Origin of the sequence: Psychrobacter faecalis (assembly GCF_016107575.1) — a bacterium.
In the GTDB taxonomy this organism is placed as follows: domain Bacteria; phylum Pseudomonadota; class Gammaproteobacteria; order Pseudomonadales; family Moraxellaceae; genus Psychrobacter; species Psychrobacter faecalis.
Map to the genome: position 1 here is coordinate 57,672 of NZ_JABAST010000006.1, position 57,671 is coordinate 115,342.

Annotated in this window: 46 protein-coding genes, 1 tRNA gene and 4 pseudogenes (1 of these 51 only partly in view); 16 read left to right on the forward strand and 35 right to left on the reverse strand. The window is 42.9% G+C overall.

The features are described from left to right. The 4 genes from JFC07_RS03295 to JFC07_RS03310 all read left to right on the forward strand — a co-directional run. A protein-coding gene (locus JFC07_RS03295; protein WP_068405010.1) for a porin family protein crosses the window boundary here: on the forward strand, nucleotides 1-200 show its 3' portion. Its footprint begins 337 nt before the window's first position; the window shows 200 of its 537 coding nt (coding positions 338-537); its start codon lies beyond the left edge, outside the window; the stop codon is at nucleotides 198-200. A gap of 168 nt (nucleotides 201-368) precedes the next feature. Continuing rightward, nucleotides 369-857 (forward strand): NfeD family protein, encoded by a 489-nt coding sequence (locus tag JFC07_RS03300; RefSeq protein WP_227514939.1) that lies wholly within the window; start codon nucleotides 369-371, stop codon nucleotides 855-857. A 21-nt stretch (nucleotides 858-878) separates the two neighbouring features. After that, entirely contained in the window at nucleotides 879-1,739 is an 861-nt protein-coding gene (locus JFC07_RS03305) for an SPFH domain-containing protein (protein ID WP_068405008.1), read from the forward strand. A 156-nt stretch (nucleotides 1,740-1,895) separates the two neighbouring features. Beyond that, nucleotides 1,896-3,272, forward strand: coding sequence for an esterase-like activity of phytase family protein (locus JFC07_RS03310; protein WP_068404322.1), 1,377 nt, complete (start codon nucleotides 1,896-1,898; stop codon nucleotides 3,270-3,272). Between the two features lie 97 nt (nucleotides 3,273-3,369). Here JFC07_RS03310 and hemN read toward each other — a convergent pair whose 3' ends face one another. Beyond that, on the reverse strand, nucleotides 3,370-4,914 hold the full coding sequence (gene hemN, locus JFC07_RS03315; RefSeq protein ID WP_068404324.1) for an oxygen-independent coproporphyrinogen III oxidase: 1,545 nt from the start codon (nucleotides 4,912-4,914) through the stop codon (nucleotides 3,370-3,372). A 189-nt stretch (nucleotides 4,915-5,103) separates the two neighbouring features. Further along, nucleotides 5,104-7,557 (reverse strand): penicillin acylase family protein, encoded by a 2,454-nt coding sequence (locus JFC07_RS03320; RefSeq protein ID WP_198328110.1) that lies wholly within the window; start codon nucleotides 7,555-7,557, stop codon nucleotides 5,104-5,106. 378 nt (nucleotides 7,558-7,935) lie between these two features. Between JFC07_RS03320 and JFC07_RS03325 the strand changes: the two are divergent. Next, a pseudogene (locus tag JFC07_RS03325) lies at nucleotides 7,936-8,856 on the forward strand (YifB family Mg chelatase-like AAA ATPase); the annotation flags it as partial. A 62-nt stretch (nucleotides 8,857-8,918) separates the two neighbouring features. Next, nucleotides 8,919-10,640 carry a hypothetical protein gene (locus JFC07_RS03330; RefSeq protein WP_198328111.1) on the forward strand — a complete coding sequence of 574 codons (1,722 nt, stop codon included), beginning with the start codon at nucleotides 8,919-8,921 and terminating at the stop codon, nucleotides 10,638-10,640. A 261-nt stretch (nucleotides 10,641-10,901) separates the two neighbouring features. Here JFC07_RS03330 and thrH read toward each other — a convergent pair whose 3' ends face one another. Continuing rightward, nucleotides 10,902-11,519: a bifunctional phosphoserine phosphatase/homoserine phosphotransferase ThrH gene (gene thrH / locus JFC07_RS03335; protein ID WP_198328112.1), complete on the reverse strand. Its 618-nt coding sequence runs from the start codon at nucleotides 11,517-11,519 to the stop codon at nucleotides 10,902-10,904. Nucleotides 11,520-11,530: 11 nt separating this feature from the next. Continuing rightward, nucleotides 11,531-12,139, reverse strand: a complete 609-nt coding sequence (locus tag JFC07_RS03340) for a LysE family translocator (protein WP_198328113.1) — start codon at nucleotides 12,137-12,139, stop codon at nucleotides 11,531-11,533. A 162-nt stretch (nucleotides 12,140-12,301) separates the two neighbouring features. Here JFC07_RS03340 and JFC07_RS03345 point away from each other — a divergent pair, with 162 nt between their 5' ends. Further along, nucleotides 12,302-13,186 carry a LysR family transcriptional regulator gene (locus JFC07_RS03345; RefSeq protein WP_198328114.1) on the forward strand — a complete coding sequence of 295 codons (885 nt, stop codon included), beginning with the start codon at nucleotides 12,302-12,304 and terminating at the stop codon, nucleotides 13,184-13,186. A 262-nt stretch (nucleotides 13,187-13,448) separates the two neighbouring features. On the opposite strand, the gene JFC07_RS03350 is transcribed toward JFC07_RS03345, so the two are convergent. The 8 genes and pseudogenes from JFC07_RS03350 to JFC07_RS03385 all read right to left on the reverse strand — a co-directional run bounded on the left by JFC07_RS03350 (nucleotide 13,449) and on the right by JFC07_RS03385 (nucleotide 21,190). Further along, nucleotides 13,449-14,177 carry an AAA family ATPase gene (locus tag JFC07_RS03350; protein ID WP_198328115.1) on the reverse strand — a complete coding sequence of 243 codons (729 nt, stop codon included), beginning with the start codon at nucleotides 14,175-14,177 and terminating at the stop codon, nucleotides 13,449-13,451. A gap of 127 nt (nucleotides 14,178-14,304) precedes the next feature. Then, nucleotides 14,305-14,679, reverse strand: a pseudogene (locus JFC07_RS03355) (integrase core domain-containing protein); the annotation flags it as partial. 32 nt (nucleotides 14,680-14,711) lie between these two features. After that, nucleotides 14,712-15,116 (reverse strand): annotated as a pseudogene (locus tag JFC07_RS03360) (DDE-type integrase/transposase/recombinase); the annotation flags it as partial. Nucleotides 15,117-15,178: 62 nt separating this feature from the next. Further along, nucleotides 15,179-16,618, reverse strand: coding sequence for a hypothetical protein (locus JFC07_RS03365; RefSeq protein WP_198328117.1), 1,440 nt, complete (start codon nucleotides 16,616-16,618; stop codon nucleotides 15,179-15,181). Then, nucleotides 16,575-17,762: a TniQ family protein gene (locus JFC07_RS03370; protein WP_198328118.1), complete on the reverse strand. Its 1,188-nt coding sequence runs from the start codon at nucleotides 17,760-17,762 to the stop codon at nucleotides 16,575-16,577. Before JFC07_RS03370 ends, JFC07_RS03365 begins: the two co-directional genes overlap by 44 nt. Continuing rightward, nucleotides 17,720-18,616, reverse strand: coding sequence for a TniB family NTP-binding protein (locus JFC07_RS03375; protein WP_198328119.1), 897 nt, complete (start codon nucleotides 18,614-18,616; stop codon nucleotides 17,720-17,722). Before JFC07_RS03375 ends, JFC07_RS03370 begins: the two co-directional genes overlap by 43 nt. Further along, entirely contained in the window at nucleotides 18,616-20,559 is a 1,944-nt protein-coding gene (locus tag JFC07_RS03380; protein WP_198328120.1) for a TnsB C-terminal domain-containing protein, read from the reverse strand. Before JFC07_RS03380 ends, JFC07_RS03375 begins: the two co-directional genes overlap by 1 nt. Beyond that, nucleotides 20,549-21,190 (reverse strand): TnsA endonuclease N-terminal domain-containing protein, encoded by a 642-nt coding sequence (locus JFC07_RS03385; RefSeq protein ID WP_198328121.1) that lies wholly within the window; start codon nucleotides 21,188-21,190, stop codon nucleotides 20,549-20,551. The genes JFC07_RS03380 and JFC07_RS03385 overlap by 11 nt, the downstream gene beginning before the upstream one ends. Before the next feature lie 161 nt (nucleotides 21,191-21,351). Here JFC07_RS03385 and JFC07_RS03390 point away from each other — a divergent pair. Then, a pseudogene (locus JFC07_RS03390) lies at nucleotides 21,352-22,008 on the forward strand (ATP-binding protein); the annotation flags it as partial. An 8-nt stretch (nucleotides 22,009-22,016) separates the two neighbouring features. Here JFC07_RS03390 and ilvD read toward each other — a convergent pair. Then, nucleotides 22,017-23,699, reverse strand: coding sequence for a dihydroxy-acid dehydratase (ilvD, locus tag JFC07_RS03395; RefSeq protein ID WP_068404344.1), 1,683 nt, complete (start codon nucleotides 23,697-23,699; stop codon nucleotides 22,017-22,019). 211 nt (nucleotides 23,700-23,910) lie between these two features. On the opposite strand from ilvD, the gene JFC07_RS03400 reads away from it, so the two are divergent. Beyond that, on the forward strand, nucleotides 23,911-25,002 hold the full coding sequence (locus tag JFC07_RS03400) for an NnrS family protein (RefSeq protein WP_068404346.1): 1,092 nt from the start codon (nucleotides 23,911-23,913) through the stop codon (nucleotides 25,000-25,002). A gap of 104 nt (nucleotides 25,003-25,106) precedes the next feature. Here the strand turns inward: JFC07_RS03400 and JFC07_RS03405 are convergent, their stop codons facing one another. From JFC07_RS03405 to JFC07_RS03420, 4 genes are all read right to left on the reverse strand, one after another. Then, nucleotides 25,107-25,826 carry a phosphoglycolate phosphatase gene (locus JFC07_RS03405; protein WP_068404348.1) on the reverse strand — a complete coding sequence of 240 codons (720 nt, stop codon included), beginning with the start codon at nucleotides 25,824-25,826 and terminating at the stop codon, nucleotides 25,107-25,109. 92 nt (nucleotides 25,827-25,918) lie between these two features. Beyond that, nucleotides 25,919-26,419, reverse strand: coding sequence for a DUF4385 domain-containing protein (locus JFC07_RS03410; RefSeq protein WP_068404350.1), 501 nt, complete (start codon nucleotides 26,417-26,419; stop codon nucleotides 25,919-25,921). A 195-nt stretch (nucleotides 26,420-26,614) separates the two neighbouring features. Then, nucleotides 26,615-26,690, reverse strand: a tRNA-Phe gene (locus JFC07_RS03415). A gap of 122 nt (nucleotides 26,691-26,812) precedes the next feature. Further along, nucleotides 26,813-27,235 carry a hypothetical protein gene (locus tag JFC07_RS03420; protein ID WP_198328123.1) on the reverse strand — a complete coding sequence of 141 codons (423 nt, stop codon included), beginning with the start codon at nucleotides 27,233-27,235 and terminating at the stop codon, nucleotides 26,813-26,815. 360 nt (nucleotides 27,236-27,595) lie between these two features. Between JFC07_RS03420 and hisB the strand changes: the two genes are divergently transcribed. The 4 genes from hisB (at nucleotide 27,596) to JFC07_RS03440 (ending at nucleotide 30,602) form a co-directional block, all read left to right on the forward strand. After that, on the forward strand, nucleotides 27,596-28,243 hold the full coding sequence (gene hisB / locus JFC07_RS03425; protein ID WP_193030531.1) for an imidazoleglycerol-phosphate dehydratase HisB: 648 nt from the start codon (nucleotides 27,596-27,598) through the stop codon (nucleotides 28,241-28,243). After that, a complete protein-coding gene (gene hisH, locus JFC07_RS03430) occupies nucleotides 28,244-28,888 on the forward strand; it encodes an imidazole glycerol phosphate synthase subunit HisH (protein ID WP_193030533.1) in 645 nt (214 codons plus the stop codon). A 138-nt stretch (nucleotides 28,889-29,026) separates the two neighbouring features. Next, nucleotides 29,027-29,419, forward strand: coding sequence for a hypothetical protein (locus tag JFC07_RS03435; RefSeq protein WP_193030535.1), 393 nt, complete (start codon nucleotides 29,027-29,029; stop codon nucleotides 29,417-29,419). Nucleotides 29,420-29,639: 220 nt separating this feature from the next. After that, nucleotides 29,640-30,602 (forward strand): DJ-1/PfpI family protein, encoded by a 963-nt coding sequence (locus JFC07_RS03440; RefSeq protein WP_198328124.1) that lies wholly within the window; start codon nucleotides 29,640-29,642, stop codon nucleotides 30,600-30,602. A 91-nt stretch (nucleotides 30,603-30,693) separates the two neighbouring features. Here JFC07_RS03440 and JFC07_RS03445 read toward each other — a convergent pair whose 3' ends face one another. The 14 genes from JFC07_RS03445 to JFC07_RS03510 all read right to left on the reverse strand — a co-directional run bounded on the left by JFC07_RS03445 (nucleotide 30,694) and on the right by JFC07_RS03510 (nucleotide 46,814). Then, entirely contained in the window at nucleotides 30,694-32,025 is a 1,332-nt protein-coding gene (locus JFC07_RS03445) for a valine--pyruvate transaminase (RefSeq protein ID WP_198328125.1), read from the reverse strand. Between the two features lie 131 nt (nucleotides 32,026-32,156). Beyond that, nucleotides 32,157-34,778, reverse strand: a complete 2,622-nt coding sequence (locus JFC07_RS03450) for an ABC transporter permease (RefSeq protein ID WP_227678254.1) — start codon at nucleotides 34,776-34,778, stop codon at nucleotides 32,157-32,159. Then, nucleotides 34,756-35,454, reverse strand: coding sequence for an ABC transporter ATP-binding protein (locus JFC07_RS03455; protein ID WP_193030540.1), 699 nt, complete (start codon nucleotides 35,452-35,454; stop codon nucleotides 34,756-34,758). Before JFC07_RS03455 ends, JFC07_RS03450 begins: the two co-directional genes overlap by 23 nt. Further along, on the reverse strand, nucleotides 35,451-36,272 hold the full coding sequence (locus tag JFC07_RS03460; RefSeq protein ID WP_198328126.1) for an arylesterase: 822 nt from the start codon (nucleotides 36,270-36,272) through the stop codon (nucleotides 35,451-35,453). Before JFC07_RS03460 ends, JFC07_RS03455 begins: the two co-directional genes overlap by 4 nt. 111 nt (nucleotides 36,273-36,383) lie before the next feature. Beyond that, nucleotides 36,384-37,661, reverse strand: coding sequence for an MFS transporter (locus JFC07_RS03465; RefSeq protein ID WP_193030544.1), 1,278 nt, complete (start codon nucleotides 37,659-37,661; stop codon nucleotides 36,384-36,386). A gap of 390 nt (nucleotides 37,662-38,051) precedes the next feature. Further along, nucleotides 38,052-38,297 carry a (Na+)-NQR maturation NqrM gene (gene nqrM, locus JFC07_RS03470; RefSeq protein ID WP_198328127.1) on the reverse strand — a complete coding sequence of 82 codons (246 nt, stop codon included), beginning with the start codon at nucleotides 38,295-38,297 and terminating at the stop codon, nucleotides 38,052-38,054. Between the two features lie 121 nt (nucleotides 38,298-38,418). Next, nucleotides 38,419-39,549, reverse strand: a complete 1,131-nt coding sequence (locus tag JFC07_RS03475; protein ID WP_198328128.1) for an FAD:protein FMN transferase — start codon at nucleotides 39,547-39,549, stop codon at nucleotides 38,419-38,421. A 180-nt stretch (nucleotides 39,550-39,729) separates the two neighbouring features. After that, nucleotides 39,730-40,530, reverse strand: coding sequence for an SDR family NAD(P)-dependent oxidoreductase (locus tag JFC07_RS03480; RefSeq protein WP_193030548.1), 801 nt, complete (start codon nucleotides 40,528-40,530; stop codon nucleotides 39,730-39,732). A 140-nt stretch (nucleotides 40,531-40,670) separates the two neighbouring features. Then, nucleotides 40,671-41,906 (reverse strand): NADH:ubiquinone reductase (Na(+)-transporting) subunit F, encoded by a 1,236-nt coding sequence (gene nqrF / locus JFC07_RS03485; protein WP_144297945.1) that lies wholly within the window; start codon nucleotides 41,904-41,906, stop codon nucleotides 40,671-40,673. Between the two features lie 120 nt (nucleotides 41,907-42,026). After that, entirely contained in the window at nucleotides 42,027-42,635 is a 609-nt protein-coding gene (gene nqrE, locus JFC07_RS03490; RefSeq protein ID WP_068404382.1) for an NADH:ubiquinone reductase (Na(+)-transporting) subunit E, read from the reverse strand. Beyond that, nucleotides 42,635-43,306, reverse strand: a complete 672-nt coding sequence (locus JFC07_RS03495; protein WP_068404384.1) for an NADH:ubiquinone reductase (Na(+)-transporting) subunit D — start codon at nucleotides 43,304-43,306, stop codon at nucleotides 42,635-42,637. The genes nqrE and JFC07_RS03495 overlap by 1 nt, the downstream gene beginning before the upstream one ends. A gap of 1 nt (nucleotide 43,307) precedes the next feature. After that, nucleotides 43,308-44,240 carry a Na(+)-translocating NADH-quinone reductase subunit C gene (locus JFC07_RS03500; protein WP_144297944.1) on the reverse strand — a complete coding sequence of 311 codons (933 nt, stop codon included), beginning with the start codon at nucleotides 44,238-44,240 and terminating at the stop codon, nucleotides 43,308-43,310. Further along, nucleotides 44,221-45,456 (reverse strand): NADH:ubiquinone reductase (Na(+)-transporting) subunit B, encoded by a 1,236-nt coding sequence (locus JFC07_RS03505; protein ID WP_193030549.1) that lies wholly within the window; start codon nucleotides 45,454-45,456, stop codon nucleotides 44,221-44,223. The genes JFC07_RS03500 and JFC07_RS03505 overlap by 20 nt, the downstream gene beginning before the upstream one ends. A gap of 5 nt (nucleotides 45,457-45,461) precedes the next feature. Further along, a complete protein-coding gene (locus tag JFC07_RS03510; RefSeq protein ID WP_193030551.1) occupies nucleotides 45,462-46,814 on the reverse strand; it encodes a Na(+)-translocating NADH-quinone reductase subunit A in 1,353 nt (450 codons plus the stop codon). Between the two features lie 964 nt (nucleotides 46,815-47,778). Between JFC07_RS03510 and hisA the strand changes: the two genes are divergently transcribed. From hisA to JFC07_RS03525, 3 genes are all read left to right on the forward strand, one after another. After that, nucleotides 47,779-48,519: a 1-(5-phosphoribosyl)-5-[(5-phosphoribosylamino)methylideneamino]imidazole-4-carboxamide isomerase gene (gene hisA / locus JFC07_RS03515; RefSeq protein WP_068408306.1), complete on the forward strand. Its 741-nt coding sequence runs from the start codon at nucleotides 47,779-47,781 to the stop codon at nucleotides 48,517-48,519. Nucleotides 48,520-48,721: 202 nt separating this feature from the next. Further along, on the forward strand, nucleotides 48,722-50,359 hold the full coding sequence (locus JFC07_RS03520; protein ID WP_198328129.1) for a mechanosensitive ion channel domain-containing protein: 1,638 nt from the start codon (nucleotides 48,722-48,724) through the stop codon (nucleotides 50,357-50,359). Between the two features lie 119 nt (nucleotides 50,360-50,478). Next, nucleotides 50,479-50,763 carry a hypothetical protein gene (locus JFC07_RS03525; RefSeq protein WP_193030555.1) on the forward strand — a complete coding sequence of 95 codons (285 nt, stop codon included), beginning with the start codon at nucleotides 50,479-50,481 and terminating at the stop codon, nucleotides 50,761-50,763. A gap of 154 nt (nucleotides 50,764-50,917) precedes the next feature. Here the strand turns inward: JFC07_RS03525 and rnr are convergent, their stop codons facing one another. The 4 genes from rnr to thrS form a co-directional block, all read right to left on the reverse strand. After that, entirely contained in the window at nucleotides 50,918-53,227 is a 2,310-nt protein-coding gene (gene rnr, locus JFC07_RS03530) for a ribonuclease R (protein ID WP_193030557.1), read from the reverse strand. Nucleotides 53,228-53,375: 148 nt separating this feature from the next. Next, on the reverse strand, nucleotides 53,376-54,620 hold the full coding sequence (locus JFC07_RS03535) for a toxic anion resistance protein (RefSeq protein ID WP_193030559.1): 1,245 nt from the start codon (nucleotides 54,618-54,620) through the stop codon (nucleotides 53,376-53,378). Nucleotides 54,621-55,101: 481 nt separating this feature from the next. Further along, nucleotides 55,102-55,605 (reverse strand): translation initiation factor IF-3, encoded by a 504-nt coding sequence (gene infC / locus JFC07_RS03540; protein ID WP_144297936.1) that lies wholly within the window; start codon nucleotides 55,603-55,605, stop codon nucleotides 55,102-55,104. A 23-nt stretch (nucleotides 55,606-55,628) separates the two neighbouring features. After that, on the reverse strand, nucleotides 55,629-57,563 hold the full coding sequence (thrS, locus tag JFC07_RS03545; protein WP_191692435.1) for a threonine--tRNA ligase: 1,935 nt from the start codon (nucleotides 57,561-57,563) through the stop codon (nucleotides 55,629-55,631). Nucleotides 57,564-57,671 lie beyond the last annotated feature (108 nt).

Sequence of the window (57,671 nt, forward strand, 5' to 3'; positions counted from 1 at the left end):
AATTAGGGGTTGCCAGAACTGAAGTAGAAGCCTCTGGTACAACTTTAGGTTTATATAACGGTACAGATAAAGATACAAGCCTAGCAGGCGGTGTTGGTCTTGGTTACTCAGTCAATCCTGACTTCAGCGTTGAAGCAGAATATGACAAACTAGGTAGCGATGCGGATCTTATGACTATCGGCGCTCATCTTAAATTCTAATTAACTGAACATTAAGTTCTATATTAATGAAAGAGTTAGATGATAAGCAAAATAAAAAACGATCACTTAGGTGGTCGTTTTTTTATGCCTATAACTTTTAAGGCGCTGTTTGATAACAAAATGTGCTACATTGAAAGCTAGAATGATAAAGATAGGGAATGAGCAATTATGGAGATGCTTTGGATGCTTGAACCGTGGCACTGGCTGGTATTAGGCTTTGTATTGCTAATCATTGAGATGTTTGTACCGACGTTTGCCAGCCTGTGGTTTGGCGGAGCGGCTATCATCGTGGCTGCTCTTGCGTGGTTGCTACCCATTTCTGTATCGATGCAAATCATTATTTGGTTGGTGCTCTCGGCTATCTTTTTATTGGCTTGGTTTAAATTTATCAAACCATTATCTGTCGATCGCACCAAAGCGGGGTTGGGCGGTAGTGTCATCATCGGTGAAACTGGGATGATTATCGTCGCGCCGCAGTTAGAGCGCGCAGGCGTTGTACGCTTTAGTGTACCTATCGTCGGGGCTGCTGAGTGGATGTGCCGTACGAGCGGTGAGCAAGTCGCCGTCGGCGATCGCGTGATAGTGACGGATATCGTAGGTAATGAGCTGATTGTCAGTAGTATGCAAGCGCAAGCAGTTATTAATAAAAATAGTTAGGCATAATAATAGAGGTGCAACATGGAAAGTTTTAGTATTGTCATGATCGTTTTGATTGCATTGGTCGTGTTTACGGTGTTCAAAGGCGTGCGCATTGTTCCTCAAGGGTATAAATGGGTGGTGCAGAGACTCGGTAAATATAGCCAAACCCTAGAGCCGGGATTAAATTTAATCATTCCTTATGTCGACGATGTGGCTTATAAAGTGACGACCAAAGATATCGTCCTTGATATTCCCTCACAAGAAGTCATTACCCGAGATAACGTGGTCATTATCGCCAATGCCGTTGCTTATATTAATATCGTGCGCCCCGATAAAGCGGTTTATGGTATCGAAGACTATGAATACGGTATTCGAAATCTAGTGCAGACGTCTTTGCGTTCAATCATTGGTGAGATGGATTTAGATAGCGCCTTGTCAAGCCGTGATGAAATCAAAACCAAGCTCAAGTATGCCATCTCAGAGGATATTGCCGATTGGGGTATTACCTTAAAGACGGTAGAAATCCAAGATATCAATCCCTCGCAAACCATGCAAGCCTCGATGGAAGAGCAGGCGGCGGCAGAGCGTTTACGCCGTGCTACCGTCACCCGTGCTGACGGGCAAAAGCAAGCGGCTATCTTAGAGGCAGATGGTCGCCTAGAAGCGTCACGCCGAGATGCGGAAGCGCAAGTGGTATTGGCGAAAGGCTCAGAAGAATCTATTCGTCTGATTACTGCTGCAATGGGCGACGAAGAAATGCCGATTGTCTATTTACTTGGCGAGCAATATATCAAATCGATTCGTCAGTTAGCCGAATCTGATAACGCAAAAATGGTGGTATTACCGGCTGACATTCTAAGTACCATAAAAGGTATGGTAGGTGATAAGCTTAAGGTTTAACTAAGTATGCTTTAGGCGTATTTAAATTTGTTAGAAAAATAGTCAGTGAGCGTTTTACGTGCTGACTATTTTTTTAACTTTTAATTGATAGCTAATCAACTTTTTAGCGTGCATTACTCTATTTTTAATAACAATAATAATTCAAGGAAAATAATAATGGCTAACGAAGATATCAATAATAAAATGACGGCTATAAATGAATTTGTGCAAGGTAGCCCGTTGCCTTATAGCGAGCTTGATGCGTCGCATATCAATGCCGCTTATCCTGAGCAGAAATTAGAGATTCGAGGCGGCGGCTACGGCTCAGATGCAGCGGCGCATCCAACCAATGCCAAGCAATTTTATGCCCTGACCGACCGTGGTCCTAATGCCGACTTTGACGGAATTGCCGGTAAAGGTAAGCAGTTTCTTGTGCCAAATTATACGCCGTCTATTGGGTTGTTTGAATTGCAAGCTGACAGCAAAATTATCAAAGTAAAAGAAATAATTCTAAAAGATAGCAATGGCAATCCTATCTCAGGACTACCAAACCCCAAGGCTTTTGGCGGCACCAATGAAGTACCTTATGATGTCAATGGTCAACCGATGACAGTCAACCCGCAATTGCCTTTTGATGCGGTAAGTAATCCGATCAAAACTGATATCAATGGTTTAGACCCTGAAGGACTCGCAGCGCTGCAAGATGGCAGCTTTTGGGTCAGCGATGAGTACGGTCCGCACCTTGTGCATTACGATGCCAATGGCGTAGAGATTGCGCGTATCAATGCGTTTGCCAATGATGAGCGTAATAATGTGATGGTTGATGCTAAGCCAATCTTGTTACCGACGGAATTTAGCAAACGTCGTGCCAATCGTGGCATGGAGGCGTTAACCATTACGCCTGACCAAACGACGCTGGTCGGTATCATGGAGTCCTCTATGGACAATCCCGATAAGTCAGGGCGACTCTCTAGTTTGGTACGTATGGTAACGATTAACTTAGTTTCAGGACAAATAGCGCAGTATTTATATCGATTGGATAACGCAGCGCATGTGACCTCTGGCATTGTGGCGCTTAATGACCATGAGTTTTATCTCATTGAGCATGATCGCAAATTCCCGCTCCAAGATAAGTCAGCACAAAAACTCATTTATAAAATTAATATCGCGCAAGCAACAGATATTGCAACCATTGCAAATGATAAAAGTGTTAAACAGAATGATAGACTGGGTTTGACAGTGAATGGGCAAACGCTTGAGCAGCTGATTGCAGAAGACGAAGAAAACTGGCAGACCCTTGAAAACTTAAACATCACGCCTGTTAAAAAAACCTTGGTCGTCGATGTGCTGGCGAGCTTAGATTACCCACATGATAAGCTTGAGGGCTTATGGTTAAGACAAGATGGTTCATTGGGTCTACTCAATGATGATGATTTTGCGATGACAGATACCGATATAATCAATCCAAAAAGTAGCGTCGAGCAAAAGTATCTCGATAAAGAAAAAACCATTGAAGATGCCAATCGCTTATATATTGTTATGCCGACTGAATAGAGTAGATTGGTTTTTTTATCAATACTTATCGTATTACAGCCAATAAAAAGACCTCGCATTAGCGAAGTCTTTTTTATTAATAACGTATAAAAAAGTTTTAAATTACTTTAGAGAAGCGGTTTTTATGTTTTTTCTCAAGATACTCATCGAACACCATAGCGACATTACGCCCTAATAGACGACCTTTTGGCAGGACGCGAATACCAGCGGCATCCATGTCAATCAAGCGGTCCTCTTGCATCGCGCCCAATTGCTGAATTTCATCGATAAAGTAAGTAATAGCATCGATACCAAATTTCTGATTAACGTCTCTAAAGTCGATATAGTCGTGACAAAGTAAATTCATAATCACGTATTCACGCAGACGATCTTTAATCGAGGTTTTAATCACATTGACCGCTGGCATGATCGCTGGATTATCACGCGCCGCATCGATATTTTCTTTATATACCTGCAAATCCGTATGGTTTTGCAAAATATAGCTGCTATTGGCGTTAGAGATTTGGCTGATTGACGACACGCCAAAGCCTAATAAATCGCAATCGCCCATGATGGTATAACCCTGAAAATTACGATGTAATTTGCCTTCGCGCTGGGCGATAGCAAGCTCATCGTCAGGTTTGGCAAAATGGTCGATACCGATATATTGATAACCGGCCTCGCTCAAGGTATTGATGGTATTACCGAGCATGGTAAGCTTCTCAGCTGGCGTCGGTAAATCTGCCTCTCTGATTTGGCGTTGCGATTTAAAGCGCTCAGGCAAATGAGCGTAATTGAATACCGATAAACGATCGGGTGACATCTCAATAACACGGCGTACGGTCTTGTCTAGAGTCGTTGGCGTTTGATGCGGTAAGCCGTAAATCAAATCGACGTTGGTAGAATGGAAGCCCAATCTACGCGCTTCAGCAAGCACATTCTCAATCAGTTCAGCAGAGTTGATACGGTTGACGGCGATTTGTACTTTTTCGTCTAAGTCTTGTACGCCTAGACTGACACGGTTAAAACCAAGGTTACGCAGTACCGTTAGTGTCTCGTCGCCAAGCTCACGCGGATCGATTTCAATAGAGTAATCGCCTTGGTCTTCTGGCAAAAATTCAAACTGGGTCTGCAAAAATTCCCAAAGTTTTATCAACTCATTATCTTGTAGAAAGGTTGGCGTACCGCCACCGAAATGCAGCTGCTTGACCAGTGGATTTTTACGATCGGCTGGCGTTTTTAATAGGCTACGTTTGTGCTTGATTTCCGCCATTAAATATTCTAAATAATCGCCAGCGTCGCTGTTCTTTTTGGTGATTATTTTATTACAAGCACAGTAGTAGCAAAGGTGACGACAAAACGGAATATGGAAATACAGCGATAAGGGCGCATCGGCTTCGCGCTCTTGCAAAATCTTAGTCTCCAGCCCCTCAGGCATCGGTGAAAATTCTAACGCGGTCGGGTAGGAGGTATAACGCGGCCCAGATCGATTGTATTTATTGATAATCTCTTCATCGAATGCTGGTAGCTGTTTGCTGGTAATGCTGCCACGGGTACTGGCATAGGGATTGGGCATCTCAACCACAGGGCGTGCAGTCGTAGGCTGCTCGTCGGCATGAGCGAAAGATCTTTGGTCGCTATTGATATCGGCTGGTTCTGACATGCGAGATTCCTCGGTTTAACTGTATAAATCGCCACTTAAGTAATAAGTAGTATAACAAATCAATAGTCATAGTGGCATGGACGGTAAGTTTTCGTATATACCCATAAAGTTGTATTGCTATCTACAATAAAAAAAGACTTCAGGATTACCCTAAAGTCTTTTTTATTATAATCAATAATTTAGCTAGAACTATTCTCTCAATTTAATCACTTCACCAACCGCTTGTTTGGATATTTCGCTCTTACTAAATGGCAGACGAATCCACTCTTTATCTGAATAACGGCGCGTCTGATCACGATGATAAGGGCGCGTCGTATCTCCTGCTTGTGAGTAGGCAAGCAGCGCCTCTACAACAGGACCTTTACTATCAAAGGTCACTGACTGCATATAGGTTGGGCCATTGGTCACTGGACCATAAGTGCCATCGCTGTTTTGACTTGAGCTTGCGACATTGAAGACGCCTTCACCACCAAAACCACCATGCATAGGAATCTTTTCATTGTTCTTGCCTGCATCAATAACGAACTGCAAGCTTCCTAATGGCGCATCAAGCGCAATAGTTCTATCATTAAAATATTTGATTGAGTCGCCAAGCGCAGTACGTGTCTTATCATTGATGATTAAGTCACGAGGGGTGTTAATGGGATCTGCCTTATTAAATGGAACACCAAAACCTGCATAATCACTCACACCAAGATTGGTCCAAAACTTTCTAAAGACATGAGCGCCTTTACTATCGAGATTATCGCGGCGATCCCAATTGCTTAGTACGTTACAAGCTTGGGTTGCGTCAATGCTGCCACCGTCTTTTAAAGGCAATAGAGGGTTAGCGGTACAATCTGCTAAGACATCATCGAGCACTAATTCGGCTGCATAACTGCGGTTGCCATAGACGACTTGTTGTAGCTTATCTAAATCAAAATTATGGCCACCAAGTCCATCTTTATTGCTCAGTCTATCTAATACTTGGGTAAATGCCATTCTGGTACGTAAAGATAGCGGTGCCGCGTCTTCAGAAAGCGGTAACAAATCACGTCTTAATAATGGGGAGAATCCAGTTAATAGTTGTTCTGCATTACTGAGCCAATAACTATCGTTTGAATTTAGGACATAATCATCACGAATTAAAAACGGTAATTTTGAGCCGCCAAAGATACCCGCTTGAGGAGAATCGGCGTCCGTATCCCACTCACAGGCAGCCGTACTACCATTAAGTGCAGGTAAGTCTGCGGCAATCAAAAGAGGAAGAGCAGCTCCAGCGTCAGCACTACAAGCTACTAACTTTTCTCTAGTGACATTAGGTACCGTTGAGATATCGGCGTAAAGCGCTTTACCGTTACGGTCAGTAGCAATGGTATTGACAAACCCTAGGCCTAGAATTTTTTGCATTCTATCGACGAGATCTCCAACGCTAGTGGCCATATTCATACTGCGCCACTGATTGAGGGCTCTTGGGTTCTCAGAGGCAGCATCACGGATAGTATAAACAACGTTATTAGCATCACCCCATGCTGGTAAGCGAGGATCAAGCAGTTTTGCATTGAGTATTGGCCCATAATGTGAAACATAGATGTTCCGAGTTATTGTTTGATTGTTTGGCATCTTAACAATGACTGGAACCGTTTCAATATCACGTTGTTCAACCTTACCGTCGCTGTTGACATAATTGTATTTAAAAGGACTACCGTTGACTAGACTAAGCTGATAAAGGGTAAAGCGCTTAGCAGTCGATACCGTATGGCTCCAAGCCACGTCTTTATTAAAGCCGATGTTGATAAAAGGTTGACCTTGCTGAGCGGAACCCATCACATCAAGCTTACCTGGTATTGTTGTATGAAATTCATAAAAACGCTGAACGCCTTCCCATGGTTCATGTGGATTTCCATACATTACGCCACTATCAGTACCTGTTACCTTACTACCAAAGGCATAAGCATTACTACCGCCATCTAATACGTTGATAGTTGTCATATCGAATTTTTCATCCGACTCTGCTATAGGTTCAGGGCTACTCATTCTAGAGCTTCCCATGACGATACCTGACGCTGGAGGAGCTACTTGTGCGATTTGTTTGACGAAGTTAGAGAGTCCACCGCGTAAATTGGCTTTGCCATATAGAGCCAACATATCGTCAATATTGATTTCGCGAACCCATTCAGCGCCTGCACAGGCAGGGTCTTCAATATTTTTGACCCCTTTGTCACGCAAATAGCGATTGTAGCCAGCGGCATAGCCTTTGACCGCATCAATCACTTCAGGGTCTTGAGCCCCTAGAAAACCCGATCGTCGTTCAGGAGAGTTATACCAAGTGTAGAAAACATCGCTATTCTCATTACCCTCAGCACCCAGATAGCGCATACTCTCACCCTTAGCGATTACGATTTCACGTGCTAAGGAGCAGATATTGTCTTCGGCAAAAGCATACCCGACGCCATAACCCAGACCTTTATAATTTTTAGCAGTGATGTGCGGGATACCAAACTCAGTGCGCTGGATATCCGCCGCATAAGTACTATCACCAGTGCCGTCGTCTATATTGCCGTTAAAATTGTCGTTATCCGAACAGCCAAACAGTCCCAGAGAGACTGCCATCGTCAATAGCGTGAGTGTGCGTACACGCCGATTAAGCACATTAATGCTCATAAGCTTACCCATCCATGGTTAATTACGATTTTATAAAGCGCTAACGAAAATCACCGCCAAGCTTTATATGTCAATAAAATCCTTTTATTGCCATGCTTTTATCTGTCTTATTTTCTATTTTTTTGAATGAAATAATAAATAAGAAAAATTAAAAACATTTATCAATCATATAACACTTTTAAATATCTATGCTAGCGAATAAATCGCAGAATTTAGGCGCTGATATTTTGCTTAGTAGTAGTCAGAAATGAGTTTTATCTATTAAAAAATAGGTTAGAAATAATAAGGTTTAAACGGATTGATAAAAATAGAACACGACATTTACGCGCTGATTGATAATGCTCTATTATCGATTAATCTTTATAGTAGGAAACGCTGATGTCGTTCGCCCAAGTCTATACGCGTTCAGTCGTCGGACTGCACGCGCCGCAGGTCATTATCGAGGTGCATTTATCACAAGGCTTGCCAGCGCTGACCATTGTCGGCTTGCCTGCCGCTGCTGTGCGCGAAAGTAAAGACAGGGTGCACTCGGCGATTTTGAATTCGGGCTTTCAATTCCCTAATCGGCGTTTGACGATTAATCTAGCACCGGCAGACTTGCCAAAAGATGGTGCAAGATTGGATTTGCCAATAGCCATCGGTATTTTGGCCGCCAGTGGACAGCTTGAGCCAGAAACGTTATCAGGGTTTGAGTTTATCGGCGAGCTTGCACTCAATGGCGAGTTGCGGCAAGTGAGTGGTAGCTTGGCGGTTGCTCGAGCGATGAAAGCAGAGTCGTTAGTGGTAAATTCTACCAAACCTTCTACAAAATCTGATGAACAAGAATCGCGCCAGTTACGGCAATTAATAGTACCGATTGATAATGGCGCGGAAGCCAGCCGTGTCGAGGGGGTGACGATATTAGCGGCGCAAAACTTAAAGGCAGTCTGTAATCATTTGCAGTCGCTCACAGATTCTAGCCTTATAGATGAGCGCTTAGAAGTCGTGCAAGCAACCGCTGCGCAGAGTAAAGTTGCTTATAAAGTTGATTTGGCGGATGTTAAAGGTCAGCATCATGCTAGGCGGGCGTTAGAAATCGCCGCCGCTGGTGGCCATTCGATACTGTTTACCGGACCGCCGGGTTCTGGCAAGACGTTGATGGCATCACGGCTACCCACTATCTTGCCAGACTTGAGTGATGAAGACGCATTAGAAGTTGCCAGCACCTATTCAGTGGCAGATAGCGACTATGATTATGGTACGCGGCCATTCAGGCAAGTTCATCACACCATATCTGCAGTGGCGTTGGTTGGTGGTGGTTGTCACTTCCCATAATCCTTGTCATAATTCCACAAACATTGTCAAAGTAAGAGACTTTAAAGATGAGCAATTTTAAACCGTTTATAGGAATTGACCTGGTAGCAAGCAAATCAAGTATAGATATTAGTGACTTTTTAAATTTGACTGACTACGAAAAGGGGGTTAAGAAAAGATTTTTTAAAAACTCTTTATATCAAGTTATTTGGTACAAGAATCTATATGATTTAGGTGAAGGAAAAGAAAACAAACGAGTTGAAGTTGTTTTTGTCAGTAGCAATGGTTTTCAAATTTCTGTGAAGCTACCGCTTGATATTATAATAAAAGTACCAGTAGGTTCTGTCTGGAAAAACGGACTTATGGTTAAAGAGTTGGATACTGGGCAGTACGTATTTTCTTTGCAAGAAGCAAAAGGTAAGAGTTTTCATAGGCCTAATGTTAGATATATTTCTCAATTCTATGAAAAGAAACAGGAGGGAAAACAAGAGGATGAGCAAAAAAAGTACAGAGCCAATTTAATTCTTCGTGAGAAGGATTATCCTGTTAGGGGTAGCGAAGCAAACACCCTGATTATTGTCGAGCAGGGAGAATTAAAATTTATTATTCACCCCCTTATCTTTTTTTTAACTCATTACGGCAGTTCTAAGCACATAAACAATGTTCTTGTTTCTCATCCTTGGGGTGATGTAAATAATAGTGATCATAGTACTGTTAAAAACCTTCTAGAACTTGATTATAAAAATACCAAATGCTCTAAAGCTGTCTTAATACCTAAAAGCTGTTTGGTAAGCGATGCAGTTATTTTGCATTATCTTAGAGAAAACGAATATACAAAAAGAACTGTTAAGGAATTCAATGCGACTACTCGGCAAAAACTTAACGATAATAAAAATAAGTCTGGTGGTATATCTGTGAAACCTTATCATCAACAAAGCATTGAGATGCTAGTAAAAGGAATACCTTTAGGGGGTGGCATTATCTTGTGTTCTGAGGTTATAGGCATGTCATTACCACGAGGTGAAGAAATATTCTACGATTTTGAGAATAGTATTCAAGTCGTTGGTGCAAGTAATGCTCAATCATTTAGACCTATGTATATCAACATTGAAAAAGAGACGATAGTCGTAGCAGATACTAGAGGTCCTAATAATTCAACTACAGCTGTAATTAGACAAAAACAAAAAGTATTAGGTGATATCAGAAAAATCTCTAGAAACGAAGGTATAAGTTTAGATGAGGCCTTTAAATACGAAACTAAATCTATACCTTTGCGCGAACCTATACCTGATTTTTTCGCTCCAGGGAGTCTTGTCAATACTGCTGGTAGTGTTGGTATGTTAAAAGTATTCGTAGATTCGGGTGTAGAGGAATATACAGATACAAATCCTCATAAAATTTTAAGATATGCTCGTCAGCTAAAACACTATTACAAATCCGTGAAAATTGACTGCTACTTAATTGAACAAGGTTATAAAGGTGAAGTAGTAAAACTACAAGAATCTAATGATGATAGATTTCCAAAGACTATTTACATTCTACGACTTATTATCGATGGTAAATATTACTTTGTCTTTGATAGCCAGCCGTTGAGTATTCTTAATGTATCAGGAATTAGTGGTATTATAGTTAAAGTGATTAGCTCCTTCGACCCTGAGGATTCAATTTACGAATTATTTAATAATGAAGGTAAGTTCCATAATATGGATAAGGATAATATTAGAATTTTTAATCACATGACTAAAGCTAAAAAAACCAATTGGTTAAGAAATGCCTTAATTAGGTTTTAAAAAAGTATATCTTAAGTACATAAAAGTGACAGCTATCATTACTACCGCTAAGCCATTAAAATTCAACCTTCTTGGTAGGATGTTTGGAAACAGAGTCATTACTCTAACAGAAAAAGGTATCTCTTTATATTCTAAAAAAGGTTCTAAAGAGCTACTCTCTTTTTCTAAAACTAAACGATTTGCCTACGTTGAAAATGGGTTCTTTATAGTGGCATAATTAAATTAGACAGTATTTAAGAGATATATTACCTAGAAAAATATTTAAACAATTTTCATGTTAATAGAGTCAATAACTTCTTGATAGTTGTTTACCACATTAAATGCTGGTAGAGCTTTCCCTAAAACTTCTTTCGAGGGTGAGAATAAGTACCCATGAGATACTGCTTCTAACATACTAAAATCATTAAATGCATCGCCTATTGCCATACTATTTCCCAATGATAAAGGATATTTTTCGATAATCTCGTGTTTACCATGTTGGCGACTATATAGCACTTTATTAACATAGCCCGCACCATCGACCTGTAAACGATGACAATATACCGTCTCTATCGGAACTTCTAGCTTTTGCAAAAAACCTTCTAATAATTCATGAAAGCAGTCCGATACAATCTGAATATCAAAACCCTTCACTCTCAACGTTTGTAAAAACTCTACTGCGCCTTCTAAGGGGTTAAGCTGACTGATGATATCTTGTATATTTAGTAGAGTAATCTGATTTTTGTTTAGAACATCAATGCGATACAGCATTAGTTTTTTATAATCTTCTACTTCTCTTGTAGTAATGCTCAGCTCAGATATATTCAGCTGACTAGCCAAGAATTTCCATATCTCCGGAACTAAAACCCCTTCCATATCGATAAAAGCAACTTTATTCATGTTTAATTCCTCTAGTTTAAGTTTGCAAAGAGCAGCAACACGCCCAATAGCCCTAATATAAAACCAATGACACGATTGATTGCGACTTGCTGCTGTAGCATTTTTTCTCTTAGCGTCCGTTGAGAGAACAATAAAGCCACTAAAGCGAACCATATGAAGTGAGCTAGTGACATGAATAAGCCATAACCGATTAAAATAGACTTGGGGGTAATGGCGCTAACAATCTGCGTATACGTGCTAATCACAAATAATGTGGTTTTAGGATTCAAAGCATTGGTAAAAAAACCGTATCGCAATGCTTGTCCGGAACTAATGCGGGCAGTAGCGCCTACGTCATGTACAGGCTTTTGTGTGAATGTTTTATAACCAATATAAATCAAATAAAGGGCACCAAGATATTTTATGATCGTCAAAAAATTTGGCGCAAGTTTCATTACAATGGCAACGGCTACTAACGTATAAGTAACGTGTACTAAGACACCTAATGCTATACCAATAGACGTTAGTACACCGACTGAACGCCCATATAGGTAGCTATTCTTAGTGACAATAGCGAAATCAGCCCCAGGGCTAATAACAGCAAGAATGGTGATCATGATAACGGTAAGAAATTCTGTCATTTGGTCAACTCTGTAAAGGGTAAACCAACATATAAAGCGTCTTTATTCAAACAAATACTGTTTTATATATCGGTTTTTATGTCATCAATTTAAGTGCATTCTCCTACAGTTACAGATAAACTAAAATTGAGTTTATTACATCATCATCTATGAGTTTTTGGCATGATAGAAAAAATATCGTTGAATTCATTAAGGTTCTTTTACTACGTTGCAGAGCATAATAGTGTGACGCTTGCTTCTCAGAAACTGTTTGTGACACAAAGTGCCGTGAGTAAACAGATTAAGAATTTGGAAGATGCTTTAGGTGTACCTTTATTTAATCGAGTCAATAAGAAACTGGTACTCACAGCCAATGGCAATCTACTTTTTTCTTGTTGTCAGCAAGTTTTCGCAAAATTAGATGACTGTCTTGTGGATCTAACGAGGCAAGATCATCGAAAAAAGCAACTGGTACTCTCCTGTGAACCAACCATTTCAATGAAATGGTTGATACCGCGTTTGGCTGAATTTAATGCATTAAATTATGGGTTTGAAATTGTGTTACTGACGGGTGGTGGAACAGTAGACTTTCAAGGGAAATCTATCGACATTGCTTTGCGTAGAAATGATTTTGAATGGGACAAGAATATATTTCATGAGAAAATTATTGAAGAATATATTGTTGCTGTCCGTAATCCTAGAACTGAGCAAACGAATACCTTGTTACTGACTTCTTCTCGACCCAATTTTTGGCATCACATCAATAAGTCTAAGTTGGTCAGCAGCGAGATTTTATCCTACGAACCTATGGTATTGGAACATTTTTACTTATGTATTGAGGGCTGTCTAGCAGGTTTAGGAACCGCTATTGTTTCAATGTTTATGGTGGAAAAAGAGCTTTCGCATCACTTTTTAGAATTAATACATCCTCCAGTGGCAGACAGCTCGTCCTATCACTTATTGTCTTATTACCCTTTTTACGAAGATGAGAGAAAGGTGGTGTTTAAAGATTGGCTAAAAAAAGAGATGCTGAATAGCAAGATGCAGTTTATGGAAGCTCTGAAATGAGTATACCTATGGCGAACCAATCAGATGCTTTCACTAGTTCGGTTCCCTAATGAAGACTTGAATATCAAGCTGTAGGCTAATGGTATCAACGTCTTAACTTGCTGAAATAGTAGCAGTGTACTTCATGGTGTACCTATCATACATATTCTATTCGCGTAAGAAGCCGAACTGATAGACGTAACAATTGCCACGTAATGCTATTGGTCTTTGAGGTATACATCAGCTGGGCTAAAAGCCTAGCCTACGCTTACTTGATAATTAGTTAAGTGTTTATTATGTTTTTCAGGAACTCGCCCTTACTTTCTAATATTTCTTTATACAAATAATAGATATTAGTATTTATAAAATCCACGTACCTATAATTATTTTCTGTTATTTGAATAAGGTCAATATCAGGCATCAGCATAATAACTGGAGAATGAGTAGCGATGATAAACTGCGCCCCTTCCTTTGCTAACTGTATAATTCTCTCGACAAAATCAATTTGACTCGCAATTGATAGTGATGCTTCAGGCTCATCAAGTATATAAAGTCCGCCCCCTCTAAAACGATTGAAGAATAAAGCTCTCATGGACTCTCCGTGTGAGATTGTATGTAAGTCTCTACCTCCATAGTAGCTATTTATTTTAGGATCAAAACTTAATTCTGAGTCTAAATTTCTCATTTCAGTGAGAAGGTTGTAATAAGTTTCAGACCTATAAAAGAAAATATCTTCTATTTTTTTACCGCTTTTTGAGATTCTTAGATGCTTGGTATAATCCAAATGTGTATTTTCAGTTTCATAATGAAAATTTATAGAACCACCTTCGGCAGGGCAACCTAATTTGACTGCTAAAGCCTCTAAAATAGTCGATTTACCGGCTCCATTTTCGCCAGTAATCACGGTGATATTCTTTGTAAAACATAATGGATATAGGTGCATAAACGGAAAATCATGAGGGATAGTATTTAATAAATCTACTCTTTTCAACATAGGTGTATTTTCATACATAAAGCTAATCCTTATAGTCAGTCCACAATTAAATTAGTACAACCTATATTATGGAACAGTTTATTTAAATTATTCTCAATCCACCCTTTGAACCGCCCTGAGTATATCGGAGGCAGATTTACTTAAGTCAGGCAGCGATGCCTGACAGGATTAAACTATCATAATAGCGCTTTTCAAATTCAAAAGGTATCACATAACCAATCGTGCTATGCAGTCGTGTTTTATTGAACCAGTCTACCCATTCAAGGGTTGCCAGTTCAACATCATTTACGCAGCTCCAGTGCTGCTTCAAATAATGAATCACCTCAGACTTATAAAGCCCGTTGACCGTTTCAGCCAATGTATTATCGTAGGAATCACCAGTCGTACCCACAGAAGTGATAATGCCAGAGTCAGTCATTTTATCCGTGTAGCGAATAGATAAATCCTGAACGCCTCTATCACTGCGATGAATCACATCTTTAGGATTATTTCTACCTGCTATCGCTTGACCCCTGCCGTCAAATCCGTACAACTAAACTTGGGAGATTTTAGTTACGCAGCATGACTATAATAATCAAACCACATCTGCCATGGCGATCGATAGCCCAAACCCTTTTGAACCCTAGTTTGGTTGTAATACAGCTCTATATATTGTGTGATCTCGTTGGTCGCTGTAAACCTTGTTTTATATTCCTGATGTATACAAGCTCATTCTTCAATATGTCCCAGAAACTCTCTATTGGCGCATTATCAAAGCAACTACCTTTACCACTCATTGAGCCTTTAAAATGATGCTGCTTGATGATTTTGTGATAGGCATGACTGCAATACTGGCTGCCTCTATCAGAATGTACAATCAGCCCTGCTTGGCCCTTTATTCTCAATTGCCATATTCAATGCTTTACAGACTAAATCAGCGGTCATGCGCTTGTTAATAGCATATCCAACAAGATCTTTGATATTAGCTTCTATAATATATCTTAGGAGATAGTTAACTGATTTAAAGGCTAAAAATATATTCATTTGGTATGATTAGGTAGCCAATAAACTTTGGTTTTATGCTCAAACTTGACTAAGTTATCACTACTAAAGACTTCAAATTTGAAATTTTGAATATAATTTTTGCCAACCTTAATATCATGAAAATAAGCCATACATAACTGATACCATAGAATGACATCAGTTTCGGTTAGGCTTTCTTTTTTTATGAGTTGTTGGATTTGTTTTTCTTGCTCCTTCCTTACATTATTATAACTTAAGCCTTGCTTTTCAGGTCGTTTGCAAATTAATTTAAGTTCGTATTCTCGATTTAAAAAAGTCACAAAACCATATAGATTACTATACTGCCCTCGCTTATCAGCTAAATAGCGTTCTATTTGTTCCTGAGTTGGTTTTTCCGAGCCTAAAACCTTATAAGTGGTACAAATATCTATTGCAGGTCTCAAGGCGAGTCTAATGGTGCGTGTAATCGTATTGTTTTTAATTTGTTTCATCAAAAGAAATTCGTGATACATGTAAAGACATTTTGGTATCTCCTCAAAAACTGATAATGCATTTTCAATGTAGCTTTTCTCTGCAAGTTCTATCTTCAATTTCTCGTCTACTATAACCTGGTCGGTATCTACCAACCATCGTAAAACAGTTAAATTATGCCAAAGTCCGCTTGGTTTAAAGTGACCAACCAATGATTCATAAGACCTCAGTTCACCCCATAAGTCATCACAAACGACAAAGAAATCAACAAAGCTATCATGCTTTAAGAAAGCCTCTCTAGCTGATAGTTTATTGACATACCAATCAATAAAGTCTCGATAACTTGTCTTAATTGATTCTGAGTAAAATAAGTAGGTATTGAGTTCAACAGCATCAGTTAGTTTTTTTAACCAGTAGCAATTCTCACATCTTAAACCTCGACCAGCAGCCATTAATTGCTCACAATCGTTACAGGTTATATATCCCAATTCATGACATTTTTTACATTTCTTGCCGTCAGGAGTATCAAGCAGCTTTCTAAATCTTTTACATTGTGGACATGATTCATGGCAAGATCTTTGGAAGCATGAAGTGCAAACTGGTTGATCATGTTTTAACTCAGTATAACGACTGATGTTACGTTTGAAATCGCCACAACTGAAGCATTGCTTCTTGTCTTTGAAATATCCGTTATAGCAAACTTGACAGCTGCGACCGTATCGAGTATTTATGCCATTGACATAAGCATCCTTACTACAGCGAATACAGGGGCTTTTTCTAAGACATTCGCTACAAATAGAGTGCTCTTCCTTTTTGTGCAGTCTATGAATATCACCACATTTGAAGCAGTTTTTTTTAATAAACCATGTTTTATAACAGTTTGCACAATAACCCTGACCCTTGTAACGTCTTTGGATTTTTACATCATTTTTACCACACCAGTCACAATGTTTGATCCCTTTGCCTTGATTCAAGATGACGCTCATATTGTTCTCGTGCCTCCAGTTTGCGTTTTAATCTATGCCACTCCATCAAGGTAGTTTCAAAAGATTTAGGTTCATTACTTCTTTCACGCTGTTTATATTCACGTTTCGGGCTTGACTTTATTCTCATATAGACAGGAATAAAAGCTTTAGGTATTTCAGTTTTTTTATTCCAATTAAAGCTGTTTTGAGTAAGTCCTACAATCTCACCTGATTTTAACCATTGTTCTTTGGATACTTGAAGTAACTGGCTGACTAATTTGAATAGCTCAACTCTTTCTACGGCTGGCAAAAGTTCAAGTCTTGAACCAGTACTAGGCCTTTTAGTATGAGCAATGTCTATATCGAATTCAGCCAGCAATCTACCAAACATGTATTCAGAATTTTTTAGAGCTACTCTAACCATATTTACTGCAAATAAAATAAACTCAAACCATTCACCACTAGACACCTTTTCGTCAAGTACATAGCCATACTTATTGAGCCAAACCATTTGAGCCAGTTGCTGGAACTTTAAAACATCGTTATCAATATGTTCGGTAGGAATAATAGCTTTGTCTATCTTTCCATCACAATGACAACAGAAGTTTATATACCTATTTTCAATTTTGGCTAACAGTGGCTGATAGGGTATATCGCAGTGAGGACAATTTGTCTGCAATACCCTATGATGCTCATCACAGTAAACTGACCAAGCTAATCGCCATCGGAGCTTTAAATGAGATTTTTCATTGTCGGCCATACAATCAGGACAATATGGATGACCAAATCTCCCATATAAATGTCTGCGAGATAGTGGAAGTGTCCACTTTAAAGCGCTAGAACTATGTGAAATCAATCCCTGTTCTCTAGCAAAGCTCGTCAAAGTCTGTTTGTTAAACCTATCAACCGTCGTTTCTGCCAATATAGCCATATCCTCGTGAACATCAGGCTTTACGTGTTCAAATCCTTTATCAAAATCATATCGATCTAACCTGTCATCTACGTGTTGCCAATAAAATCCCATAAAGGTAGTAAGAGTACACTTCTGAGAAAGTGACGCCCTTATAATCCATGAGCCTATACTCTCACCCTCTAAAAGTGGGGTTGAAAAGGTCAAAGGTTTTATCCAATAATTGTGCGAATTCCTCTTTTTGGTCGTAACCATGATTTATCCTCAATAGACTTAATCGTAATTTCTTCTGTCCCATTAATAATGGCCTCTTTAGCACACTCGACCATTAACCTTTTAACATTACCTATGCAGCCACCGCTAATGCTATGTATGAGATTGAGTTTTGCAGGTTCTATCAGATTAGAGGGGTTTTTAAGAGGCAAAACATGCTCAAAAGTACTCACTAATTTTCTAAATTCTCTATCGTTCTTCCATAGCAGTAACTCTGCGACATCAAAACGACTAGCGTGCTGTGGGTCAGTATGCAAGATTCGGACAGCATCCTTAGTCCCACTTAGTACAATTGGTATTTGAAGCTGATTACATAAGTATTTTATGGTATTCATGATTTGACGTTGCTGTCTTGCTGTACCTGTAAGCATTGAGTGAATCTCATCGATAACAATAATTTTCACTTGAGTCTCAAGTAAAGAATGCACAACTTGATAACGAAATTTAGTTGTTGAGTTGGATATATTGTAAGGCAACGATAAGGCATCAATGAGAGCAACATATAAGTCCTTCTCACTTGCTGATGGTGGTGCTTGAATAGAAATAACGGGGATTACTAAATTTAAGTCATCATCAATATAGCTATCACCAAAACGTTTCACAAACTGCTTAATGATAGTGGTCTTACCATTATTTGAATCACCAATAATCAATAAGTTTGGCATACGATGCTGTTGCACCATATTCATCAGTCCTTGCATATTTTCAATGATACGATTTGCTTTATCGTACCCAAACCAGCGAGGAGTATCGATAAATTTGATACGCTCTTCATTAGACATCGTAGCAATATGGCGAAATTTTTCATGTATGTGCTCATGCGGTAACTTGTTCATTATTCAATATCCTCAAAATAATCCAATCCGCTATCATCGATATCTGAAACAGCATTAGGTTGATAAGTATTAGAGTCAGCATTTTGCTGCTCTTTTAATGGCTCATAAATCTCTTGTGATTGAACGTGAGATTTTCGACGTTGTTCTTTTCTGCGCTCTGACATAGTTGCGCTCTGAGACTCAGACACAATTGATTTCATATCATCCCAAGCACGATAGATAAGCTCGTCATTAACGGTGCCAGAAGCTTCCTTAACCTGCTTCTTAAGAAACTTATACTCCCAAAGACTCATAGCTGGTGTTGCTTGATTTGCTAGTGGAACTGAAAAATAGCTTTTAATTAATGGATCAAAGAACCAAACGTAACTTATGTCTCTTGGATCTTGTCTAAAGATAAATTTAGTTTTCTTCTGGCTACTTTTGTCCTCTAATTCATTTACAAAAGAGTTTAAGCATGGGTCATAGTAGATAAGCCCGTCAATTTTGACACCATAACGCTGAATGGTACGCTCTAGGCTCGGCATAAAGTCCAGAGTAAGTGTCTGCGGATCGGATGGTATAGCAGGTAAACCTGTACCTGCCTCGTAATCATTGCCAAATATACCTATCTTCCATTTTTCATTAGGTGTTGTTTCTAAAGCTGAGTGAGTCGTTTCGTGATAAACCTTTGTAATATAGGTCAGTACCCATTGCTCAAATTCAGCCAATGTCATGGAAGCATTTTTCTCAGAATCGTAAGTATCTCTTTCTTTAATGTTAGAAAAAGTGGTTCCTGGTAATTCGTGAACCTTTTGCATTACGTTACCAATCAATCTTTCAATGTGCCCACCAAACTCAGGTCTTGCTACTGGCCTGAATTCAAGTTCAATGCCATGAAACATACACGACTTGCGCAGACTTTCTGCTCTAAAATCTGCTCCATTATCAACATGTATTTTAGTTGGAAATCCAAACACATCCCAACTAGCATCTGTAATACCATGCTCTAGTAACAATTCTGTTTTAGGCAGAATACTACGTGATAAACACATACCGACTGAGGTAACAGAAGGTGGATCAAGTGAGATGTAATAGCCTGTAACCATTCGACTGTACACATCAATCGCTAAAGTAATATATGGCCGTCCAATGGGCTTCCTGTGTTTGTCATCAACAAGAATGATGTCAGCAGGAGTATGATCAATTTGGATAACGCTTAGAGGATAGTCAGCCCCAGGGAAGGTACCTGGTTTAGGCGTAAATTTCTGTTTTGCTCTTTTGCGAAAACCTCGCCCTTTTAAGTAATTCTTTTCGCTAATTTGCGAAATTCTTCTGCGAACAGTATTCTTGCCAGGTTTATCAATACCTAGCTCATAACATCTTTTAAGTACTTCACGAATAGTTGATTCTTCTGTAGGGCGTTGTATCGATAAGAAATGTTCGTTAATAACATCTTGAATCAACTTTTCAACATGCGGTTTCAGTTGATTGTCCCCTTTTCTTCTGCCACTTTTTCTATCGATGAGAGAAGCTATCGAGTTGGCTGACAAATATGCATCTCGCCACCTACGTAAAGTTCTAGCAGATACATCTACCTCGCTAGCGCGTTCATCAAGCGTTATAGAGGTTGAGTTTAAAAGTGGCTTAATAGCAATGTATCTTTCATGCGCCTTTTTCCAGTCATCATCACTGACTTCGTTGATATCAAACTTAATTGTCACATTGTTGGTATCAACAACATTTTGAAAGTCATGGATACTCATAACTTTATTACACTGATTAGATAGCTTCTTAAATAAAGCCTGATTCATATCATCCATGAATTCAATTAATTGGTAATCTTCTTTGTCTTGCCTATTTGTGTAAACACCACCTAGAGCAAGTTGGACATAACTACGTTCAGGTTGACGCTCGTAAAAACTTTCACGAGTCATATTGGTTAAGTTCTTCATATTATTCGGCATGCCAAATCTCCACTTTTTCACTACGTATATCGTTCCAAACGTCAAATCCAATTAGCTTATTCGCCATCAGATACCATATAAACTGACGACCTCTAGGGCGATAAATGTCACCTTTGAAGTATCTTTCTAAGATGTATTCGACAGTCGTATTATCTCTTAGTTCTAGGTCTGCCAACACCGCTTTAACTTCTTCAGGAGCTGCATATAAATTCTTGTACTTTCTCAAGAAGTTGATGTTGTGAAAAGCTAGATGATGAATTCTATCTTCATCATAAATTGCAAATCTAAAGCCTTGATTTTTACAATACTTGATAGCTGCCTTCCATTTATCTGACCAATCACGCCAATTCTCTTGCCATTCTAATTTGGGTTTAACCTCAACGATTACTGATTTACCGTGATCCTCGGAAAGTTGTACAAAATAGTCTGGCGTATAAGAGTAAGTACGACCATTTTTCTCAAAGGGAATAGAGATTGGCTGTGGCACTATGTCTATAACTTCCTTTCTGAAAGTCTGATAGCGCAAAAAATCACGCTCTAAAGTAGATTCATAAGCTAATGACTCACCCATAAAAGCGAAATGGCCCGATACGCTTCTGTAAGTGGGTTTAATTTTACGAACTTGTTTCATATAAAAATCCTTTGGTAGTAAGTGTATTATGTTCTTTTTTGACAGGGTTTATCGACAAGAAAAACCTTTTTGACAAGGTTAGTCGTGAAATAGTGACAAAGCTTATGGAGAGAAGTGTCTTGGAGAGTAGATACGTTGGTAGATAATTGACATGGTTTCTGGTAATTGACAGTGGTTCTCGTCCCAAACCTGGCGAGATCACCCTTGCTAACAAGGGAATTTTATTTTTAGATGAATTACCAGAGTTCGATCGTACGGTGTTAGAAGTATTGCGTCAGCCGTTAGAGGCCAAGCAAATAACCATTAGCCGTGCCAACTCGCAGCTTACTTTCCCCGCAAACTTTCAACTGGTAGCAGCGATGAATCCTTGCCCGTGTGGCTATGATGGTGACGGCTCAGGGCGATGCCGCTGCCGACCTGAGCAGATTAAACGCTATCAGGATAAGCTATCAGGGCCATTACTTGATCGGATTGATTTGCATATTACTGTGCCAGCGCTACCGATTGCTGATTTACAAAATGCGCAGGCTGGCGAAACCTCTGAGCAAGTCCGCACACGAGTCGCTGCCGCGCATGAGCGGCAGTTAAAACGGCAGAAAAAGGTAAATAATGAGCTTAGCCCCAATGAGATAGATAAATATATTCATTTGGGCGAGGCCGAGCAACAGTTATTACAGCTTGCACAGCAGCGTCTAAATCTATCGGCGCGCGGCTACCATCGGGTATTACGCGTTGCGCGCACCATTGCTGATTTGGCAGATAGCGAATGCATCACCAGCGCCCATGTCTCTGAGGCGCTAAGCTATCGTAGCAAGTGATTTAGCGCTTAAAACCTATCGGTAATGGCACCTTCTGAGGCACTGCCAACGGTTTTGGCGTATTTAGCCAGTACGCCGCGCTTTATATTTGGCTCTGGAGCGATCCACCTGCTTAAACGCTTCTCAATGTCTACTTCGCTGATATTTAAATTGATTTCATTATTATCGGCATCAATGGTGATGGTGTCGCCGTTTTCAATAATGGCAATCGGGCCGCCAACCATGGCTTCAGGGGTGATGTGGCCAACGACAAAACCATGACTACCACCAGAGAAGCGGCCATCGGTAATTAAGGCAACATCATTGCCCAAACCGCGCCCCATAATAGCAGAGGTCGGCGACAGCATTTCACGCATTCCGGGGCCACCTTTTGGGCCTTCGTAACGAATAACAACCACGTCACCCGCCACCACGGTGCCATCTAAAATGGCGCTCATGGCATTTTCTTCTGAGTCAAACACCCGTGCTGTGCCCGTAAATTGAGTGCCTTCTTGACCACTGATTTTTGCTACCGCACCGGTTGGTGCAACGTTGCCGCGTAATATACGCAAATGGCTGTCAGCTTTAATGGGATTGTCGAACGGACGGATAATGTCTTGGCCTTCCGGGTAATCTTTTACGTTAGCTAGATTTTGAGCGATGGTGTTGCCATTAACGGTTAAGCAATCACCGTGTAGTAACCCTTTTGCCAATAAGCGCTTCATTAATGGGGCGATGCCACCAATCTCGATGAGCTCTGACATGAGGTAACGGCCTGATGGGCGTAAGTCGGCCAACACAGGAACGCGCTTTCCTATTTCGGTAAAGTCATCAATATTTAGCTCGACACCAATGGCATCGGCCATAGCCAGTAAGTGCAGAACCGCGTTGGTTGAGCCGCCCAATACAATCACCATGGTAATGGCATTTTCAAAGGCCTTGCGCGTCATAATATCGCTAGGCTTGATATCATTATCAAGGAGCCATTGGATCGCTTCACCGGCTTTTCGGCAGTCTTCACGTTTTTCCGGAGAGATAGCTTCTTGCGCCGAGCTACCGGGTAAGCTCATGCCAAGCGCTTCAATCGCTGATGCCATGGTGTTGGCGGTATACATGCCACCACAAGAGCCAGGGCCTGGGATAGCCGTTCTTTCAACTTCTAAGACTTCCTCTGCTGTCATATCGCCACGGGCATTGGCACCGACGGCTTCGAAGACAGAAACGATGTCGGTGTGGTTTTTACCCGGCTGAATGGTACCGCCATAAATAAACAGCGAAGGACGGTTTAAGCGCGCCATGGCCATAATACAACCCGGCATATTTTTATCGCAGCCACCGATAGCAATGATCGCATCGTGACCTTGGCAGCCCGACACGGTTTCAATAGAGTCGGCAATCACTTCACGCGATACTAAGGAGTACTTCATACCTTGGTAACCGTTAGCAATACCGTCAGAGATGGTAATAGTATTAAAGATAATCGGTTTGGCATAGGCCAAATAAACGCCTTTGGCCACTTCATCCGCTAAGCCGTTAATATGAATATTACAGGGCGTCACTTGGCTCCAAGTCGAGGCAATACCAACTTGTGGGCGCTTAAAATCCTCATCGGTAAAACCGACAGCACGCAGCATAGAACGAGCAGGAGCTTTTTGGATGCCATCGACCAAAATAGCGGAGTATTTTCTGTTGCTGTCATCTTTTTTAATCATTCTCTGTCTCCAATAGCGTACGGTTTATTGGCTTATTTAAGCTTAAGTACCGCTTAATCATACGCTAAAGCGGTTATAAAAACCTAGTACTCCAACACTTACACTGGATTATTCGCCCATAACTCTCGACACTTTACTATACTTAACCCCAAGCATACCTTTAATGCTCGCTTAGACGTCCCTGACGTTTTATAAAAGGATTCTTCCATTAATGAAAGCCAAACCGCCTTTTGCTCATACTTATTGGTTTCCGCTTGTTGCGTTGTATTCCGCTTTAACGCTACCTTTATCAGTGGGTGGTCAGCTCGGCTGGTTTACTGTCCCTGCAGGCTTGCAGTACGCTTGGGGTCACGGTCATGAAATGATTTTCGGTTTTGCTTTACTGGTGATTGCAGGCTACCTTGCTGGCCCGCAACCAAAAGCTTATATCTTTACTGTGATTGGGTTATGGCTAGTGGCTAGGTTGAGTTTTTGGTTTGCGCCTATTTTTCTGCGAACGGCTAAGAAATGGCGAAACAAATCCGCGGGGTTTGTGCTAGTAGGCTTAGGTATTGCTGCGGTTGGTTTTCATTTGGCTATGCAAAGCAATCAACCCGATGACTGGCGTCTGAGGTTGTTATTAGAAACGGTATTATTGTTAAGTATCTTAATGTTTTATATGGGGGGCCGAATAATAGCGTCAGCGTTGGCAGGGCATTTTCAGAGTCAAAACCGGTTCTTAAAAGACCGTGTGCAGCCCAGGTTTGAAGGCAGTGTTTTAATTCTGCTGTTTTCAGTATTGGTGTTAAATCTACTGCCTTTTGCTTGGGTAAAATTCACTATAGCAGCTCTTTTACTGCTCAGTGCGCTGCTTTGTGTGGTTCGAGTGCTGCGCTGGCGACCGTGGTGGAGCTATGGGCGTGCTGATCTATTGGCTATGCTTTTGGGATATAGCTGGATTATCGTGGGCTGGGTAGGTATCGCCTTAAGCTTGATAACGGCCAATTTTCCGATTACCAAGGCTTTGCACGCGATTACTATAGGGGCACTTGGAACGCTCACCTTCACAGTGATGTCGCGAACTCGATCACACCGAGTATTGCGTGACACGAACGCCAAGCCTTTTGTCTTTGTCTTAGCGTTATTGATAACCGCTGCCGCATTATTGAGGCTTAATCCCACTTGGTTAGGATATTCTCAAAGTATTTTTTTAGCGGTCTGCTGTTGGAGCTTTGCTTTTATAGGACTGTTTTTCTGGTTAATATGGTTAAACAAGGTGGAGAAAAAAGTGAAACGGCAACGACAATTAATGCAGGATAAGTAGGCGCTTAGATAAAGTGTTAATTATCATATTAGTCTATTTATCACTGTCGATGACGAGAATTACAGCGTCACTTTAACTACAATATCAAATCCCTATCAAAAACGTTATACGCCCAACAGTTCTAATAAGCCAGAAAACTCATCAAACGCAAAGTTTGGCTTACTATCACGAATATCGACACCATAGTTATAACCATATGAGAGCCCAATGGTATCCACGCCCGCATTTTTCCCCGCTAAAATATCATTAATCGAATCACCAATCATAAAAGCGTCAATAGGCGCAAACCCAAGCGACTCGCAAACATATAATAACGGCGCAGGATCTGGCTTTTTAGTCGGTAAGCTATCGCCGCCAATCACTTCGCTAAACAGCGGCGTCCAGCCCATATGATCTAGTATTTTAGGGACAAAACGAATCGGCTTATTGGTCACCAGTGCCAAGGTATAGCCTGCGTTTTTAAGCTGATGCAAACCTGCGCTCACATCAGGATAAGCTGTGGTTTTTTGACAATCAAGGGCGCCATAAGCGGCAAAAAAAATACGAAGCGCTTCCTCTACCGCCTCGTTGTCTAGGCTGTCATCAACAATCACCTGACCTAATAGCGCCCGCTCAACCAATACACGCGCGCCATTACCAATCCAGCCTTTAATGGTATCAAGTGGGAAGGGAGATCGACCTAGTTGCTCAAGCATCAGATTGGTGGCATCCGCCAAATCAGGTACGCTGTCAATCAGCGTGCCATCAAAATCAAAAATGAGAAGTGGTTTTTGTTGTGAAGTAAGTTGCGCTGTAATGGGCGCTGGGGCAGAGTTGTTGGACATCATAAAAGCTCTTATTATTAAGTTCAGATAAAGCGTAGCACAATAAAGCGCCTGAGGTCATTGTGATTCATGGTTGTCATTTTTATAACCGATTATTTGACGTCTTTATAGCGTGCGCGATGTTCTGCTTTCATTTTGAGATACACGTCATTTTCGCGGCATTTATCCCAAGTTTGCTTAAAAATACGCGCTGATTCTGCTTTGATGGGGTCTTTAACCTGCCGTGGTAATTCTTCACGGCCATGAGCGCCGCTTTGGCCTTTTTTATCGTCAGGGACGGGTCCTTTGTATTTCTTGCCACCTTTGTAGTTGGCGTAGCGGCGGGCGCGGGTATAGCCCATTTGAATAAATTTGCGCGCCATATCGGCACCAACAAAGTCATCGGCAGCCAGATAATCTAAAAACATCTGATAAATGGTCTCGCTACTTTCTTTTGCTATATCAGGTGTCGCAAAGCGCCAATGCGGCAATATCTCCGACTTATAAGGTTCGACCAATAACACCCCCTGCTCACCGCGACCGACGCGATAAAGCTCGGGCTGTGCGCGCAAATCTAGGTTTTTATAATCCAAATCATAATCAAACTCTCTCATGGTTTTACCCTTTTACTTTGCATCAATCGTTTTAGTATAGAGAGAGTTTACCCTTTAAAAACAGCCTAAAAGTGTTATGAATTAGTGCGACTATCAGTTGTAGTGGATAGCTATCCTTGTAATTTCCATTAAATTTTAAGCATAAAAAAAGCCCCAAACAGTAATGTCTGGGGCTTTTTGGAATGCTTAAACGAATGGTGGCTCGAGGCAGGTTCGAACTGCCGACACACGGATTTTCAATCCGTTGCTCTACCGACTGAGCTATCGAGCCGTCTTCGTTGAGGCGCTATTAAACTAAATATAGGCGTTACTGTCAAGTGGTTTTTGCATAATAAGTGAGAAAAGCCTATAAATAATCGAATATAAGCCAAAATTAAGCTTTTAACCTCGTATTTAATCCTTAACGCGCAGGAGCTCATACTCGCTCATAATACGATGAATATCAGCGTCAACAGGGACAAGCTGGCGTACGCCTTTTTTCACTTCAGCATCATAAACCAGTTTGATAAACTTCGCATCGATAGCGCGACCACGATTTTGGCTGTGTACCGTAAGATATTGAAGACGTTTGGCATCGGTTTGCCCGTCATCAAAGCAAGCAACCGCGGCGATAGGCTTATCATTAAACATGCCGACATACAAAGTTTGACCACGCTTAAAGCCTTGCTCAACGAGGTTTAATACCTCTGCACCACTTGGCTGATTGTCATCGCTGTCATATAGGGCATGCAGCCGCTCTGATAACTCGTTCTCACGCGCAGGGTTTTTAATTAGGGGCGCATCTAAGCTATTGATGGCGATCGCTTCTAAAGGCATAATCGGTTCCTATAATTGTTTACCGCGTCGTAGCATCGAATGTAGGGTTAGAAAGTCAGCGCGGGTGATGATTGATAATACTGAACGCACTATTTTAGCAGAATAGGGCGATTTTGTGCGTGGATTACTGCTTGGTCGTGGCAGTAAATGCTAGGGTTTGCTATGATGAAGATAGACAAGGGTTTATACACCAAAAACCTAATATTTATACCTTTTTAAATAATTTTTTTAAGCAAATATTGAACCTATTTTTAGCTTAATCTTCTATATTTTTATTCATTGTTTTAAATGCTAGTAAGAATGCTTTGGGCGCTTTTTCGCCCTATTTTATTGACCGCTTTTCATTTATAGAGAGTAGCCATGACAGCCAATTCTACCGAACAAAATCAAAATTCTGCTCAAAATCTTTTCGGTCATGCCGCACGTACGGCGACCGTTACGCGTAATACTGCTGAAACGCAAGTCACTTGTACGGTAAACCTTGATGGTACCGGTCAAGGCACTGTCGATACTGGCGTGCCGTTTCTAGACCATATGATTGACCAAATTAAGCGGCATGGTCTGTTTGACTTAGATATCAAATGCACTGGTGACACCTTTATCGATGATCACCACAGTGTTGAAGATACCGGCATTACCCTTGGTCAAGCGTTTGCAAAAGCGCTCGGCGATAAAAAAGGCATTCGTCGTTACGGGCACTTTTACGCACCGTTAGATGAGTCGCTTACGCGCGCGGTGGTTGATTTGTCAGGCCGTCCAGGACTTCATATGGACATTCCTTTTACCCGCTCGCACGTTGGTAACTTCGATGTCGATTTGTTTAGTGAATTCTTCTACGGCTTCGTCAATCATTCATGGATGACGGTGCATTTAGACAACCTCAAAGGTAAAAACAGCCATCACCAAATCGAGTCTACCTTTAAGGCGTTTGCCCGTGCGCTGCGTATGGCTTGCGAATATGATGAGCGTGCGCTGAATACCTTGCCATCGACCAAAGAGGCTTTTTAGATGAGTCGAACCACAAAAATTGCATTATTAGATTATGGCATGGGTAATTTGCACTCGGCCAGCAAGGCATTGTCAGCGGTAGGCGCGGAAGTCTCTATTACCAATGACCCAAAAGTAGTCGCGGCGGCTGATAAGATTTTCTTCCCCGGTGTCGGTGCGATGCGCGATTGTATCGCTGGCATGCAGGATGCAGGTATTGACGAGGTCATACGTCAGGCGATATTTAATAAGCCTGTTATGGCCATCTGTGTGGGTATGCAGGCGTTGTTTGAGCAGTCCGCTGAGAATGGTGGTACAAAATGTTTGGGCATCTTAGATGGCAATGTAGAAGCGTTTGGCCCTACTTGGAAAGATGAGCAAGGGGTTACCATTAAGGTGCCGCACATGGGCTGGAATACCATCAGCGGCATGGATTTTGACCATCCATTGTGGAATGGTATCGAGGACAACGCGCACTTTTACTTTGTACATAGCTATTACTGCGCGCCTAGCGACGATGCACAAGTGGCGGCCGTTTGTGATTATGGTCAGCCGTTTTGTGCCAGTATTTTGCAAGACAATTTATTTGCCACCCAGTTCCATCCAGAAAAAAGCCACACCGCGGGCTTACAGCTGTTAAAGAACTTTGTCGATTGGGATATTTAATAACTATACTTTAAATATTTCTTCAATAATAAGGTAGATTAGCAAATGCTTAATCTACCTTTTTTATTCTCAATGTATAATTGGCTGTTTTTCATTTATACTCAGTTACTTTTTACCTCTTTTACGCGGAATAAAATCGTGGATTTTTATCTCTTTAAAAACGGTGTCGTTGATGCTACTGGCTTAGACAAAGACGCCTTACATATCTATGTGGGCATTGGCGTCTACCTATTAAGTTTACTTTTGCTGCGTCCAATTTTTAAAAAATACAGCGTTAGAGCCTTTGTCGCTTTGATTTTGGTGACCGCCATCGCTCTATTGGGTGAATATTTGGACAATCGCCAGACGCTTACCGAACTTGGTGTGGTAGGGTTAAAAGCAGCAGAAATAAAAGCCAGTATCCATGATATCGTGAATACCTGTCTGCTTTCTTACATAATCTACGGCCTTACCGTATGGACAAAGACATTTCAGTCAATCAATACCGTCAAACCTATGATTAAACGGCAGAAAAAAACGGACTATCGCTAAGTCCGTTTTTTATTCCTTTGACGAGGAGCTTCTTCAAGGCTTTTTAAAACGCCAAATCTAAGCAACTCACCATTTACAAAGCTTACGAAAGTCAAAAAACTCTGGTCTATTTAATGCGTTATGAGTTTGCTACCTTACAATCAGAAAGGTAGCGACAGGCAATTATTCTATCTTTTCTAACTATCAATCCAATATAAGCAATAATAAAATAGGAAAAGTTATGAATATCTCAGACCTTAATATCAGTGACATAGTAGACAAAGCCAAAGACACCTTAGGTTTAGAGCCGCAAGAAGCCGAAGATGGCGCTTATACCCCTTCTAAAGCTTCGCTTAGATTGGCAGCGCCTAACAAAACCAACTACGATCATAGCGAGTACGAAGCGCCATATACGGGCAACAAAAAAATCCTGATGGTCTGTACCGAGCAGCAGTACATGACCATGGCAAATGATAAGAAGTTTAAGACAGGCAATCATCCGGTTGAGATGATGGTGCCGTTGCTGCATTTTAAAAAAGCAGGGTTTACGGTAGATGTTTTTACCCCAACCGGGGAGTCTGTCAAAGTCGAGCAGTGGGCAATGCCAGAGGACGATGACGACGTCAAAAAAATCTACGCGGAATATGAGTCTAAGCTTAAAAGTCCAAAAAGTATCGCCGATTTTGTCAAAAATGATATGGTAAATAGCGAGGATTACGCAGCAATCTTTATCCCCGGTGGTCATGGGGCAATGCTGGGCTTGCCTGAAGATTATAACCTTGGCGAGTTGCTACGTTGGGGTTATGACAAGGATTTATTTACCTTAGCGATTTGTCATGGACCGGCGGCTTTATTGGCGGCCAATTTAGCAAGTCCTGATAGCTCTGATAAATCTAATGGCGCTGACAATACTCATAGCGCCGATAAAGACGATAACGCCAAACGCGACTTTATTTTTAAAGGTTATAAAATGGTAGCGTTCCCGACAGCTATGGACAAGCAAATGCCAAAAATTGGTTATTTACCCGGTACGATGCCTTGGTACTTTGGCGAAAAGCTAGAACAGTTGGGCGTTACGATTACCAATAAACTGGCGACAGGACATACCCATCAAGACAGAAAGCTGATCTCAGGCGATGGCCCCTTGGCGGCCAATGACTTTGGTAAAATGAGTGCTGAAGCTTTGTTAAAAGCGCTGCGCTAAACCATTTAGATTCAGTCATAGCACAAAAAAAACGGACTATTTATAAGTCCGTTTTTTGTTTTTATGATTCAATATCTTTATGATATAAGATTTAGTCTTTCTGACTGTTAGCCTTATCATAAAGCTCACGTACCACTTCACCAATCACTCGAATACCATCAATCAGCGTTTGCTCATCAGCAGCGATACTCATACGAATACATTCATGGGCATGTTTATAATTACTCACATCAACACCAGGGAAGAAATACTCACTTGGTACGATAATCGTGCCTTTGTCTTTGAGAATCTCATACAGCTCAGTGGTGCTAATCGGCAAGTCTTTAAACCATAACCACAAAAATATCGCGCCCTCAGGCTTATGAATCATTAACGGATAATCACCCAGCGCTTCTTTTAATAGCTTGACCGCTAATGTCGCTTGCTGTTGATAAAAGGGTTTAATCTCATTATCCGCCAACTGCTTGATACGGTCATCGTTCACCAGTGGCGTCGCAATTGCCGCACCAAAACGTGTCGGCGCTAGATTGACCACCGCATTCATAGCGCTGACCGCTTCGATGACTTTCGTATCGGCAACGATAATGCCGGTACGCATACCGGGCAGACCAATTTTAGACAGGCTAAAGCACAAAATCGTATTATTATCCCAGTTCAAATGCGCGTTAGAGTAGATGATATTCGGGAAGGGCATACCGTAGGCGTTATCGATAATCAGCGGTATCTCATAACGTTTGGCAAGCTCGGATAAATGCGCCATTTCCTCATCGGTCAACACATTGCCCGTTGGATTGGTCGGACGCGAACAACAAATCGCACCAATATGACCTTCCTTCAATGCTGACAAGCTTTCTAACGCGTCAAAATCTACCCGATATTTAAAGAAACCTTCCTCGCCATCATGCGTCACTTCATCGATATGCGGTAATACGGCGGCGAAATGCTGACCTTCGACATGCACATCGCTATAGCCAATATACTCAGGGGTTAATGGTAGCAAAATAGATTTATCTACCAATTTGCTCTGTTCGTCAACGAACGCACCACCAAATAAATTAAACAAGTAGAAAAAAGCATTCTGTGAGCCATTGGTCAAAGCGATGTTTTCTGCGCTCAAACTCCAATCATAATGACGATTAAAGAAGCTAACTAAGGCATCGATAAAGGCAGCATCCCCTTGTGGATTGGAGTAATTTGCCATACTAATAATCGCGCTACTATTCGCCTCACCGGTATCGTTGTCAACGCCAAGCGCTTTATAAGTCTCTAAAAATAGCTCATTAACCGCATCAATCTTAGCAGGATTACCACCACCCAACATATTGATAGGCTGATCGCTTTTTAGCGCATCGCCCAAGTCATCCATGAGTTGTGAGATGCCAGTTGGCTGGGTAAATTTTTGACCGAACTTTGAGAATTTCATAAGGCTACCGTACTTTTTTAAATGGTTTATGAGAGCTATATCTGAATGCTGGGACGCGCATTAGTATAGCAAATAGTCAGTTTTGAACGAGCTGGAATATTAAGAATGACTGACATTCACAATATCGACTGTTAAATCATCGCCCGTACCCGCGCCATAATCCCGCGTCCAATCACCAATCGCACATAAATAATGGCAATGGCAAATAGCAAACCAACTAACGCTACACCGCCAATACCCAAACTTGCCCACGGCACACTAAAGCGCAGATTAAACCATTGGGTAATAGCAGCCCATGCACCGATATTAGCGATAATAACCGCAAATAAAGCGGCACTAATGCCAAGTATGCCAAGCTCTAAGATATTGAGCATATATAGGTCACGCTTTTGCATACCGAGCAGTCTAAATGAGGCGCTGTCTTTCATGCGGTCTTGGGAGGTAGAGAGTAGCGAGCTAATCAAAACCATAATACCCGTCAATAATGCCAGTAAGGTGAAGACGTAAACCAAACGGCTCATTTGCACCACTAACTCTTGGACTTGCTGCGCGATAGCCGTGCCGTCGATAGTGGTCACAGCAGGAAACTCGCGTACCAGTTTACCTTGTAACTTTGGAATATCTTCCGCTGCGACATGAGCGGTGGCAAATTGGATTTGCGGCGCAGCAGATAGAACCGCTGGCTCAAATAAGAAGTAAAAATAGGGGCTGGGTCCTTTTTCATAGCGCGAGCGGATACTGGTAATTTGCCCGACGATTTCAATCCCTTGGATATTAAAACGCACCTGATCGCCCATGCCGACATTTAGCAAGCTGGCAGCAGTATCCAAAATTGATAATGGCGCAACGGTTTGTGCTGAGTCGTTATCTGCAGTCTCAATAGGCGCATAAAGCTTGTCGTTTTCTACAGCATCAGTAATGAGTTCGGTATCCATCACCGTATCGGCGTAGCTTAAATTAAACACACGCGCAGGGTCATCGAAGCCGTCAGTAGGTTCGATATCTTGAACAGGAACATCATTAGCCGTGACGACACGCGCACGAATGACAGGATAATAGCTCACAGGCGCAGCAATGATGTTATCAATCTCGTCGTGCTGGTCACTTTGAATATCGAGCAAAAATAAATTGGGCGCATCTTCAGGATAGGCATTAATAAACTGGGCATTGATACTATGATTAAGTGTAGTGATCAAAGTTAAGACCGCCACTGACAGTGATAAAGTGACAAAGAACAATGCCGACTGATTGCCTTTACGCGCAAGATTATGGATAGCAATACGCTGCATCCAGCTAATCTTAGAATGCTTGGCAAACTTAGTCAGCAGCCATAACCAACCGCGTGCCAATAGCCAAAATATCGCGACAAAAGCAGTTAAGCCTATTAACAGCTGCGCCCCTAGTAACAGAGAATTGACTTCATAAGCAAAAAACACATAGAGACCAACTAGCATCAATCCATACCAAAGTAACGGCAGACGCCGATACCAAGGCAGATTTTGTGAGTTTGTGCTTGCACCTTGATTGAGTAAGGTCGCAGGCTTGGTGGTACTTAATGTACTTAGACCACGCTGAGCAATCAGCAACGTCAGCACTAGCGCGTTAATAATGGTTTTAATGGCGCTAATTGGGTTAATAGCTAAACCAACATCCGCTGGCAAGATAGCAATGAGATACGGCTGACCGACTTTAAGTAAGCCAAAACTCACGATAACCGCGGCAATACAAGCAATGATAGTAGTAACAATCAATAGCTGATAGTAGCTGCGCTTTAAGGATTTAAGCGGCTCACCTAATGCCAAGCGAATGGCATTACTAGACTGCTGCTTGGTCACAAAAGCCGTGATGACGCCGTACATCGCCACTGCTGATAATAATAGTACAGCAATGACGAGCAGCTTTAAAAACATCAAAACGTTGTCAGAGATACGCGAGACAGAAGTATCTGCTGACTCGGCATCAGAGAGCTCAATATCAGGATAATTATTGAGTATTTGCGTCAGCTTATCTCGCTGTTCTGCTATTAACTCTGGCTCACCTGCCAGCTCGATACGGTAATTAATACGGCTACGCTGCCCTAATAAATTAGTTGCTGCGAGCGCATCCTCATGCATCAAAACGCGCCCACCAAAACCAAAGGCCGTCAACGGGCGGTCAGGCTCTTTGGTTAGCACATCACTAATCATAAACTCAGCATCACCAATGGTGATTTGGTCACCGACAGTGGCGTTTAAGCTGTTCAATACTTCGGGTGCGACGACGACATTCGCAGCGCTTAATTGTGTCCAAAGAGGCTGCCCTGAGGCAAGCTCAGCGTCTCCATATAATGGATAAGCCGGCGAAACCGCTTTGACGCTGGCAAGTAAAGTTTGTTCATCGGTCACTACCATGGCGCTAAACTGATAGTCATATACAATTTGCGTATCAGCGACCGTCTCTACTTGTGCTAATACCTCGCTTGGCCAATCTTGCTTACTGTTTAAAATCAAATCGCCGCCAACGAGCGCGCGCTGATTATCATTGATATAGGTATCAACAGACTGTTGGATAGAATCTAAAGTCAGGTAAGTGGCAAGCGAAAGGACTAGCGTGATTAAGAATAAGACGGGATAGATCCAGCGCTGCCACCAGCTACGACTTAAGGCTTGCGCGCCCAAGTTTTTTGAAATTAACAGACGGTTAAATAGTTGGCTTATGATGCCACGCGAATCATTCGACTCATTATCCATGTTATCCATTGATTTTTGATCCATCTATCATACCGTCATGCATGGTAATGACACGATCTGCCATCTCCGCTAGTGCGGCATCGTGGGTGACCACGACCAATGCAGAGCCAACTTGCTGGCGTAAATCTAATAACAGCTGCATCACTTGACTGGCATTTTGCTCATCTAAGTTACCGGTTGGTTCATCGGCAAAGACAATTTTTGGCTGCGACACCAACGCGCGGGCAACCGCCGTTCGCTGCTGCTCACCGCCTGATAATTGGTTAGGCAAGCTATCACGCCGATGCCCTAAATCAACCGCTGCAATCAATTCGTTGACGCGTGCTTTATTCGGACGGCGGGCAATATCAAGCGGAAAGGCAATATTCTCGCTGACAGTTAATGTCGGTAATAGATGAAATGACTGAAAAACAAATCCCATCTCGCGTTGACGAATGACCGCCAGCGTATCTTCATCAAGGCTGCTTAAGGTTTGTCCCGCTAACTCAACCGAGCCACTATCAGGATAATCTAACGCTGCCAGTAGTCCGAGCAAAGTCGATTTGCCCGAGCCGGATTTACCCATGATGACCACAAACTCGCCCGCATCGACATGGATATCGACGTCTTTAATAATGGATAATGATTGGTCACCGACTTGGACGGTTTTATTGAGTTTGGAGGCGGTAAGTAGTGCTGTGTTATTGGCTGTAGCAATCATTGGCTAGTCTCAGTAGGCGTGCTAGGTTTCGTTGCCGTATCGGTATGGGCTGCTTCTAGCTTTTCGATTTCAGGTTGCAGAATTGGCAAAATATTGTCGTTGACGATAATGCTATAGCCTTCCTTGGTTGGATGAATGGCATCGGCTTGGTTGAGTTTGGCATCACCGCCCACACCGTCTAAAAAGAACGGAATCAGCGTCACATTCATATCTTTCGCCACCCTTGGATATATCGCAGCAAACGATTCGACGTAGTCAGAGCCAAGATTGTCATAAATTTGCATTCCGCCCAAGATAACTTCGCTTCCGCTGTCTTGAAGGCGTTTAATAGCGGTGCGAATATTGGCTTCGACCGTTGCCACATCAATACCACGGATGGCATCATTGGCACCGATGGTCAAAATGGTAATATCAGGTTTGGTTTGCAATACCCAGTCCAGTCCATTGACCAATCCAGTACTGGTTTCACCGCTTAATCCTGAATTGATTACTTTGACATCCTTGTAGCCCATCTCTTTTAAGCGAGCTTCTAGCTGCGCGGGGTAATTGGCATTATTATCAACGCCAAGCCCTTCGGTCAACGAATCGCCCAATGCCAAGATGGTTAAAGGTGCTTGCTGCTCAGCTGAATGTTTAGATGGAGTAGATTCTTGCTTTTGAGGTTCAGCCATTGTCGTATTGACGGCCGGATTATTATTTTGAGTGTTGTCAGCCGTATTGGCGTCAGGCTGCTGTTGACAACCGCTAATAGCGATTGCGAGGCTCAAGGCGGCGACCGTGAGCAAACGCTGCGGTAGGCGAGAGGGTGTGTTTATCATGATTCTGCTGTCCTAAATACAATAAATTCAGTCTAGCAGAATCAGGTAAGCCGCAATATGGTACAAAAGTTAATTGATTGACGCCGAAGGTTAATTGATTGAAGATAAAAATTAAATCTTTTTACCATCGACCATTAGCGGGCGGCTAACCAGCCAAGCAAACCCCACGTTGATAATCATCAGTACTAGCATGATGAATAAGGGTAAATCCCAGTTGTCCGTTGCTTCGTGCAACCAACCGGTGCCAAGTGGACCAAAAAACGCAATCAGATAACCAATGGCTTGCGCCATGCCCGACAGCTCGCTTGATTGATTGGCGGTATAAGTACGCATCGAAAACAGCATCATACTTAAAGTGAAAATCGCCGAGCAGCCCATGCCCATCAGTCCTGACCATAGCCAAGCATAATCGGCAGACAGATAAGTGAGACCCAAGACGCCAAGCACGTTTAGTGACGCAGCAAAGATGGCCAGCGCTTGTATAGGACGCCCGCGGTTGACGAGCCACGTTAAGCTTAAAATAGCGACGGGTGCCATAAATTGAAAGACGGAAGCCATTTGTCCCGCGCTCACCGCTGACAACCCTTTACTTAGCCAAATCGATGGTAAGAAACTGGCGACGGTATAAAAAAGCAAGGACTGTAAACCCATAAATACCGCAATTTGCCAAGCAAACGGCGTGCGCCACATCGAAATGTGCGATGGTGCTTTCTCGCCTGCCGCAAGCGGTTTGATGGGCTGATGATTTGATGAACCCAAACGCAGCCGTAGCACTACCCAAATGATTAAGGCAAACAAGCCTAAAATCGACCAGCCACCCAGCGCCCATTGCCAGCCAAATTGCTCAGATAACGGCAAAACCACGCCTGCGACAATCCCTGCCGAGACGGTCATGGTAAGACTAAATAAACCAGTAATCAGCGGAATATGGTTCGGTGTGCGCTGCTTAATCACCGGAGCAGCAAGCGTATTGGCAAAGCCAATTGCCAATGTCAATAGTAAGGTGCCGCTTAAAAAGCCTATCCAAGTCGGAATGACGCTACGAATAACCATACCTGCGGTTAATAACGCAATCATCGTGATCAGCGTATTTTCAAGCCCAAAACGCTTCCCAATCGTAGGCGAAATAAAAGCCCCAAGCGCAAAGGTCAGCATCGGCACCGCACCAAGCCAACCAATTTGGGTTTCGGAGATATCAAGCGCCCCTTGTACCACCGGTGCAATAGAACCCAGCGCCACAATCGGCGCGCGCATATTGGACGCCAATAAAACCATAGCACATAGCACGAGCCAAAAAATAAAGCGCGATGAGGGCAGCTTTAGGTTTGCTGGCGCATCTGGTTGAGACTGGGACGGTATATCAGATTGCAAATTAGGAGAGGTAGACATAGCAGCACGACTATTAAAATAAAAAAAGGACACGTCATTTATAAGCACTGACGCAGCAGCACTTATAAATAACCCCAAAGCCCGTCGATAAGACGGCGCTCAAGACCACATATTAGAATATAGAGTATAAAAACACTTGCAGAAAGCAAGTCATATGAACTTGCTACCCCATTAACTTGCTACCCCATTTATCAGGGTAAACTTAGTATATGAATAGTGAAGTTTTGGCTTTGCTGATAGCGCTTATGATAAAAAGGCTTTTATATAAACGCTAAAGCAAAAATAGCGTCAGTCACCGTTAGTTTGCAAGGTTAATTGCAAAGGACTCGACGCTATTATAAGAATAGAGGACGGCTAAATACTACCAACGTATGGTAACAAATAGCAGGTTTATACCGACTTGCCTAATTGCGCAGCCTTTAGCGCGGTTTCTTGCTGCTGGTCAACCAGCGATTCGCATTTATTGGGGTCGTTACCACAAAATGAGCAAAACTCATTACCCATCAATTTTGCCACACCACCGCACGAGCCTCTAAGCGGCTTTTTTTTGACCATATAACCGATGCCCATAAAGATAAAAAACAGCATAAAGACGGTAAAGGTAACAGCAAGCATGGGAAGCAATTGGTTAAGCATAGAGATAACCTCTCGTTTAAAATATGAAGCAGCCATCTAAGCAATGACTTACTTATAGTATAGCAAAAATTTGCCTCGCCCGTTTGTGCTTAGCAGGTTATTACAGTCTAGACGTTTGATACTAAGACTTTTTATCGGCGCGCAAGGTTTTCATCGCCGGCGTTTCGACCACTTGCCAATCATCAACGCTGTCGGTCGCCGTGTCTGCTGCAACACCTTTTGCCAAAATCACAAATAAAGCTGCGATATTGTGCTCTTTCGCCGTAGCCAGCGCTTTTTCATAAGGCATGGCGGTCAAGGCCGTTGCCCACGCATCCGCCAGCGCCACCGTTTCTGCAGCGACCGTTACTGATGGCGCACCGCCTACGATTGGCTCACCTGTGGTTGGGGCAATAGTATGGCTATAGTGCTTACCATCGAAAACAACGGAGTTGCGATAGTTGCCAGAAGTAGCAAGCGCCATGCTAGCGCCATTATTGATAGGCTGGCGAATCACCGCCATTGCTTGCCGTGTACTTACTGTACTGCCCTCAATGGGTGCATCAATAGCGATTTGCCACGGCTGCTGCTGGGCGCTAACGCCTGAAGTCGCCACTTCGCCGCCAATCTCAACCATATAGTTGCGAATTTGATAAGTGTTCTTAAGCACATCGGCAATGACGTCGACGCCATAACCCTTAGCCACCGCCGAAAAATCAAGGCCAACGCCGTCTTTGGTTTTATAAATGCTGTCATCTTTTTGAATGACACTGTCAAAATCGACCAAGGCTTTCGCTTGCGCAATCTCAAGCGCCGTTGGCGGACTTTGTAAGCGCTCAACCGTCATGGTACTGCCAAAGCCCCAAGTTTCTATCAAAGGCATTACCGTTGGGTCAAAAGCGCCGCCCGATAGCTCATAAACTTGCCTTGAGGCTTGCAACACATGGCTAAAATCGGCGTCGATAGCAATCGGCGTATCTTTGCCTAATTGGTTAAATTTAGAAATAGTAGAGTCGGCTTGATAGGTCGACATGCTGTCGTTTATATCTTGCAAGCGCTTATCAATTGCTGCTTGTATGGCAGCTTCATCAGCGCCTTTGGGTAATTGATAACTGATGTGGTAGCTGGTGCCCATGGTCTCGCCGCTAAGATTGTCGTAATCGGGCTTTTGCTGGCAGGCGCTAAGCATGAGTACAGAGCTGATAGCAATGATGGTTAAAGAGGCGGATTTTAGGGGTTTGTTAGGAGTAAGAAAGGTGGTTAAATTTGTCATATAAGTCATCACAGCTTGATAAAGCGAAGGGGTGAGTGGGGGCGTTAGTTTGCAGGTAATAAACTAAGCAAGCTAAGCGTCGCCTATTTTACACCCCTTGTTACCGATAAGGCCAATTTACGACTAACGTACGACTTAAATAACTACGACTCGAGAAGATACGATTGAACCTGCCTGTTTTTATTTAACCTGTGACTCACGAATAAGCTTATATAGCTTCGGCGGCGATAAACGATTGACTCTAGTGGCAAGCTTTTCTTTACTGCCAGCAACGATGACATATTCTTCACCCTTAGTCAGGGCTTTGACGACTTGCTTGGCAAAGGCGGTCGCAGTAAGACCTTTATTGGTGGCGTCATCCATTGTCCCTTGCGCACTACCATCACCAGTCAAGGCATTGATAGAAATATTGGTTTGAATAAACCCTGGGAATATGGTCGCGACCTCGATGCCTTGGTCATGCAATTCTGCGCGCAAGCTGTTTGCCCACATATGGATAGCGGCTTTGGCAGCACCATAAGCGCCGCGATATTGGGTACCCAGTAAACCTGCCACGCTCGATACCATGACAATTTTGCCGCCACCTTGCGCAATCATATCGGGCAATACCAGTCTGGTCAGCCGCGTTTGCGCGAAATAATCTATCTCCATCAGCTTACGTTCAACTTCCTCGGTCGTTTCCATGATAAGCGCGCGTTGACTGATGCCCGCATTATTAATCAACCAATCCACTTTTTCAGTTTTAGCCTTGATTGTTTCATAGGCTTCTTTTGCTTGCGCGGCATCGGCGATATCAAAGGGAACGACGATATGCTTTTTGCTGTTTTTGCAGCGATTTTTGACTGTCTCTAATTTAGCTTTATCACGGCCACTTAAAATAATGCTGGCACCACGTTTGGCAAAGGCAATTGATAATGCTTCGCCGATACCGCTAGACGCGCCGGTAATCCAAATGGTCAAATCTTTCGCTTTGGTTTTCATAAGAATCCTTTCTGATTGAAAATGGTTTATTTAGCGCATAAAAAAAGAGCCTCCATTGAGACTCTTAATTTATCATATATTTTTAGCTTAACGATACTTGTTGAATAAATAGGTGTTATCAACCGATTTAAATAACTCGCTTAACCACCAAAATCATCAAGCATGATGTTTTCATCTTCCACGCCCAAGCTGTGTAGCATGTCGATTACCGCCGCGTTCATCATCGGTGGCCCGCACATGTAGTATTCACAGTCTTCTGGGTTTGGATGGTCTTTAAGATAGTTTTCAAGCAGCACGTTATGGATAAAGCCGGTTGGACCTTCCCAATTGTCTTCAGGGAGAGGGTCAGACAAGGCCACATGCCACTCAAAGTTATCAAACTCTTCTTCTAGCTGATCATAATCTTCAACGTAGAACATCTCACGAATCGAGCGCGCGCCATACCAAAAGCTAATCTTACGCTTGGTATCTAAGCGTTTAAGCTGATCGAAAATGTGCGAGCGCATCGGTGCCATACCCGCACCACCACCGACGAAAATCATTTCAGCTTCGGTGTCTTTGGCAAAAAACTCACCATAAGGACCAGAAACCGTCACTTTATCGCCAGGGACGAGGCTAAATACCCAAGAGGACATTTTGCCCGGTGGTATACCGTCAGGGCCGCGAGGCGGTGGACTGGCGATACGGATATTAAACTTAATAATGCCTTTCTCGTCTGGATAGTTGGCCATTGAGTAAGCACGAATAACTGGCTCATCAACTTTTGACACATATTTGAAAATGTCGAACTTTTCCCAATCTTCGCGGTATTCTTCGTCAATCACAAAGTCTTTATAATGCACTTCATGCGGCGGCGCTTCTAACTGTACATAACCACCCGCACGGAAATTGACTTCCTCGCCTTCTGGAATTTTAAGCACCAATTCTTTAATAAAGGTGGCAACGTTATCGTTCGAGACAACTTCACATTCCCATTTCTGTACATCAAAAAACTCAGGGTCAATCTCAATTTTCATGTCTTGCTTTACCGCAACCTGACAGGCAAGACGCATGTGGTTACGGATTTCGCCTTGGGTAAAATACCCAGTTTCGGTGGGCAGGATAGAGCCGCCCCCTTCGATAACGCGGCAACGACACTGCGCACAGGTACCACCGCCACCACAGGCCGAAGATAAGAAAATACCTTCGCTTGCCAATGTTTGTAGCAGTTTTCCGCCCGCGGGTGTCACGACGTCATTATCGGGATTATCATTGATATGGATAGTAACATCGCCTGAACTGACCAATCTTGAGCGCGCTGCCAAAATAATGGCAACAAGACCCATGATGATCACGGTAAACATAGCAACGCCACCAATCGCCGTAGCGTAATCCATGGTAGGTATCCTTAATCTATGGAGTAGGGGAGCGAAAAAACGTCTTTGCGTTTTTTGAACCCCTACCGAATAAATGAATTAAATAGGTCAAAGTGCTAAATAGGGTTTAAGCTTAGCGGTTTAAATTGACATACCGCCGAAAGACATAAAGCCAAGTGACATCAGACCAACCGTGATAAAGGTAATACCAAGACCACGCAGCGGCGCTGGAATGTCTGAGTATTTTAGCTTTTCACGGATACCCGCCAAGGCGGTAATCGCCAATGCCCAACCAAAACCTGCGCCGACGCCGTATACCATCGATTCGCCAAAGTTATAATCACGCTCAACCATAAACAGTACGCCACCTAAAATGGCGCAGTTAACGGTAATCAGTGGCAAAAACACCCCAAGGGCGTTATACAGACTCGGGACGAACTTATCCAAGAACATCTCTAAAATCTGTACCACAGCGGCGATCAAACCAATATAACTGAGTAGGCCCAAAAAGCTTAAGTCGATATCAGGGAAACCTGCCCATGCCAGCGCACCATTTTTTAAGATGAACTGAAACAAAAGGTTATTTAGCGGTACGGTAATCGCCATCACGACGACCACAGCGACTCCAAGACCAATCGCGGTGGAGACCTTTTTTGATACCGCCAAAAAGGTACACATGCCTAAGAAGTAGGCCAGCGCCATATTCTCGATAAAGACCGAGGTTATAAATAAACTGACATAGTGTCCCATTAGTGACCGCCTCCTTGTGCCATGCCTTTAGATTGCGGCTTCATTACAAATTCAGCTTCTTCGACCTGTTCAGGTTTCCAAGTACGGATAATCACAATGAACAGAGCAATGATAAAGAACGCTGACGGTGGCAATAGTAATAGACCGTTTGGTACGTACCAACCACCATCGTTAGCAGTTTGCAAAATGGTAATACCGAACCAACTGCCTGCGCCCAAAATCTCACGCACGCTCGCGACAAATAGCAGTACCGCCGAGTAACCAAGACCGTTACCAATACCGTCTAAAAAGCTTGGTACTGGTGGATTGCTCATGGCAAATGCTTCGGCACGGCCCATCACGATACAGTTGGTGATAATCAAACCAACGAATACCGACAAACCTTTACTGACGTCATAAGCGACCGCTTTTAAAATCTGGTCAACCACAATAACCAATGACGCAATAATCGTCATCTGCACAATAATACGAATGCTTGATGGGATTTGCTTACGGATAATAGAGATAAAAAAGCTTGAGAATGCCGTGACCAAGGTCAACGCCACACTCATTACCAGCGCATTCGCCACACTGGTAGTAACCGCCAACGCCGAACAAATACCTAAGATTTGCAGGGCAATCGGGTTATTGTCAAAGATAGGCGAGGTTAAAATCGTTTTTGTATCAGCCATGTTATGCCTCCTTACCGTGTGCTGCTGGCACTACTGCGACCAGTTCGGTTGCGGGATGCGTCTGCTGTTGATGTAAGTTCTGACCCAGTTTTTTATACGGACTTTGACTGGCTTTGACTTCTGGATCCGCCACTGTTTTGCCGTTTTGTTCACGCAGCTGGTCTAAGTAAGGCTTATAGCCTTGCTCACCGAGCCAAAACTGAATCATGTTACTGACGCCGCGACCGGTTAAGGTTGCACCACTGATGCCATCTACCCAGTTGTCTTTTGGATTACCGGCTTTAGTCACACCTGTTGCAACTGCGCCGTTTTCATCATAAGAGTGAATGCCGCTCCACATGGCGCGCCACTCAGGCTCCTCGATACGAGCACCTAGACCTGGGGTTTCTTTATGCTCATAGAAACTGATTCCTTTGATGGTATTCATATCACTTTCAAGCGTTAAGAAACCATAAATCGTACCCCATAGACCATAGCCTTGAATCGGCAGCACCACCATTTCAGGCTGTCCCGCGTCATCACTTTTGACATAGACTTTGGCGTATTTAGGAACACGGCCGATACCAGCAGGGTCATTACCGCCCAAATCTTCGCTTAGCGCCTGATTTTTGGTCGCTTGACTGGCATCGTACGCATTGCGATCAGGAATGCCAGCGGCTTTTAGCGCGTCGTCATCGAGGTAATTGCCTTTATTAAGGTCAACGATTTTTACCTCAAAGTCTTTAAAACGCTCGGCCACATCTTCATTGGTATCAGACGCTGGGTCAAACATACCAGCGGCGACTAAGATATTTTTGTTACGGTCTAAGCGCGCGTTTTCAACTTGTGCTGGTTTCAAACCCACAGCCGCCGCTGAGACCAATACAGAGCACACCAAGCATAGCGTCAACGCCACGCTGATGGTTTTTGCATTATTACTTTTGGGCTTGGACATAACGAACCCTCCGTGCTGTTTGGCGCTTGATATTGGCTTGCGTCACAAAGTAATCAAATAATGGCGCAAATAAGTTGGCGAATAAAATGGCAAGCATGATGCCTTCTGGGAAGGCTGGGTTGACGACGCGAATGAGTACGGTCATAAAACCAATCAAAATACCATAAGCCCAGCGGCCTTTATTGGTGTGCGCAGCTGATACAGGGTCGGTTGCCATAAATACTGCACCAAAGGCAAAACCGCCGATGACTAAGTGCCAATAAAACGGCAGGCTCATCATCATATTGTCTTCAGAACCGACCATATTAAAGACTAGCGATGTGGCAATTAGCCCAACCACACAACCTGCCATGATGCGCCATGAGGCAATGCGCGTCCAAAGTAGAACCACTGCACCTAGCAAAATAGCCAGCGTCGATACTTCACCGATACTGCCTTGCATATTACCTAAGAAAGCATCCGTCCATGTGATGGCATTGCCATAAACATCAACGAAGTCTGCTGGGACGACGCCAAGCGCGGCAAGTCCAAGTGGCGTGGCTCCTGAGAAACCATCAACCGCCGTCCATACTGAGTCGCCTGACATATAAGCAGGGTAAGCAAAGTATAAGAACGCACGACCTGATAGGGCAGGGTTCAGGAAGTTTTTACCCGTACCGCCAAAGACTTCTTTTGCCACGACCACACCAAAGATAATACCTAAGGCAACTTGCCATAAAGGAATATCTGGTGGGAGACACAGCGCAAATAGCACAGAAGTCACAAAGAAACCTTCGTTAACTTCATGCCCGCGCACGACAGCAAAGATAATCTCACAGAGAATACCAACCGCAAAGGTGACGATATAAATCGGTAAGAACTGCATGGCTCCGTAGACAAAGCTTGCCCAGATACTGTCTGGATTGTAGCCCGCCATACTGGTGATAACGGTACGCCAGCCTTCAGGCTGTAAGCCAAGCTGCGCAATCGCTGTTAATGCTTGATGACCGATATTGTACATACCCCAAAACATCGCAGGGAAAGTACATAACCAAACGGTAATCATAATACGCTTAAGGTCGATACCGTCGCGTACGTGTGAGGATGCGTATGTCGTTGAGCCTGGTTGACGTAAAAACGTATCAAACATCTCAAAGATGGCGTAGTACTTTTCGTGTTTGCCACCCTTGGTGAAAGACGGCTCCATACGATCGAACATACTGTGTAAAAATTTCATCGTGGTTAGCCCTCCAGCTCAATGCGCGTTAAGTTGTCACGCAAAATATCGCCGAATTCATATTTGCCAGGAGATACAAAGGTGCATAATGCCAAATCTTCTTCGTCCAATTCAAGTACGCCCAAATCGACAGCGCTAACGATGTCTTCGACAATCAAAGCGCGCAGTAGCTGCGTTGGCAGATAGTCTTGCGGCATGACTTCTTCATAGACGCCAATTGGCACCATCGCCCGCGGTGAGCCATTGCTCGAAGTGGTAAAGTTATATTTTTTACCACCAAAAAACTGCGAGATATAGATAGGCAATTTAGAAAAGCGATTGGCACCAGCGGTAAAGAAGTGAAACGCTGGACGTTCACGACCTTCGGTTAGCGCACTGATTTGATTATGAAAGCGACCAAGATAATTGGTATTGCCCGCCACTTTGCGACCTGAAAGCACAGAACCCGAGACGATACGGTTCTCGCCAGCTGTAAGCTCACCTTTGGTCAATGCTGCGATATCTGCACCGCGCTCGGTGACCACCAAATGCGGGTTTTTAACCGCAGGGCCAGCGAGGCTAAGCATACGGCGCGTATATAAACGACCAGTAGTAAACAACTTACCAATGGCAATCACGTCTTGGTAACCAATCGTCCACACGGTCACGCCGCGCATGATAGGATGCAAAAAGTGAATGTGCGTGCCAGCCAGACCAGCAGGGTGTTTGCCAGCAAAGCTATGATACTCAGTGACATTATTAGCAGCCGTTTTGGCAACTGGCGTCAGCTGGGCATCGCCATGATGGCAGACAAAGGTCTTGGGGCTGAGGGTTGATAATACAGCAAGTCCGTCATTGAACGCTTGAAGCTGCTCATTAATCAGCAACATCGGGTCAAGCGCTAATGGATTGGTATCCATAGCGGTGACAAAGATAGCGTGCGGACGGGCACCAATATCGGGGGAGCGGCTATAAGGACGCGTGCGAAAAGCGGTCCATTCACCAGAGGCAAGCAGTTGGGTTTCAACGACTTCAGAATCTAGGTCAGCAAGTTGCTGGGAGTCGTAGCGCTGAAATTCTACTTCTTCACCGTTTGGGTCGACCGCAATCACAAGACTTTCAAAAACACGACGCTCACCGCGATTAACGGCGACGACCTTACCAGCAGCAGGGGCAGTGTAGATAACGCCAACCCGTTTTTTGTCTTCAAAAACGGGCTGACCTTTAGCTACGATGTCGCCTTCTTTGACATTCATCGTGGGCTTCATGCCCACATAATCATAGCCAACAAGTGCTACATAGGCGGGTCTGTGCTCAGATATCTCGCGGGAGGGTTCACCAGTGATGGGTAAATCCAAACCTTTTTTGATGGTAATCATAAGCGAAAACTTAGTCCATAGTCTAAAACGATACCAGACGTCCTGTTTGGTATATCGGCAGCATGGATAACAGCGTCATCAATAAAGTGCTTTATCACTCCCAAAAAAGGGCGTGAAAAAGTGCTCTAGACATAACACATCATCATAACTACAAGTAAGAGTATTAACGCTGACCTTAGACTCCTTAACAACACGTTAATGTCTTATTCGAATGACCAAAGTGACGACTGGCTACCAAGGTGTATCGTAAAACTCACAAATCTAACCGCGTCCTCAACGAGGATGACAGTAGATAAAATACAGTTTTACCATACGATTTATTAAAATCTTAAAATTTGTCGTATCAGGAATCATAGGGTTATTAAAATTTACGCAGCGCTATTCATACGAGTGAATATAAATGAGGCATCAGTGATTTGTTCATACTTTATGAAAGCTGTCTTTGTGAAAGCTATCTAAGTGCTGGTTAATGACCTATGATTACAGGGTAAACTCAATGTCTTGATAAGCTCAGCATTAATTTAGTGCTAATGGGGTGCTCATATTTACCTTATGCTGATTGCAATCGTCAATAGGTAGCAGACGATTAGGTTTTATCATACAAATACAAATTTACCTAGGATTATACGCTAAACTGACCTAAAATTGCCAGTTGGTAAATGAATTTACCTAATGTTACGAGTGTTTCCTTCGGCTAAAACTTATGGTTATGATTGTGATTACGGTGATGGGTTCTTTACCATTTTTTAACCAAACTTTAACTCGTATTCTCATTTACCACTGCCATTTTTAATATTTAATCAATTTTCCCTAATAGCTGCTTTTAATTTGCTATGCTAAATAAATTTTATGTAGTCGCCCTTTGATGGGCTTGGATACTTTTTTCACTTTTGAATTTTTCTTATTCAAATTGTTATTATTCAACTATTTTTAATCGCTGATATCGTTTTATAAGGAATGCTGTATGTGTGCTGTCCCTGTCATTATCCCCGCTATTGATTTAAAAGATGGTAAATGTGTGCGTTTAAAACAAGGTCGTATGGAAGACGATACGGTATTTTCTGATGATCCAGTCGCTATGGCGGCGCGTTGGGTCAATGAAGGCGCGCGGCGCTTGCATTTAGTCGATTTAAATGGCGCATTTGATGGCATCCCAGTACACAAACAAGTGGTCAACGACATTGCCAAAGCTTTCCCCAAGCTGCCGATTCAATTGGGCGGCGGTGTGCGCAATATGAAAACCATCGAGCAGTATATTAGCGCAGGTTTGACCTACATTATTATTGGTACCAAAGCCGTGGAGGATCCTGACTTTGTGACCGAAGCCTGCCGCGAGTTTGCTGGACACATTATTGTCGGTATCGATGCCAAAGATGGCATGGTTGCCACGCACGGTTGGGCAAACGTGACCGATACCAAAGCTACCGAGCTTGCCAAGCGTTTTGCTGATGTTGGCGTATCGTCAATCGTTTATACCGATATCGCTCGTGATGGCATGATGCAAGGCGTCAATGTCGAGCAAACGGTTAATTTAGCGCGTGAAGGCGGCTTGCCGGTGATTGCGTCAGGCGGCGTCACCGATATGAAAGACATTGAATTGCTAAAACCTTATGGTGACTGTATCGAAGGGATTATCACTGGCCGCGCGATTTACGAAGGCACCTTAGACTTGGGTGAGGCGCAGCTTTATCTAGATGGTAAATAGTTTTTAGTCGCCATGTCCAGAGAGCGTTATTGGAAATGTGATATAAAGCTAGAATAATAAAGGGATACTTATGGCAGCGTATGTTGACCAGCCTCAATTACGTAGGCTACACAGGTTAAGCCAGCGCCAGTCGCGTATAACGATAAACGTCTACGCTCAGCTGTTATTGCTATTAAGTATCTTTTTAAGTGTTCTTTTAAGCATGCCAACTTATGCGGCTACAGACAGCAGCACAAGTGAGAGTATTATACTCAATAATGAGGCTACTGAAGATAGTACAGCTGACAGTGGGACCAGCGCTCAGACGCCTAACGCCCCAGCTATAAACGCCCCACCTGCCAATGAGCCAAATAATAGTCTAAATAGTGCCATCACTATTACCCCTGCTACGCCAAGTACTTCTGACACTGCGCCCGCGCCAGTTGAAAAACCGCCAGTTATCAGCGGTGAAAGTACTAATAATGCCCAAATCGAAACCACGCCAACGCCGTTAAAAGACAATGATATCCAGCAACGTATCAGTGGCATTTTTTCAGAAATTGACGGCTTGCAAGCAGTAAGTGTCAGCGTCAACCAAGGGGTTGTAACCTTAACCGGTGAGACGCCTAACGAGAAAAAAGCCCAGCAAGCGATTAATCTGACCAATCGCTTAACCGACGTGGTGACGGTAGAAGATAGAATCAATCGCACCCTTGATGTGCAGGATAATGTCTCGACTGTTTATCAGAGTCTCAAAGCGCAAACCAAAAACCTAGTCAAAGCGTTGCCGCTACTACTCGTAGGGATTGTTTTATTTGCCTTAGTGACGTGGTTTGGCAGTTGGTTATCCAATCGACAAAAAATGTGGCAACGTCTTACGCCAAATCCCTTTGTCGCAGAGTTACTTGCCCAAACCGTTAAAGTCATCTTTATCATTTTCGGTCTTATCTTAGCGTTAAGTTTGATTGGTGCTGAGACTATCTTGGGCACGCTGCTTGGTGGGGCAGGTGTTATTGGTATCGCCGTTGGTTTTGCCGTCAAAGACACCATTGAGAACTATATTGCCTCGCTCATGCTCAGTATCCGCCAACCGTTTCGCGCCCGCGACCATATTTTGATTAACAATCAAGAAGGCATCGTGGTGCGCCTAACCTCACGCGCCACGATTTCAATGACCTTAGACGGCAATCAGTTACGTATTCCTAACGCTGAAGTCTTTAAAGCAACAATTTTAAATTACACCAAAAACCCCGAGCGCCGTTTTACCTTTGAGCTCGGGGTTGATGCCAACGACGATCCGCTTGCTGCGATCAAGGTAGGTATCGATGCCATCTGTCAGTTGGGATTTGCCTTAGATAAGCCAAAAGTCACGGCGGTTATCAAAGAAGTCGGCGAATCAAACATCGTTTTACAGTTCCAAGTATGGGTCAATCAATTGGAGGCAGATTTCTCCAAAGCCCGCAGTATCGCCATTCGCGAAACCAAGCATGCCTTAGAAGATGAAGGTTTTACTTTACCCGAGCCCATTTATCAGTTGCGCTTTAACCATAAGCTAGAAAAAGCCTTTGAGCATTTCCAAAGCAGTCAAACGAACGATAAATCACCAGCGGAAACGACGGTAACGCCGCACATTTCTGCAACTGATAAAGCGTCTGATGTATCTTCTGCTACTGGTACTAGCATTGAAGATAAAGATAAGAAACAAGCAAAGGCGCGGGCCAAGCATATCTTACAAGGTCGCAATGCCGACGAAGTACTCGATGCGCGTCCTGACCAGAAACTAATGGAAAAAGTTGAGCAAGAAATTGCCGAAAATTCAGATGAAACCGACCTATTAAGTAACAACAGTCCGCAAGAATAGCCCAAAAGAGTGGCGTTGAAGATTATCTATTAAAAAATGATTACTAACTATAAAAGTCGGCATAAAAAATGCAACGAAACGTCTATCTACCTTTTATCGACATAGACGAGATATTTTTTATGCAAATCAAACATCTGATTATTTTTGCTTTGGCTGGTATCGTTATTCTCGCAGGGTTTAATATGATCAGCGGCAGCCAACGTGAAAAAAATAGAGAAGCGTTAGCCGCTAGTAGTGTCGCAGAACAAACTGACATTAACGTAGCTGAGAGTAATACTTCAGATATCGCAAGTCAGCCGTTAGGGCAGCAGCCAAAAGCTATCCTTGATAAAGCAAGCACGCAGATAGAACAAGCGGAGCAGGTCAGTCAACAACGCCGCGAGCAAATCGCTAATACGCAATAGGAGCTTTAAACCTTAGAGTTATTATTGTTTAGAATTTTAAGGCTGAAATAAGTGGCGTCTTAATAACAGCATCTAATTAATCGCCCTTTAATGAATACAAAAAAAAGACTAACGATAATGTTAGTCTTTTTTTAATCTTAACATTTAGGCAACGTTAGCTTTTTTTGCTGGTGCCTTTACCACGGCTGCTGCTTCTTTTAGAAGGGGGTTTATTCGCCGAAGTTTTGTTAGCAGAGCTCTTACCAGCCGAATTGTTCTTTGGCTGATCGCGTTTGGTTTGATTCATTTGGCTTGCTTGTAGCTTAGCTTTAAGATCAAAGTCGATTTGTAGCAGGTCCATATTAACGCCCGCTACTTTTACGCGAACCAAATCGCCAAGCCCAAATACCGTGCCTCTGTCTTTACCGATAAGCTGTTGTTGCTGCTCATCATAGACAAAGAAGTCGTCGCCAACGTTGGAGATGTGCACGAGACCATCGATATATAAGTCGGTCAAAGTCACAAATAAACCGAAGCTCGTCACAGTCGTCACCACGCCATCGAACTCTTCGCCGACATGATCTTTCATATAATGACATTTGAGCCAAGATTCCACATAACGCGATGCTTTTTCGGCGCGGCGCTCGGTATCTGAGGTTTGCGTGCCAGCATCTTCAAGCGAGAAATCCATTACTGGCTGCTGGCTATTAGTCACTTTCGCTTTAATCGCGCGATGCAGCATTAAATCAGGATAGCGGCGAATCGGCGAGGTAAAGTGGCTGTATTCATCATAAGCCAAACCAAAGTGACCGATGTTGTCAGGCGCATAGTTCGCTTGCATCATCGAGCGTAGCAGCATGCTGTGGATGCTAATCGCGTCAGGGCGGTCTTTGGTAGCTTCGATGATACGCTGATAATCTGCTTGCGTTGGGCTTTCCTCAGGGAAGCTTAAGCCAAAGTTTTTGGCATATTCATGAATGCGCATTGACTTTTCGCTATCAGGCTTATCGTGGTTACGATATAAGACAGGCAACTCATGTTTTAGGGCAAAGTTTGCTGCACAGGTATTAGCAAGCAGCATACATTCTTCGATAAGCTTTTGCGCATCGCCGCGCGTACGCGGTAAAATCGCTTCGATGCCACCTTTTTCATTAAACTTAATATACGTTTCGACTGTTTCAAACTCCATGGCATGGCGTTCTTCACGTTTTTTTAGCAGCAGCTCATACAATTGATGTAAGGTATCGACCGATTTTTTAACATCTTTATTAGCCGTTAATGATTCAGGAACGCTTTTATCTTTTGGATTGGCAAGGTAAGCATTCACTTGGTTATAAGTCAGGCGCGCTTGTGAGTGCATAACGCCCGGATAAAATTCGTAGCCTGTGACTTTACCAGCACGCGATATCTTGATATCGGCAACCATACAGAGACGGTCAAGGTTGGGGTTCAAAGAGCATAGGCCGTTAGACAATACTTCTGGCAGCATCGGAATCACGCGATGCGGAAAATACACTGACGTGCCGCGCTCGTAAGCATCTTTATCAAGTGGTGAGTTTGGCGTGACGTAATAGCTTACATCAGCAATCGCTACTAAAACACGATAGTTACCGCCTGAGCGTTTTTCGGCAAACACTGCATCATCAAAGTCGCGCGCGTCTTCACCGTCAATAGTAATAAGAGGTAAATCGCGCAAGTCTGTACGACCTTTCAAGTCTTTTTCGGTCGGCTCTTGATAGCTATTGGCCTGCTGTAATGCCGCTTCGCTAAAGTCTGACGGGATATCATAGTTGAGTAGAGTCGTCTCAATAATCAATTCACGGTCATTATCATCAGATAAGACTTGAGTGATTTTACCAGTGGCAAACTCGTGTTGGTTTGGCCAATCGATAATATCGACTTTGACTGGCGCACCTTGTTTGGCATCTAACGCTTGCACGTTTTCTTCAGTGACGGTAATCGGCTGATGGTTATTTGGGCTACCAAGCTCAACGCAATAACCTTCTTCATCATGCGCCAATGTACCAATAAAATTGTTTTGGCGACGCTCAACGATATCGACAATACGCCCTTCGGTACGACCGCGATTATCCGTAGAGGTGCCAACCGCTTGTACGGTATCGCCATTAAATACCCAGCGCATCTGCTTTTCATGCAAAAACAAATCAGGCATATCGCTCAATATCACAAAGCCAAAACCTTTAGGGTGAGCTGACACGGTGCCAGTGACGATATCGTGTTCGGTTACAGTACGATAGCGATAAGGACGCCCGTCGCGGTTTACTTGCCCATCGCGCGCCATTGCCTTTAGACGATTGCCTAAAGCATCAAATTGGTCAGGGTCATCAATATTAAAGGCTTTTGCCAATTGTTGATGCGTGACTTCACCGTATTCATTAATCGTACTGAGTATCAGTTCGCGACTAGGAATAGGGTTAACGTATTTTTGTGCCTCACTCGAGGCGTTTGGATCATTCCAACTCATAAATTACCGTATCTATTTTTTAAAATTATTAATAAGTGCTATCTTAACACGAACAACGCCGTAATATCTTAGGTCAATTGTCTTATGTGTATCAGATAGCAAGTAGCTGCTAGCTTGTATCGCTAACAGCCTTCGACATGCGAGCCAATCAAATATCAATATCGACCGTATTTGATTGATTGGTTATCTTTTTAGTATTTAATTCTTTCGATACTTCAAGGACAGTCGTTTGATTCGACTTATCGAGATATTTCTGCGCTTTATCAACTTCGGCTGTCAGAGTATTGACCGTTTGCTTCATATTTTCTAACGCCTCGATTTTATAATTGCTAATCATATCCATCGTTTCATAGACGTTATTGAAGGCGTTTTGGAGTTTATCAAGCTCAATCGTGCTACTGGTTGCCTGCTCATGAATCTCAAGCGATTGACGTTTGAGCATCGCAGAGGTTGATTCAATCAAGCTGCTGGTCGTTTTATTTAGCGCGGTGATTTGATCGAGTACCAGTTTTTGATTGGTCATTGCTTGAGCAACCACCACTGCCGTACGTAGCGCCGAGATCGTCGTCGTCGTCGCGCGATCCACACCTTTAATCAGCTCTAGGTTGTTTTTACGAATGGTATCAAGGGCCAAGTAACCTTGTACGTTTACCGCCAATTGCGTTAAAAAGTCGGTATTTTTTTGCCGTACATAAAACAGCATTTCTTCTTTAATAATACGCGCTTTTTCGGGGTCAGTGGCTTCAACGGCATAAACCTTTTGCTCAAGCTGTTCATCGATTTTTTTGCCAACATAAATGTATTGGCGAATCGATTGCATCAGCTCCCACATATTGACTTTTTCCTGCTCAATCATGGCATTGTCTTTGAGCAGTTCGTCTTTGCCATTATAAAGGCTGGACACCACGGCGTTGATATGCGATTGCGCTGACTCATATTGACGGAAATAATCTTGCACTTTATTACCAAATGGAATCAGACCAAAGAGCTTGCGTGAGCTGGTCAGCTCTTTTTTGCTCGGATCCAAATCTTCAACAATACCGCGCAGCTCAGTCAATGATTTGGCGATAGGTGAGTTATCAAACAAGCTATCATTGAGACTTTTTGCTGGTAAATCGAGCATACGGTTTGACACTTGTGCCGATTCGCGAATTTCTTTATTGCCCAAATTATGGATAGATTGCACGTTTTGCTGAAACTCAGCGCTGTGTACTGAGTTGTTAATCACGTGATCGACAAAGGCATCGACTTTAGCATCAAGTTCAGGAATCTGGCTTTCGTCCAGTTTCACCATTTGATCCGCTTCGCTTTTTTGTATTTCTTTCACCGGCTCAGGAGCGGTTAAAGTGATGCTTGGCGTTGAGGCGTTTTCGGGCGGGGTCAATTCTTGCATAAAATTTCCTATAATATCTAAAAATGGGATTCTTTACCGACGACGTTATTTATCAATGACACTATTTATTGACTATTAATTGTCATTAACTATTAATTGTTAATGAATAACAGTTTTTGCTAAGCGCTTTTATAGTCGTGGTTTCAATTGTTTTTATTACCCAATGATTTTTATTCGAATGAGATATGTGTGATGAGATAATCTTTAGATTAACTGGTAATGAAAAGGTTGAGAAGATGGGTTTTGTAAACTGAGGTTTATAAAGCGTTTATAGAGGAATTTGGCTTATCGTACTTAGCTTTTTTATATTTAATGGGCGTATTCAGTAATAAATATGAAAAAACCATCAATATCCCGGAGTATATTGATGGTTAAGAGTATAACTATCTATAATAACGAGCTGTCTGTGTTAGTTAATTGATTATATTAACTAACCATCACATCGATTTACAGCCACTACTCGCTATAATCCACAGGTGGATTATTTTTTCTTAGTAGGTCCAAGTAGCATACCCATTTGACGGCCTTCCATCTTAGGATACTGTTCGACGTTTGAGATATCAGCGGTATCTTCAATGATACGATCAAGTTGTTTACGTCCAATCTCTTGGTGCGCCATTTCGCGGCCACGGAAACGGATACTGATTTTAACTTTATCTTGGTTTTCCAAGAAGCTGACGATTTTTTTCAGCTTAACTTGATAATCCGCCTCTTCAGTACTAGGACGTAGCTTCATCTCTTTTAGCTGGGTCTGTTTTTGGTTCTTCTTCGCTTCTTTCGCTTTCTGCTTTTGATCATAGAGGAAATGTTTATAATCCATGATTTTGCATACTGGCGGCTTGGCTTCAGGAACCAATTCGACCAAATCTAGATTTTCATCACGCGCCGCTTTCATCGCGGTTTCGATATCGACCACGCCCATTTGCTCGCCATCTTCTTTAACCAAACGGACTTCTTTAGCATTGATATCTTCGTTGATGTTCAAACGGTTTGACTGTTTAATAGGTATTACTCCTCATCTGTTTTTGGGGTCTGTCGGCCTTTTTTGCTGACAGCAGTCTGTACTAAGCTAATAAATTCTGCAACACTCATGACGCCGAGGTTTTCACCTTCACGAGTTCGGACGTTGACACTGCCCGTTTCAACCTCTTTATCCCCTAATACTAGCATATAGGGAACGCGTTCTAATGTTTTCTCTCGTATCTTAAATCCAATCTTTTCGTTACGCAAGTCACTCGTCGCTCGCAAACCTGCATTTTTCAGCTCACGGACCACATTTTCACAAGCATCGGCTTGTTTATCAGTAATATTCATCACCGCCACCTGTTGCGGCGCAAGCCATACAGGCATCCAACCGGCGTAGTTTTCGATCAAGATACCGATAAAACGCTCAAACGAGCCTAAGATTGCACGGTGCAGCATAATTGGGGTTTCGCGCTCGTTTTGCTCATTGACGAATTCGGCATCAAGGCGCTCAGGCATATTTGGATCAACCTGTATCGTACCGCACTGCCAGACACGACCCAATGAATCCTTTAGACTAAACTCAATCTTCGGACCATAAAATGCGCCTTCACCCGGTAGATATTCCCAATCAAGACCTGAGCTATCTAGGGCATCTGCCAAGGCTTTTTCGGCAAAATCCCAAGATTCATCGCTACCAACGCGTTTTTCAGGACGGGTTGAGAGCTTCATAATGATATTATCAAAACCAAAGTCTTCATACACCGCAAGGGTCAGTTTAATAAAATCCGCAACTTCTTGCTGAATTTGTGCTTGCGTACAGAAAATATGCGCATCATCTTGAGTGAAACCACGTACACGCATCAAACCATGTAATGAGCCAGAGGGTTCGTTACGATGGCACGAGCCAAACTCCGCCATACGTAGCGGCAGTTCACGGTAAGACTTTAAGCCTTGGTTAAATACTTGTACGTGACATGGGCAGTTCATTGGTTTTACTGCATAATCACGGTTTTCGCTCGAAGTGGTAAACATATTGGTGGCATAGTTACCCCAATGGCCTGAACGTTCCCACAAGCTGCGATCGACGATTTGCGGCGTTTTGATTTCCTCATAACCATGGTCATGCTGCACTTTACGCATATATTGCTCAAGTACCTGATAAATAGTCCAACCATTGGCATGCCAAAACACCATACCCGGCGCTTGCTCTTGCATATGAAATAAATTTAACGCTTTACCAATCTTACGGTGATCACGTTTTTCCGCTTCTTCGATACGTTGGATATATGCTTTTAAATCTTTTTTATCTGCCCACGCCGTACCATAAATACGTTGCAGCTGCTCGTTTTTGGCATCACCGCGCCAATAAGCGCCTGACATTTTGGTCAGTTTAAACACTTTTAAGAAGCGCGTATTTGGCACGTGTGGACCACGGCACATATCGACATATTCTTGATGATGATACAGACCAAAGGCTTCTTCGCCAGGCATGTCATTGATCAATTTCAGCTTATAATCTTCGCCGCGCTCTTCAAAAATCTTGATGACTTCATCGCGAGGGGTCATTTTTTTGATGACATCATAATCTTGCTTAATCAGCTCCATCATGCGTTTTTCAATTTTTTCCATGTGCTCAGGGGTAAATGGCGTCTCACTATAGATGTCATAATAAAAGCCATCTTCGATAACAGGACCGATGACCATTTTTACGTCAGGATAAAGCTGTTTTACCGCATGACCTAACAAGTGGGCACATGAGTGGCGAATGATATCGACGCCATCAGCGTCTTTTGGCGTCACGATTTCAACTTTTGCATCGGCAACGATAGGGTCGTGTGCATCTACTAAATGACCATCAACGCGTCCCGCGACCGTCGCCTTCGCCAAGCCCGCTCCAATACTTTGCGCCACTTCCATGACCGTTGTATTGCCTTCAAAGTTTTTTACGCTACCATCAGGTAAAGTAATCGCTACCATAATCTATTCACCTTTTTGGGTCCGTTGGCAGTGATGATTGCAACCATCAATCATATAACCGTAAGATCACGTCAATTATATCTAACCACTATGATATGTTGGATATGT

Coding starts and splice junctions, on each gene's coding strand:
- JFC07_RS03300 (WP_227514939.1), top strand. CDS start 369: ATGGAGATGCTTTGGATGCTTGAACCGTGGCACTGGCTGGTATTAGGC.
- JFC07_RS03305 (WP_068405008.1), top strand. CDS start 879: ATGGAAAGTTTTAGTATTGTCATGATCGTTTTGATTGCATTGGTCGTG.
- JFC07_RS03310 (WP_068404322.1), top strand. CDS start 1,896: ATGGCTAACGAAGATATCAATAATAAAATGACGGCTATAAATGAATTT.
- hemN (WP_068404324.1), bottom strand. CDS start 4,914: ATGTCAGAACCAGCCGATATCAATAGCGACCAAAGATCTTTCGCTCAT.
- JFC07_RS03320 (WP_198328110.1), bottom strand. CDS start 7,557: ATGAGCATTAATGTGCTTAATCGGCGTGTACGCACACTCACGCTATTG.
- JFC07_RS03330 (WP_198328111.1), top strand. CDS start 8,919: ATGAGCAATTTTAAACCGTTTATAGGAATTGACCTGGTAGCAAGCAAA.
- thrH (WP_198328112.1), bottom strand. CDS start 11,519: ATGAATAAAGTTGCTTTTATCGATATGGAAGGGGTTTTAGTTCCGGAG.
- JFC07_RS03340 (WP_198328113.1), bottom strand. CDS start 12,139: ATGACAGAATTTCTTACCGTTATCATGATCACCATTCTTGCTGTTATT.
- JFC07_RS03345 (WP_198328114.1), top strand. CDS start 12,302: ATGATAGAAAAAATATCGTTGAATTCATTAAGGTTCTTTTACTACGTT.
- JFC07_RS03350 (WP_198328115.1), bottom strand. CDS start 14,177: ATGTATGAAAATACACCTATGTTGAAAAGAGTAGATTTATTAAATACT.
- JFC07_RS03365 (WP_198328117.1), bottom strand. CDS start 16,618: ATGAGCGTCATCTTGAATCAAGGCAAAGGGATCAAACATTGTGACTGG.
- JFC07_RS03370 (WP_198328118.1), bottom strand. CDS start 17,762: ATGGTTACGACCAAAAAGAGGAATTCGCACAATTATTGGATAAAACCT.
- JFC07_RS03375 (WP_198328119.1), bottom strand. CDS start 18,616: ATGAACAAGTTACCGCATGAGCACATACATGAAAAATTTCGCCATATT.
- JFC07_RS03380 (WP_198328120.1), bottom strand. CDS start 20,559: ATGCCGAATAATATGAAGAACTTAACCAATATGACTCGTGAAAGTTTT.
- JFC07_RS03385 (WP_198328121.1), bottom strand. CDS start 21,190: ATGAAACAAGTTCGTAAAATTAAACCCACTTACAGAAGCGTATCGGGC.
- ilvD (WP_068404344.1), bottom strand. CDS start 23,699: ATGATTAAAAAAGATGACAGCAACAGAAAATACTCCGCTATTTTGGTC.
- JFC07_RS03400 (WP_068404346.1), top strand. CDS start 23,911: ATGAAAGCCAAACCGCCTTTTGCTCATACTTATTGGTTTCCGCTTGTT.
- JFC07_RS03405 (WP_068404348.1), bottom strand. CDS start 25,826: ATGTCCAACAACTCTGCCCCAGCGCCCATTACAGCGCAACTTACTTCA.
- JFC07_RS03410 (WP_068404350.1), bottom strand. CDS start 26,419: ATGAGAGAGTTTGATTATGATTTGGATTATAAAAACCTAGATTTGCGC.
- JFC07_RS03420 (WP_198328123.1), bottom strand. CDS start 27,235: ATGCCTTTAGAAGCGATCGCCATCAATAGCTTAGATGCGCCCCTAATT.
- hisB (WP_193030531.1), top strand. CDS start 27,596: ATGACAGCCAATTCTACCGAACAAAATCAAAATTCTGCTCAAAATCTT.
- hisH (WP_193030533.1), top strand. CDS start 28,244: ATGAGTCGAACCACAAAAATTGCATTATTAGATTATGGCATGGGTAAT.
- JFC07_RS03440 (WP_198328124.1), top strand. CDS start 29,640: ATGAATATCTCAGACCTTAATATCAGTGACATAGTAGACAAAGCCAAA.
- JFC07_RS03445 (WP_198328125.1), bottom strand. CDS start 32,025: ATGAAATTCTCAAAGTTCGGTCAAAAATTTACCCAGCCAACTGGCATC.
- JFC07_RS03450 (WP_227678254.1), bottom strand. CDS start 34,778: ATGGATCAAAAATCAATGGATAACATGGATAATGAGTCGAATGATTCG.
- JFC07_RS03455 (WP_193030540.1), bottom strand. CDS start 35,454: ATGATTGCTACAGCCAATAACACAGCACTACTTACCGCCTCCAAACTC.
- JFC07_RS03460 (WP_198328126.1), bottom strand. CDS start 36,272: ATGATAAACACACCCTCTCGCCTACCGCAGCGTTTGCTCACGGTCGCC.
- JFC07_RS03465 (WP_193030544.1), bottom strand. CDS start 37,661: ATGTCTACCTCTCCTAATTTGCAATCTGATATACCGTCCCAGTCTCAA.
- nqrM (WP_198328127.1), bottom strand. CDS start 38,297: ATGCTTAACCAATTGCTTCCCATGCTTGCTGTTACCTTTACCGTCTTT.
- JFC07_RS03475 (WP_198328128.1), bottom strand. CDS start 39,549: ATGACAAATTTAACCACCTTTCTTACTCCTAACAAACCCCTAAAATCC.
- JFC07_RS03480 (WP_193030548.1), bottom strand. CDS start 40,530: ATGAAAACCAAAGCGAAAGATTTGACCATTTGGATTACCGGCGCGTCT.
- nqrF (WP_144297945.1), bottom strand. CDS start 41,906: ATGGATTACGCTACGGCGATTGGTGGCGTTGCTATGTTTACCGTGATC.
- nqrE (WP_068404382.1), bottom strand. CDS start 42,635: ATGGGACACTATGTCAGTTTATTTATAACCTCGGTCTTTATCGAGAAT.
- JFC07_RS03495 (WP_068404384.1), bottom strand. CDS start 43,306: ATGGCTGATACAAAAACGATTTTAACCTCGCCTATCTTTGACAATAAC.
- JFC07_RS03500 (WP_144297944.1), bottom strand. CDS start 44,240: ATGTCCAAGCCCAAAAGTAATAATGCAAAAACCATCAGCGTGGCGTTG.
- JFC07_RS03505 (WP_193030549.1), bottom strand. CDS start 45,456: ATGAAATTTTTACACAGTATGTTCGATCGTATGGAGCCGTCTTTCACC.
- JFC07_RS03510 (WP_193030551.1), bottom strand. CDS start 46,814: ATGATTACCATCAAAAAAGGTTTGGATTTACCCATCACTGGTGAACCC.
- hisA (WP_068408306.1), top strand. CDS start 47,779: ATGTGTGCTGTCCCTGTCATTATCCCCGCTATTGATTTAAAAGATGGT.
- JFC07_RS03520 (WP_198328129.1), top strand. CDS start 48,722: ATGCCAACTTATGCGGCTACAGACAGCAGCACAAGTGAGAGTATTATA.
- JFC07_RS03525 (WP_193030555.1), top strand. CDS start 50,479: ATGCAAATCAAACATCTGATTATTTTTGCTTTGGCTGGTATCGTTATT.
- rnr (WP_193030557.1), bottom strand. CDS start 53,227: ATGAGTTGGAATGATCCAAACGCCTCGAGTGAGGCACAAAAATACGTT.
- JFC07_RS03535 (WP_193030559.1), bottom strand. CDS start 54,620: ATGCAAGAATTGACCCCGCCCGAAAACGCCTCAACGCCAAGCATCACT.
- thrS (WP_191692435.1), bottom strand. CDS start 57,563: ATGGTAGCGATTACTTTACCTGATGGTAGCGTAAAAAACTTTGAAGGC.